The sequence below is a fragment of the Phytoactinopolyspora halotolerans genome, assembly GCF_010550675.1.
GTDB lineage: Bacteria > Actinomycetota > Actinomycetes > Jiangellales > Jiangellaceae > Phytoactinopolyspora > Phytoactinopolyspora halotolerans.
Map to the genome: position 1 here is coordinate 1 of NZ_JAAGOA010000005.1, position 57,671 is coordinate 57,671.

A 57,671-nucleotide genomic window follows, 5' to 3' on the forward strand; every position below is an offset into this window, starting at 1 on the left:
CCAGCCGGGTGAACAACTCCGCCTGCCGAGCCGCCACCGCATGCACCCGCCGGATCGCCACCGCCAGATCATCGTCGTTCAACCCCGCCGCATCCACCTCACGGCCCTGGGCGAACCCGGCATCCAACATGTCGAGCACCTCGAACACCAGATGCCCACCACCACTACCGCCGCTGCGCTCGACGCCCTGGCCGGAACCGCCGTGATCGGCGCCGTGCTCATCCCGGGCGTCGCCGCGGTCGCCCTGGCCGCCCAGGCCCGCATCCTGGGCGCCGCCGTGATCGCCGCCCTGGCCGGGCATGTCCGTGCCCTGGCCGGGGCTGTGGCCACGGTCGCGGTGGTCACCGTCGCGGTGGTCGGGGCCGGCAGAGCCACCTGTCCGGTTGGCTGCGCCGGCGTTGCCGGACGTGCGCGAGGCGGACCCGGCTCCGGTAGCCTCGCCGGGGCCCTCGGGGCTGTTGTGGTGGCTGGAGTCGAACATGTGTCTCAGTGTAGGCGATCTTACCGCCTACATCCACACGTATTCGTACGCTAACGGCATAATAAAGAAATCAAACCGCGCCACATATAGGCTGTCGTCGCAATACGTACCGAACCGAGCGCATATGCCTTGGCCGTGACGATGAGTTCAGCGGCAAAGCACCTCGTTGGGCGGCTCGACTAGAAGGCCACCACTCCTGATTTCGCGCCGGCGACAGCGGCCGCCGCCACTGGCACAGGAACCGATAGCGGTCTACTGATCGACCACGATCCCCAGCTGACCGAGAAGCATGGAGGCCTGCTCAGCCGAGATCACCGCACCAGCCAGGTGATGAGCATCCTGCATCGAGAAGTCACCGAGGTCGGCACCGCGGAGATCGGCGCCATCCAGTTCAGCCGCACGCAGTTCCACACCGCGCAGCCGAGAGTCGATCCACACCGTCTCACGCAGATCGGCTCCCGCCAGGCTCGCATCGTCCAAGCGAAGCCCTTCCAGCGTCTGGCCACGCAAGCTCATCGAGCCTAGATCGGCCAGCATCAGGTTGCACCGGGAGAACCTGCACCCCAGCCCGCGCGCGTCCTCCATGTGCACGCCGACCATCCGGCATCCGGAGAACTCCGTGCCTGCCACCATGGCTCCCGGCCACAGTGTGTTCGCCAGGTCCACACCGGTGAGCTTCGCGTCGGTGAAGTCCGCCTTCTTGAACTGAGCCTTTGCTGCGGAGCCACCGTTGAACACCGACTTCTCCAGGTCCGCGCGCGTCAGCCTCGCGCCGTCGAACCGGCAACTGTCGAGAGTCGCCCCCACCAACCAGGCGCCTGAGAGATCGGAACCGGAGAAATCGCACCGCCGGAACACCCGCGGGCGGTCCTTCTCCTCTGCCAGCACGGCGGACAGATCTCGCTCATGGAGATCAGCGTCGACGACTTCCTCCCCGCCGGCGAGCAGTTCTTCGACAGTCGTCATGATGAATCACCCTCGTTCGGCGAGCCGGACCCGATACGCAGTTCTTACCAGTCCGAGCCGACAGCCTCGCAGCTCGATCGCCGAGGCACCGAGATCGCCCGGCGTCGGCTTCAGGGCGACAGCACCGCGTTCAGATCCGCGTCATCCCACCGTGTCCCTACGCGAGCGATCCGGACCCGGCGCACGTCGGCGGCCTCATCCGAGGCGGACGTCGACCGGTCGATATGGATCTCCAGCCGATCACCGGCAAGCCCTTCAGCGAATCCCTCGCCCCACTCGACTACCGTCACCGCCTCGTCCAATGTCGCTTCCAGGTCCAGATCCTCCAGCTCGTCCCAGTCACCAAGCCGGTACGCGTCGACATGCACCAGCGGTGCGCCCTCCACCAAGGACGGGTGGACCCGGGCGATGATGAACGTCGGCGACGCGATCGGGCCACGGACCCCCATACCCGCGCCGATGCCCTGCGTGAGTGTGGTCTTGCCCGCGCCCAGGTCACCGCCGAGCAGGACCAGGTCGCCGGGGCGCAGTACGGTCGCCAGTCGCTCACCCAGTGCCTGCATCGCCTCCGCGTCCGGCACCTCCAGCTCGATCACCGGCATCACCGCCCCCTGTGCGTCTCCGTCCATGGCTCGCCACCGACCTCCCGTCACCGTCCGCGCCTCCCGATGCTCGTCACCCTGGTCAATGAACGGCGTTTCCGTGGTGTGCCGCGCCGCACCTGCTCGATCAGTGCCGCAAGCTGCTCGGTGACCAGTTCGTGCCGTTCGAGCAGCACCATGTGACCGGAGTCGGTGGCTTCCACGTACTCGGCCAGCGGCAGCGCAGCGGCGATGTCTCGGCCGTGCTGAACCGGTACCAGGTGATCGTTCTCAGCCGCGATGACCAGCCCCGGCACGGGCGCCATCACCTCCAGCGCCTGATGCGCATCGATACCCCAGACCACCGGCAGGAACTCGGCGAGCACATCCACCGGCGTGGACGCGTTCATCGCCGCGGTGAACTCCACCAACGCCGGGGACGCACCACCGGCGAAGGAATAGCGCCGGGTCACGACGTAACCCAGATCGCTGCCGGCCCGGCGGCCACGCTCGAACAGCTCCGGACGCCGCGCCAGCGCCGCCACCAAACCCGGCGCGCTACGCGTCGCCAGCCGCCCGAGCGGCATCGGCAACCCCAGCGTGGTCCGGTTCAGTCCTTCCGCGCTGGTCGTGATCAGGGCTACGCCGCGGACCCGGTCCCCGAACAGTTCCGGCCGCTCCAGCGCCAGCGCCAGCACGGTCATCCCGCCCATCGAATGCCCGGCCAACACCACCGGGCCGTGCGGCGCTACCGCATCAAGTACGGCGCCCAGGTCGGCGGCGAGCCGTTCCCGAACGACCTCTTGCCGTCCCTCGTCGCCCCCGTCCGCGTCCTCGGACAGTCCCGTGTCCTCCGCGCCGTGTTCCGTGGCGGGCAGGCTCGCGAACCCGTCCTCGCCGGGCGAACCCCCGGATCGGCCGTGCCGACGCTGATCCCAGAAGACGAGCCGAGCCCGGCCGCGCAGGTCACGCCGCTGGAAGTGCCACGAGTCCTGGGTCAGGGCATAACCGTGGCTGAACACGATGGTGACGTCGGCTGGGCTGTCCGGCTCGTCGACCTCGACGTACAGCGGCGCTCCGTCGTCGGCGACGACGATCTGCGGCTTACCTCGCAGCGAACCGAACGGCTCGTCGGCGTATGGGTCATCGCCACGTAGCGACCGGCCCATGACGTAGCGTTCCGTCGCGAACCCGACCGCAGCCCCGGCCGCGGCGACACCGAGCCACGCACCAACGGCGCCGGCGACCTTGCCGGCGGCCATCACTCTGCTCATCGCGCAGCCACCTCGTCCATCACCGGAGATCCTCCCAGCCCACATACGTGCGCGGTATCCGCGGCGCGAATCGCGTGACGATCTCGTACGAGATCGTCCGGCACGCCTCTGCCCAGTCCTGGGCTGTCGGCTCACCCGCCGCAGCGTCGCCGAACAGCACAACCTCGTCTCCGGCGTGGACGTCGTCGTCACCAAGATCGACGACGAACTGGTCCATGCAGACCCGGCCCGCGATCCGCCGGACGCGGCCGCCCGCGAGCACCGGCGCACCCGGACCGCCGTCGCCGCCGGAACCGTGGCGCGGCACGCCGTCGGCGTATCCGAGCGGGATCAGGCCCAGCGAAGTCTCCCGGTCGGTGACGTAGAAGTGCCCATAGGAGACGCCATGCCCCGCAGGCACGCGTTTGACCAGCGCCAGTCTGGCGCGCACCGACATCGCTGGGCGCAGTCCGACGTCGGCCGGGGCCGCGACATCCGGAACCGGGGACAGACCGTAAACCGCGAGCCCGGCACGGACGAGATCGAAATGGGTGTCCGGCAGCATCAGGGTCGCCGCCGAATTCGCCAGGTGTCGCACCTCCGGCCGGACACCCCGGGCTTGGGCGATCTCGACGGCTTGCGAGAACGCCGCGACCTGGGCCGTGTTGGTCGGGTGCCGCGGCGCGTCGGCGATGGCGAAGTGCGACCACAAGCCGACGACGTTCACCAGCCCTTCCGCCTGCGCCTTGAGGGCGGCGTCGACCAGCCCCGGCCAGTCCGCCTCCGGTGCGCCGGACCGGCCAAGGCCGGTGTCCACCTTGAGGTGCAACCGCGCCATCCGGCCGGTCTCACGCGCCGCGTCGGCGATCTCCTCCACCGTCCAGATCGCCGACGCGGAGACGTCGATGTCGGCGGCGATCGCATCGATCCACTGTTCACCCGGCGCCGAGAGCCACGCCATCAGGCGACCACCGAAGCCGGCCGCGCGCAGCGCAAGCGCCTCGCCGAGCACTGCCGTGCCAAGCCAGCTAGCCCCGCCGGCCCGTGCTGCCCGTGCGGCCGGCACCAGCCCGTGGCCATAGGCGTCGCCCTTCACGACGGCCATGACCTCCGCGGCGCCCGCACGAGCGCGCAGCTCAGCGACGTTGTCCCGGATGGCTCTCAGGTCCACACGGACGGCGGCGTGCGGTTCCGCGCCGCCTCTGTGTTCGTCCACGGCGCTGATTCTCTCAGACTCCGCCGGTGCCGGCGCACCATGCGCAGGGTCCGCGGCGCTGCTGTTCACCGGTTCGCTGGACGCCTCAGCTCCGCGAGCACGCCGGGGAGGGCCTCCAGGATGTCGCTCGCGCTCGGATACCCGGACAGTTCGGCCGCCACGTGCCCGGCCATGCCATGGACGAACGCCGCGACGCTGCCCGCATCGAACGTCGTCAGCCCGGCCGCCAGCAGTGATCCGCCCAGGCCTGCGAGCACGTCACCGGAGCCGGCGGTGGCGAGTGCCGGACTACCGGTCGGGTTCACCCGAACGGGACCATCCGGCTCCGCCACCAGCGTCGTCGATCCCTTGAGTAAGACGGTGGCGTTCCAGCGGCGCGCCGCCTGCCGGACGTAATGCAGCCGCCGAGCCTCGACATCTGACCGCTGCGCATCCAGCATCCGGGCCAGCTCACCCGCATGGGGTGTGAGCAGCGCCGGCGATGCGAGCTGTGGCGGCAGCTTCCGCAGACCGTCCGCGTCCACCAGCACCGGGACGCCGGCGGACAGCACCGCCGCGACCTCGTGCTCCCGGCCCTCGCCGAGCCCGGAACCGACGGCCCAGGCCTGGACTCGTCCGGCCTCGGCGGCCTCCGCGCTGACCACCGTCTCCGGCCAGCGTCGCAGCACGTCGGCGGCGACCGCATCCGGGCCGGCGAACCGCAGCATCCCCGAGCCGCCGTGCACCGCTCCGCCGGCCGCCAGCACGGCCGCACCGCGATACTGGGCAGATCCGGCGAGCAGGCCGAGGACACCCCGGCGGTACTTGTCCGCGTTCCGGTCCGGTTCCGGGAACATCCGTGCGACGTCGGCGAACTCGAGCACCTGTAGCGCGGGTGCGGGCAGATACGGGCCAAGACCGATGTCCACCAGCTCGATGTCGCCTGCCACTGCCGCCGCCGGGTCGACGAACAGGCCCACCTTGTGCGTTCCGAACGTCACCGTGGTGTCGGCACGCACGTGCGCCCCGGAGATCTCTCCCGTGTCCACGTCGATGCCGCTGGGCAGGTCCACGGCTACGACGTGCGCCGACGCGGAAGCGGCGAATTCGGCCAGTTCCGCCGCGTCCGGGCGCAGGCCTCCCCGCCCGCCGATACCGAGGATCCCGTCGATGATGAGGTCCGCGCGCCGGATGGCGGCCGCGGTGGCCGTCGTCATCGGCCCGTCGTCGCCGGAGACCACGGTGCCGCCGGCGTCCTTCAGGGCAGCCAGCCCCGTACCGTGGACACGGTCGTGCCGGAGTATCACCGCGTCGACCCGAGCTCCGCGCCGGGCCAGCCGGGCCCCGGCCCACAACGCGTCTCCCCCGTTGTCGCCGCCGCCGACCAGAAGCACCACGCGCGCACCGTACGGCCCTCCACGACGCCGTCGGTGACCGCCGGATCGCAGCCCATCGCCGAATTCGCCGCGGAGCACCCGGGCACACACCGCCGCCAATCCGGACGCGGCGCGCTGCATCAGCGCCCCCTCGGGCAGCTGTGCCATCAGTGCCGCCTCGGCGGCACGCACGTCGGCGACCGCATGCGCGAAGATCATCTGTGCCGTCCTCCCCACACGCCGATCACGAAACCTGCCCCTGCCTCTGCCCCTGCCCCTGCCCCTGCCCCTGCCCCTGTCCCTCGAGAACGACCATGGCGGACGCGACGCCGGCATCGTGCGACAGCGACAGGTGCACATTCTGCACACCAAGCTCGGCACAGCGCCGTTCGACGCTTCCGGTGACGCTGAACCACGGGCGGCCGGCATGGTCACTCACCACCTCAGCGTCGTGCCACTGCAGGCCGACGGGGGCACCCAGCGCCTTGGCCAGCGCTTCCTTGGCGGCGAACCGCGCGGCCTGGGACGGGACCGAGCGCTTGCGCTCCCCCGGGGTGAAGACCCGTTCCGCCAGCGCAGGCGTGCGTTCCAGGCTCTCTGCGAATCGGCCGATGTCGACGACGTCGATCCCTACGCCAATGATCACCCTTTCAGCCTACGGTCTCGCCGCGCCACCCTCGCGATTCTCGATGCCATGACGTCCGTCGGCCTCGCCTGCCGGTGACGGCGCGGAGATCCTCAGGGGAGGTCGCCGGCTTCGCGCTGCACGCGCTCCAGCTCGATCTCCAGCTCCTTGCGCACCGCGGCGTAATCCGGGTCGTCGTAGACGCTGGTCAACTCCATCGGGTCACGCTCCAGGTCGAACAGCTCCCACTCCGGCTCGAACCGCCGATCCGAGCTGCCCGGTTGGTCCCGGCCGTCGCCGTAGTAGCAGATCAGCTTGTACTTCTCGGTGCGCACTCCATAGTGGGCCCGGGCGTGGTGGATGCTGTCGCCGTGCATCCAGTACCGGTAATACATCGACGTCCGCCAGTCGGCAGCGCCTTCCCCACGCAACAGCGGCATCATGCTGCGCCCCTGCATGATCGGTAGCTCCGCCACCCCGGCCACGTCGCAGAACGTCTGTGCGAAGTCCAGGTTGAGCACGATATCAGTGTTCACCGAACCTGCGGTGACCTCCCGCGGATACCGGACCAGCAGCGGCATCCGCAGTGACTCCTCATACATGAACCGCTTGTCGTACCAGCCGTGATCACCCAGGAAGAACCCCTGATCCGAGCAGTACACCACCAGCGTGTCCTCGGCCAGTCCCTGCTCGTCCAGATAGTCCAGCAACCGGCCCACGTTGTCGTCCACCGATGCCACGCACCGCAGATAGTCCTTGATGTAGCGCTGGTACTTCCAGGACAGTTCCTCATCCGGTGAGAGACCGTCCGGCACCGGCTCCTTCAGGTCGGTGGGGGTCAGGTGCTCGGCGACGCGCATCGCCGCCACTGCCGCCGCCTCGGACCGGTCGCTGTAGTCGTCGCGCAGCGTCTCCGGCTCCGGGATGTCCACGTCGTCGTACATGTGCGCATGCTTCTCATCCGGCTCCCAGGGCCGGTGCGGCGCCTTGTGGTGCACCAACAGACAGAAGGGCCTGTCCACGTCCCGGCGCTGCAGCCAGTCCAGGGACAGGTCCGTGATGATGTCCGTGGCGTACCCCTGTCGCACGTGTCGCCCGTTCGGGGTGATGAACTCGGGATCGTGGTAGTCGCCCTGTCCGGGCACCACCTCCCACTCGTCGAAACCCCGCGGCTCGTGTGCCGTTCCCTCACCCAGGTGCCATTTGCCGAACAGGGCAGTCTGGTACCCGCTCTCTCGCAACAGCCCGGCGAAGGTGGGTAGCCGATTGTCGAAGTGGGTGTCCAGCGTCGTCACTCCGCAGGCGTGACTGTGCATCCCGGTGAGGATCGTCGCGCGGCTCGGCGTGCAGATGGCGTTGGTGCAGAAGCAGTTGTCGAACCGCATGCCCTCGTCGGCGAGCCGGTCCAGGTGCGGGGTGGTGTTGATCCGGCTGCCGTACGCGCTGATCGCATGCGACGCATGGTCGTCCGTCATGACGAACAGGATGTTGGGTCGTGTCCGCGCCACGTGAGTCCTCCGGGCCGTATCGCCGTTGTGAGCCGCCTCGGCCGAGCCGGCTGGACGGAGTTAATTGCTTGTTGCTTGCAATCAATCTCGTCACGTAATTTATGGGGGCATGCCAGACAGAGTCAATGGCCGGCCGCGAAGCCAGTGGTGACGCGATGTCCCGACGGGTCTACGCCGGCACCAACCATCAGGGCGTGAAGCAGGGCAACCGGGGCGCGGTGTTCCGTGCCATCCATGCCCTCGGCCCCATCGCCCGGATGGAGATCGCCGAGCACACCGGTCTCAATCCCGGGACGGTCTCCCGGATCGTCGACGAGCTGATCGACAACGGACTGGCTCGGGACACGGGCCTCAGGTCGGCCACCGGCGCCGGACGGCGAGCCGCCGACCTCGAGGTGGTCCCGTCCGCCCGGTACGCACTCGGACTCGACGTCGCTCGAAGCGCGGTCACCGGCGCCGTGGTGGACCTGACAGGCCGGGTGAGTGAACGCGTCGTCGTTCCGATCCCGGTGACGACGACGGACGCGGCCGACGCTCAGGTGACCGAGGATGTCGTCGAACGCCTGATGAATTCGATGCCTGCGGACGAGCGAGAACGTCTGGTCGGCATCGGTGTCGGCATGCCCGCTCCGGTCAGCGCCCGTACCGGACGCCACCTACCGATGGACCACGCGGCCGAGTGGCGGCACTCCGAGCTCGGGCCTGAACTGGAACGACGATGGCGGCTGCCCACCCATGTGGACAACAACGCCAACACCGCCGCACTTGCTGAACTGTGGTTCGGCGCCGGACGCGGCGTCGACGACTTCCTCCTGGTCAATCTGAGCGTCGGCATCGGCGCCGGACTTGTCCTCTCCGGCGAGCTCTACCGCGGCGACCACGACCTCGCCGGGGAGATCGGTCATGTCGCCGTCGACATCAACGGACCGACGTGCGAGTGCGGCAACGTGGGGTGTCTGCACGCCTACGCATCGGTCTCCGCCGTGCTGGAACGGGTACGCACCGAACTCGACGGCGGGCGAGCGTCGAGCCTACGCGACCAGCCGCAGCCGCTGACCATCGAGGCGGTGATCGCGGCGGCACGCTCCGGAGACCCGCTGACCGCCGATATCCTCGCCGACGTCGCCCGGTACGTCGCCGCCGCCGTCAGCAGCATCGCCTACACCGTGGACCCGCAGCTGATCCTGGTCGGCAGGGAGCTGCCCACCGCGGGCGATGCCTTCCTGACACCGTTCATCACCGAGCTGCGACAGCGCCTGTTTCCGGTGGTCCGGGACAGCGTCCGGATCCAGGCGACGACGGTCCAGGCCGCACCCGTAGTCGGCGCCGCGATCCTCGCCCTGCGGACCTTCTTCGATTCACCCCTTTCACGGCAGCATGCGTAAGCAAACGTATGTATTCAGATTCAATATTAAGTTGCTGCATGCAAGTCTCGATGTTAAGCTCTCGTCGCGCACCAACGGTCCTTCTACCTCAGCGAGGAGGCGTCGATGGACCAGAACGACGAAGATCACTTCAGGCGGATCCACCTGGTCCAACAAGTAGACCGCGCCAGGGAGCTCGTCGAGCACTACTTTGACGGTATCCACTTCTATATTGACCAGATCGAGAAAGACAGCCGAGAGATCGGCATGCTCAACGAGCGATTGGGAGGTTGACATGGACATCGCCGTTCAGGAGCTACGAGACCTGATCCGCCGCGACCACGAGCGGACCATAGCGGAGTACCAGGCCTTCGCGGACGAGGCGGCCATCATCGGAGACGAGAAGGGACGCGCCTGGTATCAGAAGCTGGCCGACCGTGGGCGGCAGACCAAGTACCCCTGGGAGGAGGGCTACCGCTGGAGGAGCACCGACGAGTGAGCAGGTAGCGCCGCATGCTGTGGGCGGTCGTGTGGGTCGTCCACCTGGGGCTGCTCGCCGCTTGGCTCGGCTCGATGCTGTACAGCCTGGTCATCGTCCAGCCACGGGCACACCGGTTCTTCGCTGCTGATGACGACCGGCTGGAAGAGTTCCTGACAGTTGTCGGCTCGGGAAACCGTCGGCCCGTCGTCGCGCTGATCACCGGACTGTTCGTGTCCCTCGCCGTGATACCGATCGCTGATACGCCCAGGGCACCACAGGCAATCCTTTATGCCGTCGAAGGTGGCTTGCTGGTGGCAGCCGCAGTCGTCTTCGCTCGCGTCTCCTGGTGGCTGTGGCCGCGCCGGGTGTTCGCGCTGGCCGAGGAGCGTCCCCGGCATCGGATCTCCCTGCGTCGGCATGCCTTCGCGATGGTGGGCCTTACCGGCGCGGCGTTCGTCGTCGCCGTCACCGCGCTCACAACCGCCTCGTGAAGTGCTGCGATCAGAACGAGCGGGGCGAGGCTACGCACCGCTACCGCATATGAGGTCGACGATGGGCCGCTATTCGACGGTGACGCTCTTGGCCAGGTTCCTGGGCTGGTCAACGTCGAAGCCCCGGGCGCTCGCCATCTCGCAGGCGAACACCTGCAGCGGAACCGTGGCGACAACCGGCTGCAGCAGGGTGGGGCACTCCGGGACGCGGACGAGATGATCCGCGTACGGCGCGACCGCCTCGTCGCCCTCCTCGGCGATGACGATCGTACGGGCGCCCCGGGCACGGATCTCCTGAATGTTGCTGACGATCTTGTCGTGCAGCACTGACCGGCCGCGCGGCGACGGAACGACGACGATCACCGGCATCCCGCTCTCGATCAGCGCGATCGGGCCGTGCTTCAACTCCCCGGCCGCGAACCCCTCCGCGTGCATGTAGGCGAGCTCCTTGAGTTTGAGCGCGCCCTCCAGCGCCACCGGGAAGCCGACGTGGCGGCCGAGGAAGAGCACCGACGTCGCGCCGGCCAGCTCGCGGGCCAGCGAGCGCACCGGTTCCATCGTCTCCAGCACCTGATCCACCTTCGACGGCAGGTCGGAGAGGTCCCGGACGACGGACCCGATCTCGTCACCCCACTTGGTTCCGCGCACCTGGCCCAGGTACAGGCCCACCAGGTAGCAGGCGATGAGCTGGGTGAGGAACGCCTTGGTCGAGGCCACCGCCACCTCGGGGCCGGCGTGCGTGTACAGCACGGCGTCCGATTCGCGCGGGATCGTGGCGCCGTTCGTGTTGCAGACGGCGAGCACGCGGGCACCCTGCTCACGCGCGTAACGCAGCGCCATGAGGGTGTCCATCGTCTCCCCGGACTGGCTGATCGCGATGACCAGTGTCTGTCGCCCCACCACCGGGTCGCGGTACCGGAACTCGCTGGCCAGCTCCACCTCACAGGGCACGCGGGTCCAATGTTCGATGGCGTACTTGGCCACCAGCCCGGCGTGATAGGCGGTGCCGCAGGCGACGACCACCACCTTGTCGATCTCGCGGAGCTCCTCGTCGGAGAGGCGCATCTGGTCCAGCGACAGTTCGCCGTCCGCGCCGATCCGACCGAGCAGCGTGTCGGCGACCGCCTTCGGCTGCTCGGCGATCTCCTTGAGCATGAAGTAGTCGTAGCCGTCCTTGGCCGCCGCTGAGGCATCCCAGTCGACGTGGAAACGACGCTCCGCGACGGGCGCCCCGCGTACGTCGGTGAGAGTGACGCCATCCGGCGTGATCTCGACCACCTGCCCGTCGCCGACCTCCAGCGCCTCGCGGGTGTGCGCGATGAACGCCGAGACGTCGGAGGCCAGGAAGTTCTCCCCGTCGCCGAGCCCGACCACCAGCGGTGAGTTACGTCGCGCCGCGACCACCCGGTCCGGCACCTCGGCGTGAACGGCCAGCAGCGTGAAGGCGCCCTCCAGGCGCAGGCAGACCGCACGCATGGCGTCGGCCAGGTTCGCTCCGGCGGCCACCTCCGCCGCCAGCAGATGCGCCACCACCTCGGTGTCCGTGTCCGAGGCGAAGCTCACACCCGCGCTCTCCAGCTCGCTCCGCAGGCGGGCGAAGTTCTCGATGATGCCGTTGTGGATGACCGCGACCCGGCCGGACTCGTCGAGATGCGGGTGGGCGTTGCGATCGTTGGGTGCGCCGTGGGTGGCCCACCGGGTGTGTCCCAGGCCGGTCGACGCCGCCGGCAGTGGCGACTCGTGCAGTGCCTTCTCCAGGTTGGCGAGCTTGCCTGCACGCTTGGTCGACGCGAGCGCGCCGTCCGCGACCACGGCGATGCCCGCCGAGTCATATCCCCGGTACTCCAGCCTCCGCAGCCCTTCGACCACCACCTCGGTCGCCGAACGGCTGCCCACGTATCCCACGATGCCGCACACGCGGGCCAGCGTAGCCCTTCCTCCCCACCGGAGACACCTGAGGCATCGTGCCTGCCGCATCCGGGGCAGAATGGGCACGCTATGGCTGAGAACGCAGGCGGGCCGCTGTCGCCCTTCGTCGACATGAACCGGTCCGAGTGGGCCCGGCTTCGCGACCAGACCCCGCTCCCGCTCACCGCGGACGAGTTGGAGGAGTTGCGCGGGCTCGGCGACGAGGTGGACCTGGACGAGGTCCGAGATATCTACCTGCCGCTGTCACGCCTGCTCAACCTCCGTGTCACCGCCACGGCCCGGCTGCACGCGGCCACCACGACGTTCCTCGGCTCGTTCGTCGAACGCACGCCGTTCGTGATCGGTATCGCGGGGTCCGTCGCCGTCGGCAAGTCGACGATCGCCAGGCTGCTCCGGCTGTTGCTGGCGCGCTGGCCGGACCATCCCCGGGTATCCCTGGTGACCACGGACGGCTTCCTGCTGCCGAACGCGGAACTCGAACGACGCGGGCTGCTGGAACGCAAGGGCTTCCCGGAGTCCTACGACCGGCGAGCGCTGCTGCGCTTCGTGGCCTCCGTGAAGTCCGGAGCCGAGGAGGTCGGCGCACCGGTCTACTCACACCTGACATACGACATCGTCCCCGGCGAGCAGGTGGTGTTGAAACACCCGGACATCGTCCTGATCGAAGGGCTGAATGTGCTGCAGCCCGCACGGGCGCGGGGCAACGGGGTCTCCGGCCTGGCGGTCAGCGATTTCTTCGACTTCTCCATCTATGTCGACGCCGCCCCGGAAGACATCCGACGCTGGTACGTACGCCGATTCCTGCGGCTGCGGGAGACCGCGTTCCGCCGGCCGGAGTCGTACTTCCGCCGCTATGCCGACCTGGACCATGACGCGGCGGTCGCCCGCGCCGAGCACCTCTGGGACCACATCAACGGCCCCAACCTGGACCAGAACATCGTGCCGACCCGGGGACGCGCCACGCTGGTGCTGACCAAGAGCGCGGACCACGCCGTCGAGCGCATCCGGCTCCGCAAGATCTAGAGGGGTGACATGAGGGGTTACGGACAGGTTCCGGAGGCACCTGAGATGATCAGTACATGACTCGCCTGCTTGTCTTCTCCAAGACCACCGGCTTCCGTCATGACTCGATCGAGCCGGGCGTCGCCGCCCTGGAGAGTCTCACCTCCGCCGACGGTCTCGCCGTCGACGCCACCGAGGACGCATCCGCGTTCACCGCGGAGAATCTCGCCAGGTACGGCAGCGTGGTCTTCCTGTCCAGCTCCGGAGAGGTCTTCGACGACCGTCAACGGGCCGCGCTGCAGGCGTACGTGCTCGGTGGCGGAGGGTACGTGGGGATCCACGCCGCGTCGACGACCGAGTACGACTGGCCGTTCTACGGCGAGCTGGCGGGAGCCCGCTTCGACGGGCATCCAGAGGTCCAGCAGGCGACCATGACGGTTCACGATCACGACCACCCGGCTACCGCGCACCTCGATCGGACCTGGGTATGGACGGACGAGTGGTACAACGTCCGGGACGGGCCGCGGCTGGGTGCCCACACCCTGCTGTCGGTCGACGAGTCCACGTACACGGGCGGGACGATGGGTGCCGAACACCCGATCGCGTGGTGCCACCACGTCGGGGACGGCCGCTGTTTCTACACCGCACTCGGCCACCCGGCCGAGGCGTACACCGAGCCCACGTTCCAGGCGCACCTGCTGGGTGGCATCAGATGGGTGCTGCGCTCGGACGCGGAGTCTGGTGTGCCATCACCACACGTCTCCCGTAGGCCCTAGGGTGTACTCATGCATGTGCGCTACGTGGCGCGTTCGGACGTGGGTCTCGGTCGCGAAGGTAACGAAGATGCAGGGATCGCCGCTCCGTACGTGCTGGCGGTGGCCGACGGAATGGGTGGTCATGCTGCGGGTGAGGTCGCCAGCCAGGCGGCGGTGTACGCGATCGCTCAGTCCGCTCCGGCGATCGTCGACGCGTCTCCGCTCGACGCGATGATGTCAATGCTCAGTGCCGCCAACGAGCAGATCGGCCGGATGGCGGCGGAGAAGCCGGAGCAGGAGGGGATGGGGACCACGGCCACCGTCGTCCTCACCGGCGGTTCGCGGCTGCCGCGTGGCCACATCGCACTCGGCCACATCGGAGACTCCCGGGGGTACCTGCTCAGTGGCGGCGAGCTCCGGCAGATCACCAACGATCACACGTTCGTGCAGACTCTGGTCGACGATGCGCAGATCACGCCGTCCGAAGCGCGCACGCATCCGGCTCGCTCCGTGGTCACCAAGGTGTTGCAGGGACAGCACCCGGTCGAGCCCGATCTGGCCATGGTCGAGGTGGACCCAGGCGACCGCATCCTGCTGTGCAGCGACGGGCTCACCGACGTCGTGACGGACGACGTGATCGAGTGGACGCTGGCGACGATCTCGGAGACCGAGGCGGCCGCCGACGAACTGATCCGGCTGGGACTGCACGGTGGCGCACCGGACAATGTGACGGTGATACTCGCCGACGTCGTCGATCTCGACGACGCACCGCCGGATAGCAACGGGGCGGCCCCGACCTACCTGGTCGGGGCCGCGGCCGGAGAGACACGGTGAGCTGGGTCATCCGGCCGGGTCGCCGACCACCGCATCGGGGCGGTCAGAGATCTCGCTGGTAGCCCGGGGTCCAGCCCTCAACCCGGTATCCGAGTGTCTCGTTGATGCTGATCATGTGGTTGTTCGAGTCCGCGTTCCAGGTCCAGATCGCCTCGACCCCCGGACGCGCGGCCAACAGGTTCCGCAGGTTCGCCGCCTTCAGCAACAGCCCGAGCCGGTGCCCCCGATGCGCGGGATCCACCAAGGTGGTGTCCTGGTAGGCGGCTGCGTCACTGTCGTCGGCGAGCACGATCCGGGTCACACCGGCCATCGTTCCGTCCGGCGCCATCGCCACCGCTGTCCAGTTACTCCGGCCCATTCGCTCAGTGCGCTCTTCCGAACGGCGGACCCGCGCCTCGTCCCAGACCTCCGGCTCATATTCGAGTTCACCGAGCGGGGCGTCGGTCGACATCCGCGCCTCGAGGCGCGCGTACTCCTCCACGTACTCCGCCGGTACCCGGCCTCGCCAGGTCAGGATCTGGTAGTCAGTGGCGTACTGCTTCGCGTGGTCCTCGGCCTTGGCGATCGCATCGAGGTCGAACGGTGTCCGCTGCACCCGCGCGATCTCCACGATGCGCTGGGTGAAGCCGTGGTGTTCGAGGAATTCGGTGCCCGCGGTGGCCTGGCGCTGTGACGGCGCGTCCAGATACGTGAGCAGACTGGTCCGGGAGTGTTCGCGCGCGCACTCCCGCACGGTGTCCAGGAGAGCGGTACCGATGCCCTGTCGCCTGGCCTCGGGCCGGACGAAGATCTCCAGTTCGGCCAGCTTCAGGTTGTCCCGCAGCGGCAGAGCCAGCTGAGCCGCCCCCACCACCCGGCCATTCTCCTCGGCGATCCAGAGCTTGCGAGCCGAATGCTCGTGCGGCTCGTGCACGACCCGGAGTTCACGCTCCGAGAAGTGCGGCCCGTTCGGGAAGTCCGCCTCGGTGGCGCAGCGGTGGACGTCATACCACGCGGAGAAGTCGGCGTCGGCGACGGTGATGGACCGGATCTGCATGCTCTAAGCGTGAGGTGTCCACCCGCGCCACGGCAACAGATTTTCGCGCCCACCAGCTGAGGCTCTCAGAGAGGGGAGACCGTACGCGGAGGCGGGGAGGGAGTATTTCCCGGCCAGGGTAGGCGCGGGCGTCGGCCTGTGAGGAGCGCCCCCGGGGTCCCCGCAAAGTATCCGAGCGTCAGCGAGAGACTTTGTGGGGTGGGAGCGACGATCTGACCGCGGGCGAGGCCGGGACATACTCCCTCCCCGCCGGTCCCCAAAGCTTCACAGCGCGAGCGTCGACTCCACGGCCGCAGCGAGCCGGCCGGCGACCGCGTCCGCCTGATCCAGGGTTGCCGCCTCGACCATCACCCGCACCACCGGTTCGGTCCCGGACGGCCGCAGCAACACCCGGCCGGTCTCACCGAGCTCGGCCTCCGCCCGCGTCACCGCGTCGCGCACCCCGTGGTCCGTGGCGACTCGCGCCTTGTCCACGCCGGAGACGTTCACCAGTACCTGAGGCAGCCGCTGCATCACGCCGGCGAGTTCAGCCAGCGGGCGACCGGTATGCGCCACCCGCGCCAGCAGGTGCGCCGCGGTCAGCACGCCGTCTCCCGTGGTCACGTGGTCGAGCAGGATCAGATGGCCGGACTGCTCACCGCCCAGACCGTAGCCGCCTTCCCGCATCGCCTCCAGGACGTACCGGTCACCGACCGCCGTGTCGACGACGGTGATCCCAGCCTCCCGCATGGCCAGCCGCAGGCCCTCGTTGGACATGACGGTGGCCACCACGGTCTGGTGCCGCAGGGTGCCCTCCTCGTGCATGGCGAGCGCGAGGATGGCGAGGATCTGGTCCCCGTCCACGACCTTTCCGGCCGCATCGACGGCGAGACAGCGGTCGGCGTCGCCGTCGTGCGCGATACCCACATCGGCACCATGCTCCACCACCGCCGCGGCGAGGCTCTCGATGTGTGTCGAACCACAGCCGTCGTTGATGTTGAGACCATCAGGTTCGGCACAGACCGCCACCACGTCCGCCCCGAGGTGGCGGAGCACCTCCGGCGCGGCCCGGTAGGCGGCGCCATGTGCGCAGTCGACGACGACCTTCAGACCGTCCAGCCGGTGCGGGACCGTGCTTGCGACGTGTTCGACGTAGGCATCCAGGCCCTGCGGATGCTTTCTGATCCGGCCGACGTCCGCTCCGGTCGGGCGCTTCCACGGTTCGCGCATCCGGGACTCGATCGCGTCCTCGAGCGCATCCTCCAGCTTGTGGCCGCCCTTGGTGAAGAACTTGATGCCGTTGTCCGGCATCGGGTTGTGGCTGGCCGACAGCATCACGCCCAGTTCGGCATCGAGCCGGCCGGTGAGGTAGGCGACCGCCGGCGTGGGGAGTATGCCCACCCGGAGCACATCAAGGCCGGCGCTGGCCAGACCAGCCACCACGGCGGCTTCCAGAAACTCGCCGGAGGCCCGGGTGTCGCGGCCGACCACCGCCGTGGGCCGGTCACTGCCGAAGGCGCCCGCCTCGCCGAGAACGTGCGCCGCGGCAACCGACAGATCCAGGGCGAGTTCCGCCGTGAGATCGACATTCGCCAACCCGCGCACCCCGTCGGTACCGAAGAGACGTGCCACGTGCCTTCTCCTCACATACAGCTCGGCCCCGGAGTGACGACTCGTTCCCCCGGGGCCGAACCTGCTGAATTGTGTTGTTGTGCGCCAGGCGCCTTAACGCTTGCTGTACTGGGAGGCCTTCCGGGCCTTCTTCAGACCCGCCTTCTTCCGCTCGGTGACCCGGGGGTCCCGAGTCAAGAAACCGGCCTTCTTCAGCACTGCGCGGTTGTTATCAAGGTCAGCCACATTGAGCGCACGCGCCAGCGCCAGCCGCAACGCGCCGGCCTGGCCGGACGCGCCGCCTCCGTTGAGGCGGGCGACGACGTCGTAGCGTCCGTCCAGCTCGAGCTCTGCGAACGGCGAACGGACCACCTGCTGGTGAACCTTGTTCGGGAAGTACTGCTCGAGGTCGCGGCCGTTGATCTTCCACTGGCCGTCACCCGGCACGATGCGCACGCGTGCGATCGCTTCCTTCCGGCGACCGGTGGCCATGGCCGGCTCGATGGCCGAGAAGCGCGACGGCGTCGACTCGGATGTGAAGCTCTCGACCGAGATCTCCTCGGCCTCATTCTCGACTGTGCTCTCGGTCATGTCCTCGCTCACGGTGTTCGTCATGGTGTCGGATTCGCTCACTGGGTCAGCTGGCCGATCTCGAACGGCGCCGGCTTCTGCGCCTGGTGCGGGTGCTCGGGGCCGGCATAGACCTTCAGCTTGCTCAGCATCTTCCGGCCGAGGCTGTTGTGCGGGAGCATCCCCTTGACAGCCTTCTCGATCACCCGGCGCGGGTTCTTCTCCACGAGTTCCTCGTAGTTCGTCGCGCGCATGCCACCGGGGCGACCCGAGTGCCGGTAGTCGACCTTCTGCTGGAGCTTGTTACCCGTCAGGGCGATCTTGTCCGCGTTGATGACGATGACGAAGTCACCGGTGTCCGCATGCGGAGCGTAGATGGGCTTGTGTTTGCCGCGCAGCAGGGTGGCGGCATGGGAGGCGAGCCGGCCGAGTACGACGTCGGTGGCGTCGATGACATGCCACTGACGCTCAACGTCACCGGGCTTGGGGCTGTACGTGCGCACGGTCGTAGGCCTTCGGTTGGTCGGTAAGGATGTCCTGTCTTGTGGTGCGCCGCCACCCGGCAGCGACAGCTACCGCCGGCACACACAACGACGTTTTAGGTTACTCGCTCGCACACCCAACGGTCAAAACACCGCCTCGGCGCACGTCTTGTCATAGCGTGTCGTCATGGTCGCCGACGTTCCTCCAGCATACGACGCGGCACGTGCACAGGACTACGACGCAGAGCAGGGTCACGGTTTCACGTTGCCCGGCGAACGCGAATGCTGGCTGGCGGACGTCGGGCTGGTCCTGCAGCCGTATGCTTCGAGGCTCCCCGCCGACCCGCTCGTCCTGGACATCGGCTGCGGCACCGGCAAGTTCACCCGGCTGATCCGTGACGTGCTGGGCGAAACCTTCGGCCGGGCACCGACAGTGCACGGGGTCGACGCTTCGGACGCCATGCTGGAGGTGGCCCGCCGCCGAGACACCCGGAAAATCGAGTACCGCCTCGCCGACGCCCGCACGCTCACCGGCCCCGCCTGCTACGACCTCGTCGTCTCGTGTCAGGTGCTGGACAGCTTCGAGCGACCCGCCGAGTTGCTCGACACCTGGCGACGGGAACTGCTGAAACCCGGCGGTGTGCTGCTGACCGTGCTGTCCTTCTCCGCAGCCGACGGCTGGACCAACCGCACGTCCGAGCAACTGGACCGGCAGCCACTGGCCACGGTCGCCAGCATCGAGCCGCTCGTCGACGCGACCGGCCGAGCCGGCTTCGGCAGTATCAGCGCCGGATTCCTGCGCACGGTCAGTCCGCTGCACGGCGGGGCGTCGACCGGGTTGGTCGGCCCGGTGGGCAGCCGCTACTACGCGGTCGGGTACTCAGTCGGGGGTGACGGTGCCGTCGGCGACGCGCAGCACCCGCCCGGCGAATGACCGGAGTCGCCGCTCGTCGTGGCTGACGACGGCGAGCGCACAGCCGGAGTCGGCGAGTGCACGCAGCAGGTCGACGATCTCCTGCGCGTACACCGTGTCCAGTGCCGCGGTCGGTTCGTCGGCGACCACCAGTGCAGCGCCGCCGCCCATTGCCCGCGCGACCGCGACCCGTTGCCGCTGACCGCCCGAGAGCCGGCGGGGTCTCGCCTGCGGGTCGACGTCGCCGAGGCCCACGCTCCGCAGCAGGTCGTAGGCGCGACGTCGCACGTCCGGTGCGCTCAACCGGCGGTTGCCCAGCGACGTCGTCGCAGTGGCCTCCGCGACCGTCTTCCAGATCGGCCACCGCGGGTTCAGGCTGGCGGCCGCATCCTGGAAGATCGGCATCACGAACCCTGGCCTGGGCCGGGTCCCGTCGTCCGTCCACAATGCGACGTCGCCGTGCCGGACCGTGCCGGACACCGGACGCAGGAGCCCGGCCAGGGCGCGCAGGACCGTGCTCTTCCCGGCGCCGGACGGCCCGCAGAGCCCGACCACCTCGCCGGCCGCGATCCGTAGGTCGACACCGGCGACGACGGCATCGCCGCCGGAATATGCCAGCGTCACATCCTCCAGCGCCGCCACCACCTCGGAGTCTGCAGCCTCGACACCGGAACCCACGCGCGCGGCCGGGCGTGCCGGCCGCGCGACGGACCCGGGGAGGGCGGCGAGCAGTCTCCGGGTGGCCGGATGAGAGGCGGCGTCCTGGAGCGCGTGGGCGCCCCGACGTCCCACGATCAGCTCCTGGGCGATCCGCCCTCCATCCAGCACCACGATCCGATCGGCATGCTCGGCCACCATGTCCAGGTCGTGGCTGACCAGCAGCAGGGATCGCGACTGCGCGACCAGTGCTGCCAAGGCGGTGCGGGCCACCTCGACGTCCAGTGCGGAGGTCGGCTCGTCGGCGACGATCAGCCGGGGGCGGTGCGCGGTCGCCGCGACGATGTCGGCCCGCTGCAGCATTCCTCCGGACCAGGTCGCAGGACGGTCACCGAGACGCGTACGGGCGTCGTCCACCCCCAGCGTGGCGACCCGTGCAACGATCTCCTGCGCCGGCACCCGAAGGCGGTGCACGCGCCAGGCCTCGCCGACGTGGTGGCCCACGGTCCACCACGGGTCGGCCGACGCATACGGATCCTGCGCAACGTAGCCGATGTGCCGGCCGCGGATCCCCCGCAGCTCCCGGTCGCGCATCCGGGTCAGGTCGCCGACGCCCTCGAGGCTGATGCTCCCGGCGACGACGGTCCCGGCCGGCAGCAGCCCGAGGACGGCGCGTACCAAGGTGCTCTTACCCGAGCCCGATCCACCGACCACGGCCACCGTCTCTCCGTCGTGCACCACCACCGACACGCCGTCCAGCGCCAGGTGACCGTCCGGGTAACGTACGCCGAGGCCGCCGATGCGCAGGGACGTCGCCGCGGCCGTCCGGTCGCCGTGTTCCGTCACCGTGGTGCCTCCTTGATGGCGTCGGCCAGCAGCGACACGCAACCGACACTGGCGACGATCGCGGCCGTCGGCGCGATGACGAGCCACGGTGCCTGGGACAGGTACGCGCGGCCGTCGGCGACCATCTGTCCCCACTCGGCGGTGGGCGGAGAAACACCGAGGCCCAGGAAGGACAGCCCGGACAGTCCGATGATCACCTCGGCCAGGCTGAGGGTCGCCACGGACAGCACGCTGAGCGTCGTCGCCGGCGTCACGTGTCGCCACAGGACGCGCAGGTGCCCGACGCCGGCCATACGCGCGGCCGTCACAAACGGACGGTCCACGTGCGCCAGGGCGTATGCACGCGCGTAGCGGGCCATAGGGGCCCAGCCGGCGAGCGCCATCGCCACCATCAGGTTGACGACCCCGGGCCCGAGCACGCCGATCACCGCCAGCGCGAGTACCAGCTGCGGGATGGCGAGCACGACGTCGACCGCCCGGGAGAGCACCGAGTCGGCCAGCCTGCCGGCCGCGACCGGGACCAGCCCGACGACGAGACCGGCGACGGTGCTGAGCACGGTAACCGCCATGGCCGTGCCGAGCGAGACCCGTGCGCCCGCGGCCAGCCGGGCCAGCACGTCACGACCGGCTTGGTCGGTCCCGAGCGGATGCTCCCAGCTCGGAGCGGCCAGCTTCGCCGCATAGTCGGTGAGGTTCGGATCAGGCCGGAGGAACGGGATGACGACGGCCAGCGCCACCAAGGCGAGCAGGAGCACCATACCGATGACCAACCCTGCCCGCGTCGTGTTCCGGCCGGCCCGCCTGCTGTTCCGGCCGGCCCGCCCGGAGATCGGATCGGACAGCCTGGTTGCCACCGTCATGCGCGCCGTTCGGTTTGCGCGTGCATCGCCGAGACGGCCAGGTCGACGAGCAGGCTCGCCACCACATACGCCAATACGCCGGACAGGACGAGCACCTGGACCACCGGGACGTCGCGGGCGACGATCGACTCGATGAGGTAGCGGCCGATGCCGGGCCAGGTGAACACGGTCTCGACGACGGCGGCGCCGGCAAGCAGGCTGCCAACGGTCATGCCGACTGCGGTCAGCAGGGGCGGCGTCGCCGGCGGCACCATGTGAATCAGCAGGGCCCGAGTAGGGGTGGCGCCGCGGCCCATCGACACCTCGACGGCTCCGCTCGACGCCGCCTCGACCAGCGCGGCGCGGAACACCCGCGCCCACATGGCCGCGGCTCCCACGGCAAGCGGGATGGCAGGCAGTAGCGCACCGCCCCAGGACCCGTCCGCGATGATCGACCCCAGGCCCCAGCCGAGCACAACGACGTCCAGCACGACGGTGCTGACGACGAAGCTCGGAACCGCCGCACCGGTGAAGATCAGGCCGCGGATGCCCAGGTCGAGGGCGCCGCCACGCCAGCGTGCCGCCGCCAGCGCCATCGGCACCGCGGCCAGGGCCGCCAATCCGAGCGCGACCGCACACAGGCGCACGGTGGCGGGCAGCCGTCCGGCCACCTCCGACGCCACCGAGCGTCCGCTGCTCCAGGACGTGCCGAGGTCGCCGGTGACGAGCCCGGCCGCCCACCGCCCGAACCGCACCGGCGCGGCGTCGTCGAGCCCGAGTTCGGCGCGCAGACCGGCGACCTGCGCCGCGGTCGGGTCGGTCACCCCCTGAGCGATGAGCACCTGCCGGGCGGGGTCGGCGGGCGCCAACAGCTGCAGGCACCACACCACAAATGCTGCGGCCGCCAGCGTCAGCAGCGCCTGGCCCACTCGGCGCAGTACGCCGGTCCACATCGCCGCGACGACGTCGCTCAGCCGGCCTGTGTGTCGGCCCCGAGGTGATGCAGGACCGACGACGGCCGGTAGCCGGGGGCGTCCTCCGATACGACTGCCGGCGACGAACGCTGCGCGACGATCACGACCAGCGCCTCGTCGGCGATCACCTGTTGGGCCTGCTCGAGGAGGGGCCGCTGCGCGTCGCCGTCGGTCTCGGTGAGCAGCTGGTCGACCAGAGCGTCGAGCGTCGAATCGCTGACGCCGCCGAAGTTGCGCTCGCCGTCGGTCGTGAGGAAGTCCCGGAGGCGGCCCACGGGATCGTAGGTGTAGCCCAGGGTGCCGTCGAGGGAGAGCCCGATGTCCCAGCTGTCCGACTCGCGCATGGTGGTGTAGTTGTCGTCGGTCAGCTCCAGGGCCACCTCGAAGCCGATCTCGGCCAGCTGAGATTGCATGGCCAGCGCCATCTGCTCGGTGTCCGGCTGCTGCGGGTAGTGCAGTATGGTGACGCTCAGGCGTTCGCCGTCTTTTTCCCGCACGCCGTCGTCACCGAGCGTCCAGCCGGCGTCCTCCAGCAGGCCGGCGGCCTCGTCCCGATCGGTGCGCTGGCTCGGCAGCGCGTAGTCGACCGTGTCCGGGTAGAGACCGGTAGGCGCCGAGTACAGCCCGTCGAGGACCTGCTCGGCGATGGCCTGGTAGTCGAGGCCGAGGGCGAAGGCCCGGCGGACAGCAGGGTCGTCCATCGGTGCCTGGTTCAGGTTCGGGATCGCCCGGAACTGCTGCAGTGGCTGCTCGGCGACGGCGAGCCGCGGCCCGGAACCGGCGTCGACCATCGGCGCCAGCAATGACGTCGGCGGGTAGAGCGCGACATCGGCCTCGCGGCTCTGCACGGCGCGGACGCGAGCCTGCTCGTCGGGCACGAACCGGACACTGGCGCCGGCCAGCGCCACGTCACCGTCCCAGTAGTCGTCGTTGCGTTCGAGGACCATCTCGTTCTCGTCGAGGCTGGTCACCACGTACGGACCGGTGTAGATGCCGGCGTCGAGCACTGCCTGCGGGTCGTCGCCCGCGGCGGCCAGCGCCTCGGCGTCGAAGACCGACATCATGTCCTCTGCGGCCAGCAGGTTGGGCAGGTTGCTCACCGGCTCAGTGGTCTCGAGGAGCAGCGTCGTCTCATCCTCCACGGTCACCGTCGCACCCGGCAGGTTGGCTGCGGCCAGGGCGTTCTCGGCCAGGTGGTGATCGAAGACGGCAGCGAGCGCCTCGGCGTCGAGCTGGTTGCCGTTGCTGAACGTGATGTCCTCATGCAGGGTCAGGTGCCAGGTGCTGGCGTCGTCGGCCTGCAGATCTTCGAGCAGCCAGGGCTCGACCGTCCCGTCCTCGGTCGCCCGCATCAACAGCTCGCCGTAGCCCCACTCGGGAGACCACAGACCCTGCTCGACCGGGTCGAGGCTCCGGACGGTGTAGGGCGTGACGAACCGAAGCGTAGCGTCTGCATCGGACGCGTTGGTCTCGGCATCGGACGCGTCCGGGGCGCCAGCGGGCTCGTCGGCGCCGGTGCCGTCAGCGGTCTCGGCCGATCCGTCGTCACTGGACGAGCACGCGGTGACCATGAGCAGCGTGGCCAGCGCGGCGGCAGCGGTACGTAAGGCAGGCACGGTTGTCGCTCTCCTTGAAGGGACAAATACCCCAACAGCATAAACGATAACTGTTATCGATCGCATCTGGTGGGCCATGTCCGCTCCGCTTGTTGAGCGTCAGTTGCGGATAGAGCCGGTCGAGCGGGTAGTTGACGCAACTCACACTCAACAAGCGGCGAGGCAAGCCCCGGCGCCACGACCGCATCGCCGCGGTATACACCTCCGACCTGGATCGGGCGGCCGAGACGGCGGAGATCGCCATTGCCGGCACATCGATCGACATCCTCTACGACGAGCGGCTGCGGGAATGCAAACTATGGCGAGCTCAACGGCTGTCCGGTCTCGGTCCTCGCGGCCCAGCGCGCCGAGCACATCGATGTTCCGTTTCCCTGTGGCCAGAGTTATCGCGACGTGGTCATCGCCACCGCCGAACTCCTCTACGAACTTGCCGTCGGCCAAGACGGGAAGCGAGTCCTGCTCATCTCGCATTCGGCCAACAGGTGGGCACTCCAGTGTCTGCTGGGCGGAGCACGCCTCGAGGACCTGGTCGAGGCTCCCTTCCACTGGCAAGAGGGCTGGGAATACGTCCTACCGACGGACCAGCCACCAATCGCGGAGAGCATCCGGGTGAAATTCGGCCTGCCGGGTGTCGACCGGCGTTACAGCGGTTCGACATAGGCCGCACGCCATTCAGGCGCGGGGTCTCCACCGAGGCTGGTCCAATACTCGCGCCCGTTGGTGATCACGCCGTCACCCACGGTCCAAAACGAGGCCGTCCTGAACACACCCAAGCCCACATGCGGAACCTCGACCTCAGACACCACCTCGTCACCATCGACGACGATCCGCAGGACACGGATCGACCAGCCCTCCGGATACTCGCTGTTCACCGCGACGAAGTTCTGACGCCCGACGATGCGCTCGCGGCTCACCGGCCACTCGATGACCACATCCTCCGCCACGAGACCTGCGTGACCCACCGGCGGCATCAGTAGTCTCGTTGATCAACGATGGCCGTCATCTATCGCACGTCGGATGAAGTCCAGGCCACGCAACACGCTCGCCTCGACGTGATCGGCGCACTCTTCGAATGCTTTCCTCGTCGGCAGCGGATCGGGGATGTCGTCAGTCGTTGGGGGCGCGTAGGGTGCTTGGCCACGTATCCGATGCACGGCGCTGACGACGCTCCTCGCCGTCCGGGCCGTGTCGCCGTCAAGGCGTCCGAAGCCCTCACTCCGCTCGTGCTCGAACGCATCCTCCCCGAGTCCCTCGTAGCCATGCTCAGCAAGGCTGACGAGACGAGCGAACTCGCACATGGCAAAGGTCATCCCGAGGGCGGCCGGCGCCATCGAGATCGCCCGGTCTCGCTCCTCAGTCGTCGCGGTCAGGACCAGATCCGACTCCGAAACCAGGCGCCCGGTCAGCCGTCTGCTGGCGAAATCACCGACGTCCGCGTCACGCAATCGGAGCACATCGCCCACATACGGGTGCATGGGTCGCCCCGGTATCGCTTGCGTCCCTGCGCTGCTCACGTGAAACTGCTCCACGAACGCACTCCGCCGGCCGACCATGTACCGTCGAGCAAGCCGTTCTGCCAACACAGACCTGCAGACATTGTGCACGCACACATAGAGGATCCGGAAGACACCGCGACTGCTGTCGGTGGTCGACCACGCAGGAGCAGCTCCGGCGCCACGACGCAGACCGCTGCGCACCTCGGTCACAGCGTCAACGGACTGCCGTGATCGGAGACGATTTTCGCTCATGATCGTCACGGACGTAGTCGTCCGTCTCGGCGTGGTACGCCTTGTAGTGCGGACCGCGACGTTGCCGCGGGGCCATATTGAGTACGGTGCCCAGTACCGGCGCACCGGCATGTTGCAGCGTCAGCACAGCACTCCGCAACTGCTCTCGCCGAGTTTTGCCGTACCGGACGACCACCAGGGCACCGTCACAGGACTCGGCCAACGTCGCCGCGTCCGCGACCGGGATCACGGGCGACGAGTCCACGATCACAACGTCGTACTCCTGCCGCAGTTCTTGCAACACCGTGCTCATGCGCTGAGAGGCGAGCATCGCATTGGGATTGGGCGGTACCGGGCCGCTGGGGACTACCGCGAACAGCTCGTCCCGCCAGTACTGAGTGGCTTGACTCAAGCTGGCATCTCCGAGCAGAACACTGGTGAGGCCGACACCGCCGGGAAGGCCGAGGTAGCCGGCGGTGCTGGGTCGCCGCAGGTCCGCACCCACCAGGACGACCCGTTTCTCCGCTTCAGCGAGGGCCACCGCCAGGTTGCACGCCGTCATGCTCTTGCCCTCCCCAGGCAACGGGCTGGTCACGAGGATGACCTGGTGCGAGCGGTCCACGTTGACGAAGTGCAGGTTGGCGCGGATCTTGCGGAACACCTCGGCCCGCGCGTCGTACGACGCCGGGTCAACCACCGGACTTCTGGCGTCCTTCGAGTCGAGGACAACCGTGCCCAGCACAGGCGCACCAGCGGTCTCCTCGAGCCGTTCCTCCGTCTTGATGGTCGTGTCAAGAGCACGTCGGCCCAGCGCGAGAGCCGTCCCGACCAGCATCCCCAGGACACCACCGAGCACAAGGTTGCGGACGGGACTCGGCGACACCGGCGAGGACGGCAGCGCCGCCGGGCTCACCACGGTCAGCTTGACCGGAGCCTGCTCCCCTTCGCCTACACTCTCCAGCTCCGGAACGAGCTCGACGAACTCCGCGCCGATGCCGTTCGCGATCCGTTGGGCACGCTCCGGTGACGCATCTCGCACAGTAGCCGTCAACAGCGACGTGTCGGACACGACAGACGCGGTGACCTTGCCCGCGAGCTGCTCTGGGGTAAGTTCGAGTTCGAGCCGCTCGATCACCCCGTCCATGACATGCCGCCTGCGCACCAACTCGGAGTACGAGGTGACCCGCTGCTGCGACAGGAGGCTGCCCTGATAGGCCGACGCGGCGTCGCCAGGTGCGCTTGACGCCGACACGAACATGGTGACATCAGAGGCGTATTGGGGTGTATCCCTCCAGGTCAAGAAGGCACTGGCGCCCATAGCGACGATGGTGACCGCAAGGATCAGCTTCCAGAACTCACGAAAGAGCCGAAGATCGGACCGCAGGTCCACTGCAAGCCTCCTTGGACGGAATAAAACTTGATATACTAATCTATTCTGCATGAGTCAAGAATCAAGGCGAATGGCAATCCCGCAACCGCGCCGATGCAGTTAGTTTGCGAATGTTGACGCCGGCGAACAATTGCTGGCTAATTGTCTAGATTTCTACATATATGTCCGAAGTGACACGTTGCGTATTGTGAGTCTCGATGACCGCGGCAAGCCCGGCAACTCAGGCGTGGCATGTTCTGACCTTCGTCTGGACGCACCCGGCGAACCGACACCACCGATGGCGAAGCCTCGCCCGGGCATGCCGCTACCAGGTTCGCGGCCGGCTCGGCCGGCCCACGGTGGCGACGATCGGCAAGCGGGCGCGAATACGCGTATCGTTGCACGACACCGCAGCGGCTAAGGTTATCTACGCCAATCCGCCGGATTGGAACGAGATGTGGGCATGGCGCCGGCACCTGCGCCCAGGCGACCTGTTCGTCGACGTCGGAAGCAACGCCGGCAGCTACGCCTTGTGGGCTGCGGACGCGGGCGCAGAGGTCGTGGCCATCGAACCGAGTGGCGCTGCGGCCGCGACGCTCCGCGCGAACGTCGCCCTCAACCCCTTTCCCATCACTGTCCGGCAGTGCGCGCTCTCTGCTGAGCCGGGGCAGATGTGGCTGACCCGCGACCGGGGAACGACGAACCATCTGCTGGACGCACCCTCGGCGGAGGCGGAGACGGTCGACGTGGACACGCTGGACAACATCCTCGGCGACCGGACCGCCGCAGGGGTGAAGATCGACGTCGAAGGCGCAGAGCGCCTGGTGCTGGAAGGTGCGCGCCGTGCTCTCGCCGAAGGCCGGATCGGTGTCCTCCAGATCGAGTGGAACGCCATGAGTGAACGCGTGCTCGGTGAGAGCCGAGTGCCTGTCGCGGATCTGCTGACCGGACACGGCTACCGGCTCGCCCGGCCAGATCGGCACGGGGTCTTGCGCCCCGTAACAGCGGTGCCATCGAGCAGCGACGACATGTTCGCCGTCGCACCACGTGGTCCGTTGTGTCGACCGTCCTAGGCTCGGGCCGATCGCGGCTGCCCGCGCTCAGAGCATCCACGACCGGTGCGTAGATGAAGAAGTCAGCGAATGACGTCGCCGTGCCCACGCGACGGCACGGTAGCGTGTTGGATCGCGCAAGTGGAGCGTGTCCGCCACGGTTGCCAGTACCGAGCTGACGTGTACGACCGTCTGCGTCCGCATTCGGCGAATCTCCTGTGGGCGAGTCAGTTCAGCCCGTAGCATCGCCGTGTGCGCGTACTTTTCATCGCTGGGCAAGGCAGGAGTGGCAGCACGCTGATCGAACGAGCGTTGGCTGAGCTGCCTGGCATCTGCGCGTTGGGCGAGGCGACGCACGTCTGGCAGCAAGGTCTGCACGATGACGAGCGCTGCAGTTGCGGCGCGTGGTTCTCGGCTTGCGAGTTCTGGAAGGCCGTCGGTGAGGTCGGCTTCGGCGGGTGGGACAGGGTCGACCGGCAACGCGTGTTCGCCGTCTGGCACGCCATCGCGCGCACCCGCCTGATCCCACGCCTGCTGAATCCCACCCGCCGCCGGCTCGCACTGATCCACGAGTTCGTGGACTACCAGACACGGGTCTATACGGCTGCTGCGGCGGTGTCCGGTGCGCGCGTCGTCATCGACTCGTCGAAGTACGCAGGTCTGGGATTCTGCTTGCGATGGGCGCACGGTCTGGATCTGCGCGTCATCCATCTGATCCGCGACCCGCGCGGGGTCGCGTATTCCTGGACGAAGCACGTTCCCCGGCCGGAAGCCGATGGGGCCACCGTTGTGCCACGCTACAGTCCAGCGCGATCTGCGCTGCGGTGGAATGCCCAGAACGCCGCAGTCGACCTGCTCGCTCGCCTGGGCCGCGACGGCGCCGGATCCCCGCCGCCGAGGGTGCCGGTGCGTCGCGTCCGGTACGAAGACTTTCTCGACAGTCCACGGCACACACTCACGTCGCTCGCCGACTTCGCCGGCATGTCCCCCGAGCCGAGCGACCTCGACTACATCGGGGACGACCACGTCGATCTCGGCGTCACGCACAGCGCATCCGGGAATCCGATGCGCTTCGCCACCGGCCGGACGCGGCTACGACACGACGACGCTTGGCGCACCAACCTGCCAGCCGGCCAACAGCGACTGGTCAGTGCCGTGTGCGCGCCGCTGCTCGCAGCCTACGGCTACCCGGTCCGCCCGTAGCCGCGGATCCCTGCGGCCGGTGATCGCTCACCGGCCCGCGCCGGCTGCGGCACAGCACCGAGCAGGGCGTGGATGATCCGCTCGCCGTACTCGCTCGGCTCGAAACGGGTGCGCGACCACATCGCCGCGGCACGTCCCATTCGAGCGCGGCGCGGGCCATCCGCAAGGAGCGGAGCAAGAACCGCACGGAGTGCCTCTGGGGTCTCGTCCACAGGGGCTACCCCGGTGACGTTGCGCAGGAACGCATCGTCACTGCCCCCATGAGCTGGTGCGATCACCGGTGTCCCTGCCAGTTGCGCCTCCAGGAGCACGAGGCCGAATCCCTCCCCGGACGCGGCCGCTCCCGCGCGGGTTCGGGTGCACAAGACGAACAGGTCCGCTCGGGTCAGTTGTGCGGCGAGATCCGAATCACTGAGATCCGGCTGGAGACGGCACCACGAGTACGGCAGTGTGGCAGCCCGCAAGTCCGCGGGAACCGGCCCGGTGCCACATACTGTGAGCCGGATACGCTCGTCGTCGAGCATGCTGACCGCCTCGAGGAGTGTGCCGAGCCCTTTGCTCCGCCAATCCGCGAGACGAAACGCGGTCACCAGGTTGATTTCGTTTCCGCCGGGGTGGCTCTCGCACCGGGCCTCCACGAGGGCGCGGTACCACGCCGCGGGAACGCCTGGATGAAGCACTGTGGCACGGCAATCGCGCGCAAGTGCCCCGGCGCTGAAGGCGCTCGCGGCGACAACGCGCACGTCCGGACGCCGCAACATCCGCCGTCCTCGGTCGCGACGTCCGGACCAGAGCTCGCTGCCGTGCACGATGACCGTGGTTCCGGCGTATGTACTCAGCCGCGCCACCCCATAAACCACCGGCAGCAGGTTGCGGTGAGCCAGCACCAGGCGCACCGGGCCATCGCTCACCCGCGCCGCCCGAATCACCTCCCGGATGAAGTGGAGCTTGCCGGACGGGTTCAACGGCCGCTCCGCCGAGACCAGGTCCAGCCGGCGGTAGCACACGCCGTGCTGCTGGAACGCTGCCTCCACGGTCGACACGTAACGCTCGATTCCGCCGCCGAGCCCGCGCGACGGTGCCAGCAGGAGAACCGTACCGCTCATCGCTGCGGCCCTGGCGTCCGTTGAGGGCGACAGATCAGCCGCGCCCCCACGGTGGCTACGACGATCCCGCTCGGAATTCCCGTGATCATGGTGTAGATATCGGATCTCAGGAACAGGGGCAGGAAGACGAGCAGATAGCAGATCGCCCGTGGATCCGCATCGGGCCGGAACAGCGTGTCGAACAGCCGGGCGCCCATCCCCAGCAACACCATCCCTACCACCACCGTCACGATCCCCCCGTGCCGGTAGAGATCGCCCAGCGGGGTGATGCCGGTGGAGGTGTACATGTGACGGGGCGTGCCGAAGTACTCCCGGCTGAACTCGTACCCCGTGGCAAGCACGGGCTTGTCCGGCCACAACGCTCGCGGTATCACCCCGACCAGCGGCGCCGAGGCGAAGTCGACCGGGCTCCGGTACGGGACCGTCTCGGGGGTCTTCTGCACGATGATGGCGACGCTGTCGAGCATGCGGACACGGTGGAGCATCTGGGTCGATGACCCCGTCAGCGCGTCGGCGAACGAGTCCGCAGTGGCCACGTCCGCAACGATCTCTGGAGCCGCGGCAACCGCGGCGGCGGGCGACAACGTGCTCTCATCGCTGCGGACCACCTCGCGGTACGCCGTGTTGAACGGCACCGCGATCCAGAGAAACGCGATGGCACCGGCTACCAGGAGCCGCAGCGACAGCCGCCCCCGAAGCGCTCCATACGGGATCAGGACGGCCAGCACGGAGAGAAGAAAGTGCTGCTTGCCGCCAGCAAGAGCACCGACGACAGATTCTATGCCGAGCAGCACCATCAGTGTCACCATGCCGCCTCGGGTCGACTCGCTGAACGCGCGGTACGCGGCGGCCGCGATAGCGAACAAGGTGAAGGTGGCCACCAGGCTCAACATGTGGTCGAAGGCACCCGCGCTGGATACCAGCCCGTCGATCTCGCCGACGTATCCCAACCGGCCGCTCAGAACCACGGTCAGCAGGCGGGCAGCCGTTCCGACCCCGTAGAGCACCCACGGCAATCCCCCGCCGCGGACGGTGGGCGACGTGCCGCGGAGCAGCAGCGCGTATCCGCGCCGTGCGACGCCGGCGACGGCGCGCGGCGCGCCGGCGCAGTAGCCCACCGTCCACGGCACGAGCGACACCATGAACACGACCTGCGCGCTCACCACGCTGGTCAGCTCGATCTGGCTCGCCGAGCCGGTCTGCGGCGTCAGCCAGGTGAGTGGCGCGATTCCGAGCGTCAGAGCGCTCCACAGGAGATACCAGGGGCCGATCCGCCAATGGGCGATGCCTGCTCGATTCCCGCGTAGCCCCATGACGACCTGCAGCGCGGCAAGCGAGAACAGGGTGGCCGACGCCGCACCCAAGACCAGCTGCTCGTCCGCGTCGAGCGTGCGGTACCCGGCCGGGAGCGACAGCGCCAAGGCGCACGCGGCGAAGAGCAACGCGAGCAGATGGTGCCGTCGCACGCTCACATCCGTATCCCCGGGAACGTCGTGGCGAACATCAGCGTGCACGCGGTCGAGGTCAGCCGCCATCGCTGTTCCCCCGGATGGTGGCCAGGAGCGCGTCGCCAACCGTCGAGGCGAAGTCAGCGGGACCGAAGCTGAGGGATTGAGCCTGCCCCGCCGTGGCCAGGCAGGTCCGTAAACCTGGATCGCCGAGCAACTCGCGGATGCAGGTAGCCAGCGCCTCGACGTCACCGGCTGGGAACACGACGCCGGTCCGACGGTGCTGGATCACATCGCCCGGACCCCACAGCCCGGTTGCGGAGCTCACCACCACGGCCGCCCCTGCAGCCATCGCCTCGATCGCGACGAGACCGCGGGGCTCCTTCCGGGACGGCATCACCATGATGTCGATCTCGCTCATGAGGGCAGGCAGTTCGTCGGCATTGCGGAAGCCGAGGAAATGCACGCGCTCGGTCAAGTCGCGCTGCGCGACGGCGGATTCCAGCTGCGGCCGAAGCGGACCGTCGCCGATCAGGTGCAGCTTCCACGGCCGGTCCCGTGGCAGCCGCGCGACCGCATCCACCATGTCGGGCACCCCTTTGACGGACGTGAATTTCCCGGCGAAACCGATCACCAACGCCCGTTCCGCACCCTCCTGGTCACGCAGGCGCCGGCGCGGAGCGGCCACGCTGTGGAAGAGCGTGACGTTGGCGGGAAGGACCCCCGGATACACCAGCTCAGGGGGGAGCCCGTGCGCGAGGTAGAAGTCCCGGTTGAAAGCTCCGGTGGAGACCGCGCCGGCGGCCCGGCGAAACAGCCGGCGCAGCACCAACCCACGCAGTCGGTGCCGCCAGGTGGTCGGCTCGACGTGCCCGTTCGTGTCACCGTAGTAGAGCAGCGGAGTCCTGGTGACGGTCGAATACGCGATACCAACCCGGGCGATCGGACTCGCCCATCCGAAGGTGAGCACGACGTCGGGACGATCGCGGTGCAGCTTGCGCCACGCCGCCATCCACCGGCGCCCCGCAGATGCGCCGGTCGGCGGCGCCCACCAGTCGTAGCCGGAGTGAAGGTCGACGTTCCAGCGGACATGGCGGCCGAACCCGCGGTCATACACACCGCGCGTGGCAGGGTTCCAGTAATACACCCGTGGGCGGATCTCCACCCGTTCCGTCAGTAGCCGCAGTCCCGGAGCGATGTGCTGGCTCGGGTGGTCGACGAGCACTGCGGCGCGTACCGGATGGGTTCGCCACGTTCCCGCGGGCGCCGTCATGTCAGTCTCTCCAGAATCGTCGGAAGGCGGTGCTCGTACGTGTGCTCGGCGTGCGCTCGCAGACTCGCCGCGTCCCCCACCGACCTGGCACGGTCAGGGCTCTCAAGCAGCTCGCGCGCGCGGCCGACAAGTTCGGCGACGTCACCGAACGGCGCCACCTCGGCGTCGAGGTCGAACAGGTCTTTCAGGACCGGTCGCCGCTCGCACAGGACTGCGGCCCCTGCCGCCGTCGCCTCGAACAGCCGGAGGTTGACGCCGTGCATCTCGGCGGGATGGAGGTTGTTGAGCACCGCTGCCGCAGTGCGGAACACCCGGGCCTTGTCCTCCCGGAAGACAGGGTGGCCAGCGTGTAGCTGATGCGGCAACAGGTCGCCCTGCCACCCGGCTGGCCGTGCCCCGTACACCACCAGCGGGATCCCCGACTCGTGTAAACGACGCAGCAGCATGAGACGGCTCGGATAGACATTCCCGACAACGACGAGGCTCCGTTCGGCGCCTGCGTCGCCTAATGGACGGTGCCGTCGGGGGTTACAGGCCTGCGGCAGGTACCAGACGGGCAGCTCGAGCGTGTCGCGCAGCCGCCGGACCAGCAACGGGTCCTTGAAGAACAGCGCCCGGTACGGCGCCACCAACATCCGCTGACGACCGAGGTTGCAGACGGCGTCCGGAAACCACAGTGCCGCCGGAACCCCGTTCCGCCGTAGCTCCAGAACAGCTTCCGGGGACAGGTCGCCCTGTACGGTGATCACCGCGTCGCACTCCCGGTCGAGCGCCGCCTTCACCAGGCGCTGATGAGAGCGCGTGGCCAGACCCGGCAACGCCGATCTGGCGAGCGCCGCGACCTTGCCACCCACCGGGCCCGTACGGGTCGCCACGGTGGAGCCGAGGTAGCTGGTCCGATGCCCCATGCATTCCAGGGAGTCGCTGATGTTCTCCTGGAACCCGTCCGGACGGTTGCCGCCGATCAGACCTATGTGCACGATGGCGTGTCCCCCTTCCACCAGCGGACGCTGGGAAGCCGTCGCGCAAGCTCCGGCGTACAGGCCAGATAGTTGCCTTCGACGAAGGTCTCCAGGTCCGGATCCCAGGCCGGGTACCACTCCACGCCCCGGGGGGTCAGCTTTCCGATCCGGTAGCCGAGCGGCGAGAGGAGGTCGAAGATGTCTTTGAGAAAGCATCGCCCGTGCACCCAGCGGTGGTTGTACTCGAATTGCGCGACAGATACAGCCCGGCGCTCGAACGATCGCCCGGCACCGTGCAACACCCGGCAGTCATGGCCCTCGGCGTCGATCTTCAACAGGTCGACGTAGGCGATGTCATGCTGAGCCATGTAGTCGTCGATGGTGGTTGCGCCTACCGGCTCGACTTCTGCCGACGCCGTCCGTTGGGGGAGTAGCGAGTTCCGGCCGGCGCTGGGCCCGATGGTGTGTAGCGCGACCTCGCCGACCCGGTCGGTCACCGCGAGCCGGTTCACCTGTGCCGTCGCCGGCAGATTCGCCACCAACAACTGGTGCGTATGCCGGGACGGTTCGAAGGCATGCAGGTCGAGCCGGTGGCCGGAGCTCCCGGCGGCCGCGAGCAGGTTCGCCGACCACGCCCCGACGTTCGCGCCCACGTCCATCACCGTCAACGGAGTAGTCGGCGGGAGCGCGGCGAGCACCCATCTCTGCAGCGCGTACTCGCCGTTCGCACCCGGATCGTTCGGCACGTCCAGCCGTGACCGATAGAGCACGAAGCGGGCAGCTCGCACCACCTGCCGGCGTCCCACGACGCCGCACAGCGCGGCCACACCTCTCCCAGCGGCCCGACGGGCCAAGCTCCGCATCGCATCGGCCGTCATCGCGCACCCTCCGCTACCGGATGCTCGTGCCGACGCGTCCCGCGCCGCAGCGAGCGCAACATGAACACGACTGCTATCCCGGGTGTCACGCTCGCGGTGACCGCTGCGCCGGTGGTGCCGAACGGCGGTATCAGCGCCGCGAGCATGACGATGGTCACGCCTGCCGCTATGGTCTGTGCACGGGCCACCGCATACGGGCGCCCGTGTCCTTTGAGCAGGTCGGCGCAGACCCGGCCCCAGGCGAGGAGAACTCCGCCGGGAGCGAGCAGCATGATCAGCGGTACCGCGTCGTCGAACCCCTCACCGAAGACCCGTGGGACCAACCAGGGCGCGGTGGCCACCACAGGAAGCATCAGGACAGCGCTGACGACCAGCCCGCTCAACACCGCCCAGCGCTGCAGCGTGTCGAGCCGGGTTTGACTGAGCGTCCGGGACGCGATCCTGGGGAAGGAGACGTTGCCGACCGCCGACACGACCGGGACGGCCAGAGCAGTGACGGAGACGGCGACCGCGTAATGGCCCAGTGCGGCCGATGGGACGACGAGCGACAGGACCAACATCCCCAGGCGAGTGGTGATCAGAGTCGGCGCCGTCGAGGCGACATGGCCCATGCCGAAGCGGAGCAGCGGCCGGGTCAGGGCGCGCCGGCCGCGGGCACCGGTCAGTCCTTCTCGTGCACAAAGCCAGTACGCCAGCACGGTCTGCGCGACCGTCGTACCTGACAACACGGCCAGTACGGTCATCAGCTCCAGCTGGCCGGCGAGGTGCAGCGCCGCAAGGATGGTCACGTAAGCCACGGGCTGGGTCATGCGCACCACGTTCCACCACGCCAGGTTCGTCGCTTGCAGACTGAAGACGTAACTCGCGCCAACGAAGCTGATCAGGCAGGTGGCGAACATCAATCGGTAACCTGCTGTTGCGGCGCCGCTCCCGGAGGACAATAGCGGCGCAACCACCATGCCGATGCCCAGCGTGAGCACTCCGGAGGCCACCATCAGGTTCCGCGAGGTGGACACATACTCTGCCGCCCGGTCGCGCTCCCGGGCAACGAAGAAGGTGGTGGCCGCGGTCTGGCCGAGTTGCCCGATGACGAGCACGACACCGAACCACGCCATGATCGCGGCGTACTCCCCACGAACCGACGGACCCAGAGCCCGTGCGACGACGATACCCGCCAGGCCCGCGGCGCCCACAGTCGCCGCATTGCAGACCGACGTGCGAGCGACGGTCCGCCCGAAGCGGCGCAGTCCGGTATCGACGACAAGCCTCACGAGTTGGTGACTTCCCTGGTGTGCGCGACGAATGTCAGATTCTGGGTGACGATGTGTCCACGAACAACGCCGGTCTCGACTGCCAGCGCGAGCTTGAACACCCCACTGATCGGCCTCCACAGCAGCGCCCGCGCAGCACTCACCAACCCGTGCGCGGGCGGAGGGCAGGCAAAGACGTCCACCGAGGTGAACCCGGTCACGGCAGCGAGCTGAGCCACGCTCCGGCGAGTGAACCAGGTCTCGTGGGTCACGTCGCCCCACATCGTGTGTCCGCCCGTCGGGCTCACGGCGTTCGGCACGCGAGCCACGAGCACCCCACCGGGTCGGAGCGCGACGCGGGCGTCGTCGAACGTCTGCAATACCTCGTCCCGGGTCAGGTGTTCCAACACGTCCGTGGCGACGACCGCGTCCCAGCTGCCCGCCGATGCCCGCAGGTGTGCATGGAAGTCGGCCTGCTCGACGCGATCGAGCCCGGCCGCGCGAGCGAGGCTGACCTGTTCCGTGCTGACATCCACGCCCCGAGCGTCGAAACCGTCGGCGACGAGCAGCCGGACAAGTTCTCCCTGCCCGCACCCGATGTCAAGCACGCGCGATCGATCTGTCGTCCCCGTCCGGGGAATGTGCGGCCGGAGATCGCGCCGGTACGCGAGCCCGGTCGCCGGGCCGCTCGCACTCCCCGCATGGGTGGACACGTATGACCCGTAGAGTCGATCACGAAGGGATTCCATGGGACTCCTGAACAGTGGGAATCGGCAGGTCAGCGGGCAGACCGAGCAGCCATCGGAAGTACGGCCCGCGCTCGAACGCACGCGGCTCGGCTTCGACCGGCCGGCCGGCCGCCTGGACAGCTTGCCGGACGGCCTGCTCCAGGCTGCCCAGCCGGCCCGCCTGGTAGGCCACCAGCGCTCGCCCAGCGATCTCCCTGGCCTGTGCGCTGTCCGGAGCCAGCACCGGCAGACCGTAGACCCGCGCCTCGGCCAGCGGATATCCGAACGCCTCCACACTGGAGGGGTAGAACGCCGCCGTCGCGTGCCGCCACATCGTCGCCAGCCGGTGATACGGAACGACGCCCAGCATGGTGAGCCGGGGGTGCCTGGCCAGTGTCCCAGGCAGGTCACCCGGCCGGGCGGTCACCCAGACCTCCATAGGTCCGCCGACCTTGTCAAGAGTTGCCACCAGCGCGGCCAGCTCTGCACCGAGGTTCTTGTACGGTGCGGGGACGACCGGTACCAGGATGAACGGTCTCGGCGATGACGTGCGGGCGCCGGCGGGTGTCACCGGGTGCGCATGGACCACGATCCGCTTCGCCGCTGACGGCACGCTGACGCTGACGCGCTCGGCCATCGTCGTGCAGGGCACGACGATCAGGTCGGCTCGGCCAAGCAGTCGGCGCACCAGCGGTATCTGAGCGCGGAATGCCCGCGGCATTCCGCGGAGCATGTGGTCCTCTGACGGGCGCAGGAAGTGCAACGCGTTACGCAACAGGACGCGTCTCTCGCCGCCTCTACACGCGAAAGACGCGTTGTTCGTGGCGACAACCACACGCGCCCGCCCCGCGAGCCATTCCCGTCGCAGCAGCCAGCTGGGCGTCAGCGGCCTTCCGCGGCCGACGATCTTGACGCCCGGCACGCCCCGTTCAAGGAAGGCGTCCAGTTCGGACCGCCAGCGAGCGGCGCCACCGATGCCTCCACCCGCGGTGTCGACCACAACGTCTTGCGCCATACTCACCCCTCGCCCGCCCGGATTCCAGCCCATTCGTGGTGCCGACGCACCGTCGAGAGGAGGAACGCGACGACCCGACGGGATGTGTCCGGGATCCGGTACTCCGGAGCGCACGGCACGCCGTCGGCCTCCACCGCCTCCACTGCGGTCTGGACGGCTTCGATGACGCCGTCGGGTTCCAGCCCGGTCACGATGATCGAACCCGCATCGAGCGATTCCGGCCGCTCGATCGACTCGCGCAGGGTCACCGCGGGGAAGCCGAGAATGGCCGACTCCTCGCTGACCGTGCCGCTGTCGGACAGTACGCAGCGCGCACCTACCTGGAGGCGCACATAGTCGAAGAATCCGAACGGTTCGTGGAAGCTCAGCCCTTCGATGTCGACATCCGCCGCCATCTGGTGCAGCCGCTTGCGCGTCCGGGGATGGGTCGATACGAGGACCGGCAGACGCCAGCGTTCCCGCACAGCCCGCAGGCAGCCGAGCAGGCGAGCGAGCCGGTCCGGATCATCGACGTTCTCCTCCCGGTGTGCGCTGACCATGAAGTAACCTCGCGTGCTCAAGCCGATCTGCTCGAGCGCGTGCGAGCCCATGATCTGCTCGCGATAGTGGTCCACGACTTCACGCATCGGCGATCCGGTGAGAAGGATGCGCCGAGGATGGATGCCTTCCGCGAGCAGGTTGCGGCGCGCATGCTCGGTGTAGACGAGGTGGAAGTCGGAGACGTGGTCGACTACGCGCCGGTTGGTCTCCTCGGGCACGTTGAGGTCAAAGCAGCGGTTGCCCGCCTCCATGTGGTAGACGGGTACCCCCATCCGCCGCGCCATCAGCGCGGACATGCAGCTGTTCGTGTCCCCCAGTACCAGAACCGCATCGGGGTTTTCGGCACTGATCACCCGCTCGGCGCCGGTGATCACCGCGCCGAGTGCCCGTCCGAGCGACGATGTATCGACCGCCAACTCGTGGTCGGGCGCGGGCAGCGCGAGATCTTCGAAGAAGACGTCGCGCAGGGAGGGGTGATGATTCTGTCCGGTATGCACGAGCACGTGGTCGACCGAACGGTCCAGCCGGCTGATCACCCGGGACAGCCGGATCAGTTCGGGACGGGTCCCGACGAACGTCAGCACCTTGGTCATGGCGGGCCCTCTCGGCAGTCAACCTGGCAGGCAAAGGTATCGGGGTCGTCGGGGTGGAAGACCTCGTTCGTCCAGAAGAACGCCGTCGTCGGCCGCTCACCGATACTGGTCAGGTTGTGGGTCCACATAGTCGGCATGTCCACGAGCACCGGCCGGTCGCCGCTGACCTGAAATCTGACCAGGTGGTCGGTGAAGAGGCGCCGCATGGCGATCTCCGCCTGTCCGTCCAGCACGACGAACCGTTCGAATTTGCGCAGATGGACGTGCTCGCCGCGGACCGCACCCGGCACAGTGGTGGACACCAGCGCTTGGCCGCCGGTGACACCGGTTCGCACACACTCCAGCAGGGTCCCCCGCGAGTCGGTTCGCCGGGTCAGTTCGATCGGGAACCGCTCGGGAAACAGGTGCGAGCGGTAGGTGTGGAAGAGGCTGGTCCGGAACCGTCCCGTAAGATCGGGCAACTCGCCACTGCGATAGGTGGACTCGAACTCCCTGAGAATGTCCAACACCTCGGCGACCCGAATTGACTCGCCGTCCGGCTCGATGGTCCGGTCGCCCGTGCTATGCGCCTCATGTTCGAGCACGCCGGCGGCGTCCTGCGCGTGCAGCAGCACTACGTCGCGATCGCTCACATCCGCGGGTGGCCGGCCGTCAGCTACATCCCGGCAGAACGTCGCCACGAACGAGTTGTAGTACGGGCGGCCGTGCTCACCGAACACGTTCGGCAGGACGACGTCGGAGTACGCGCCGGGCACCGCACCGGCAAGCAACTCACCGGCCTTCCGTTTGGCGACACCGTAAGCGGTGCCGCCACGGGAGTGGACCGAGTTGGCGTACACGATCCGGATAGGTTGCCCGGCACGGCGCACCGCGTCGGCCAGGGCGCGAGCAACGGCGAGGTTCCCGTCAAGGACGTCGCTGTCGGCACCGCGATTGACCCCGGCACAATGCACGACGGCGTGAACGTTTCGGAGAACATCTGCCAGGAGTTCCGGACTGGTGAGCGCGGAGCGATCGACCGGAACGGCCGTGACGCCGCTCGCGAACGCCCGGCACAGCACATGCCAGCCGAGAAACCCGGTGGCTCCGGTGACGGCTATTCTCATCCGCCGATCCCGCCCATTTCCAAGAGGGCACGGATCTCAGGCGTCTGGTGGAAGATCTTGACGACGGCATCCGCGTCCAACTGTTCGGCGTTGTCCGAGGTATACGGCTCGACCGGTTCGGCGCCTTCGTCGCCCTCATCGAAATACAGGTGGTAGTCGAGGTCTGGAGCGTCCAGCGGGATCCGGAACATCTCACCATGGTCTTCGGCGCGGGCGAGCTCCTCCCGCGCGACCAGGGTCTCGTGGAATTTCTCACCGTGCCTCGCGCCGATCGTGGTCACCACCGGCACCACGCCAAAGAGCCGAGCGACGGCCCGAGCGAGGATGTCCACCGTGCTGGCCGGTGCCTTGCGAACGAAGAGATCGCCCGTCTCACCGAAGGTGAATGCGCGTTCCACAAGGCCGATCGCGTCCTCCATCGACATGAGGAACCGGGTCATCCGGGGGTCTGTGACCGTAAGCGGAACTCCGTTTCGCACTTGTTCGATGAACAGGGGAACCACGGAGCCTCGCGAGCAGAGCACGTTCCCGTACCGCACGGTACAGACCACCGTGTCGCCCGTGCTCTGGCCACGCGAATACGCCTGGGCCACCCGCTCCATCAAGGCCTTGGACATGCCCATCGCGTTCGCCGGATAGACCGCCTTGTCGGTACTGAGGCACACGACCGTGCGCACCCCGTTAGCTCGCGCCGCCTCCACCACGTTGGCGCTTCCGAGCACGTTGGTACGCACCGCCTCTACCGGAAAGAACTCGCACGAGGGCACCTGTTTCAGTGCAGCCGCGTGGAACACGTACTCCACACCACGGCACGCACTGGCGACGGCGGCCGGGTCGCGGACGTCGCCGAGATAGAAGCGCAGGCGGTCGTCGTTGAATCGGCGGCGCATGCCGTCTTGTTTGGCCTCGTCCCGGCTCAGCACCCGAACCTCCGCACATCCCCTGTGCAGCATGCGTCGGGCCATGGCGCTGCCGAACGAACCAGTCCCCCCGGTGATCAAGATGCTGGTACCAGATACCTGATCGGTCATGCGTTCCCCTCCTTACCGGCGTTTGCCCCCCTTGCCGTTCATCGACGCGCGCTCGAGCGCATCGGCGAGCGCCGTGCTACCGACGCGTGCAGACAACGTGTCCTCATAGAAGCGGCGGCCGGCGCATCCCATCGATTCCCGGGCCGTCGCGCCGAGCGAGTGCAGCCCCCGCACGGCGGCGGCAAGCTCGTGCGGATCCCCCGGAGGCACAACGACACCCGCGCCGGACTCACTGATGATCCGCGCTGCATCTCCCGCCACCGCGCCGACGATCGGCCGACCGGTCGCCAGGGCGGCTTGCACCTTGCTGGGCAGGGTCGCCCGGAACATCGGCAGATCCTGCAGGCTGACCAGCTGGACGTCGCTCAGGGCCATCAGCTCGGCCATCTGTGCGACGGGCTGCTGACCGAGGAAGTGCACGTTGCTCATACCGTCGGCCGCGGCTCTCAACCGGTCCTCGGCCACCCCGCTCCCGACGAAGACCAACCGCACGTCGGTGAGATCTGTCAGCAACTGGACCGCCTCGATCGCGGTGTCCAGCCCTTGCAGATCGCCCAGGCTGCCGGCGTACATCACGACAAATCCGTCGATCCCCAACTTCCGCGCCAGTTCCGTATTCCGTGGCACCGGGCGGAACACCGACTCGTCGACCCAGTTCGGAACGAGCGACAGTTTGTCGGCGGGTACGCCCCGCTGGCAGATCACATCCGCCATGCCCGGGGCGGTCACCATCACCGACGACGCCCGCCGGTAGGCGGTGTCGCAGAACGCGTGCAAACCTCGCACAGCGGCGTTGAGGAACCGGCCATCGTGCATGAAGCCGCTATTCACGACCGTGTCAGGCCACAGGTCTTGGATCAGCAACACGTATGGTCGCCCGAAGAGGGTGTTGGCGACCAGAGCCGGCATGGCGACGGTCGCGGGTGTCGAGTAGACGAGCCACGCGTCGACCGACCGCAGGATTCGCCACCTCAGTGCCGCCGATGCGCCGAATGACAGGTAGGTCATCGCGCGTCGCGCCGCCGAACGGTCGTGGCTGGGCACGAGAGGGATCCGGTGGACGTGGACTCCCGAGCGGAACTCGTACTGATAGGGACGCATTCGGTAATCCGGATAGATCTTCCCCGTGGGATAGTTGGGGAAGCCGGTGAGCACGTGAACCTCGTGCCCGTGCCCGGCCAGCGCGCGACTGATCGCACCCGGGACTGCGGCGGATCCGGTCTCCGGGTCGTATACCTGAGTGATGACGCCCAGTCGCACCGTCACGACCTCACGATGCCTGGCGCTCGGGCAGAGACGACCACGGGCCACTGCGCCCCCCGCGGTCCGCCGCCAACAACAGTGCGGCGTCCGTCAATCGACTTTATTCTCCCAGTACGACACATAATTTCCCAATTTGCCCCATTTTGCATCCAGCCCCTCAAGCCCACACCGCAATAAGCGTGACACACCAAAGGTCAGCTCGAGAGTCAAAGTCGGTAATACACGGAAGATTTCGCGTAGGCCACGGTCAGTGGCTCAGCCCGACCCGAGCTGGCATCCGGAACCGGGCTGCGCCGGGGCTAGCGAGGGCGCGTGACCCTGCCCTCGTCCCAGACGGGCTCCGGCGACTCGTACACCGTGCCGTCGGCGCCGAAGACCAGGAAGCGGTCGAAGTCGCGGGCGAACCAGCGGTCATGGGTGACAGCCAGCACGGTGCCCTCGAACGCTTCCAGCCCGTCCTGCAGCGCTTCCGCGGAGACCAGATCCAGGTTGTCCGTCGGCTCGTCGAGCAGGAGCAACGTGGCGCCGGACAGCTCGAGCAGCAGGATCTGGAACCGCGCCTGCTGACCGCCGGAGAGTGAACCGAAAGTCTGTTCCGCGGCGTAGGCGAGCTCGTAGCGGTCGAGCGCACGGCTCGCCTCCGGCCGCGGCATCCCGGCCCGCCGTCCGTCACCCCGGTGCAGGATCTCCAACAGCGTCCGGCCGACCAGCTCCGGATGCTCATGCGTCTGGGCGAACCAGCCAGGCCGGACGCGTGCCCCGAGCCGAGCCAGGCCGGTATGCGCGACCGGAGCGATCGGCACGTCCTCGACCGGCTGGTGCTCAGGTTCCGGATCGGTGCCGCCGAGGGCGAGCAGCCGCAGGAAGTGCGACTTCCCGGAGCCGTTCGAGCCCAGCACGGCGACCCGTTCGCTGTACCAGACCTCCAGGTCGAACGGCCGCATCAGTCCGGTGAGCTCGAGCTCCTCGCAGATCACTGCCCGCTTCCCGGTCCGTCCGCCGCGCAATCGCATCCGCACATCCTGCTCACGAGGTATCGCCTGCGGCGGACCCGCCTCCTCGAACCGGCGCAGCCGGGTCTGCGCGGACCGGTACCGCGAGGCCATATCCGAGTTGTACGCGGCCTTCTGCTTGTACATCAGCACGAGTGCCTTCAGCTTCGCGTGGTCCTCGTCCCAGCGACGTCGCATCTCCTCCAACCGGGAGAACCGTTCCCGCCGAGCCTCGTGGTACGACGCGAATCCACCGGGGTGCACCCATGCCGTATTGCCGGCCGCGCCGAGTTCGACCGTGACCACCCGCGTCGCCGTGCGCGCCAGCAGCTCACGGTCATGGCTGACGTACAGCACAGTCTTCGGCGTCTCCGTCAACCGCTCCTCAAGCCAGCGCTTCCCCGGCACGTCCAGGAAGTTGTCCGGCTCGTCGAGCAGCAGCACCTCGTCCGGTCCGTGCAACAGGGCTTCCAGCACGAGCCGTTTCTGCTCTCCACCGGAGAGTGTGGACACTTGCCGCCACCGGCATCGCTCGAACGGAACTCCCAGGGCAGCCGTGGTGCACACATCCCACAGCACCTCGATCTCGTAGCCGCCGGCGTCCGCCCACTCGGACAGCGCCTCTGCGTAGGCGAGCTGCGTCGGCTCGTCGTCCCGATCCATCATCGCCAGCTCGGCTCGATCCACCGCGGCCGCGGCCTTCCGTATCCGTGGCGGTGCGACGGAGAGCAGGAGCGACCGGACGTCTTCGGCGTCCCGCGCGACGAACTGTCGCATGACACCGAGGCCGCCGCCGCGGGTCACGGCGCCCGAGTGCGGGGCGATATCGCCCGCAATAATCCGCAGGAGCGTCGTCTTACCGGACCCGTTCGCCCCCACCAGGGCCACCTTGGCTCCGTCGCCCACCCGGAACGAGATGTCGTCCAGCAGCACCCGGCCGTCCGGCAGCGTGTACGAGATGGAGTTCAGATCGACGTGGCCCACAGCTGTCCAGTCTCAGCCACCCTGCTCGTTCTGTCGAAGGATTTTCTTCCGTGATCATCAACCGTTAGACCGGTCATGGCGCGCCCAACGGTTGATGATCATGGGAAGTCACGGTGTGCGGGTGATGCCGCCGTCGACGCGGAGGTTCACCCCGTTGATGTATCCGGCGAGCGGGCTGGCCAGGAACGTCACCGCATGCGCGATATCCCCGGCGCGACCCAGCCGGCCGGTCGGGTTCGGCGCGTACTGGGCCGCCGCCTCGGCCTCCAGCCGAGACCAGTCATCCACCCCGTCGCCCACCCGGGTGCGGAACATCCGCTCGAACGACGACGTCATGATCACCCCTGGACTGACGCAGTTCGCCGTGATGCCGCTGCCGGCCAGGTGCTGGGCCAGCGAGGTGGTCATATTCACCACCGCCGCCTTCGCAGCCGAGTACTCCACCATGTTCGGCAACGGCGTGGTCACCGCACGGCTGCCGATGTTGATCACCCGGCCCCAACCGTCGTCGCGCATCGGTGGCAGCAGCGCCTGGGTCACGCCCACCGTGCTGACGACGTTCCCGTCGAACGCCGCACGCCAGTCTTCGGCCCGGGATGTGTCCCAGTCGTGTTCGGCGAAGGGACCGGCGTTGTTGACCAGGATCCGCGCCCCGAAGTCGAGTGCGGCCCGTGCCACCTGTTCCACGACCCCGTCCGTCGTCAGATCCCCCAACACCACCTCGGCGTCGGCTCCGATGGCCCGGACACGCTCGGCAACGCTCTCCGCCGCCCCCTTGCTGCGTCCATGCACCAGCACGCCACACCCTTCGGCGGCGAGCTTGTCCGCGATTGCGGCACCGATACCGCCGCTGCTCCCGGTCACCAGGGCGCGGCGGCCACGTAACTCGAGTTCCATGCGCGCGACGTTAGCGCCCGGGTCTGACAGGCTCTCGGCAGTCGAAGGCTGTGCGTCGAGCGCGGTTTTTGGTCCGAGGTAGAACGGACCATGACCACGCCGGAAGCGCGGGCCGACCTCGCGGCTGAAGTACGATGCCGCTCTTCGCGGCATGGTTCTGGCAGTCGGCCGACGGCAGCTCGCTGCCGTGAGTCAGGCGAGGCCGAGCCCGCGGAGCGCAAGCCAAGTTGTCGCAGCGACGTCGGGATCGCGCAGATCCCGGCCGAGCAACGTCTCGGCTCGGCCTATCCGGTAGCGCAGCGTATTGCGGTGCACACCGAGCTCGCGCGCCGCCGCCTCCCACTGGCCCTGGTGCCGCAGGTAGGCGGCCACGGCATCGACCACGTCCGATCTGTCTCGACTCAGCAGCGGTCCGAGGATCGCTTGTGCGCGGGAGGCCGCCATCCCGGCGGCCGCGCCATCGTCGCCGGCAACCATACCGGAACCTGCCCCGACGGCGACCTCTCCTACCGATGTCTCCGGTTGGCGCCGGAGGTCCACAACCAGGCGGCAACGCTGTGACGAGAGCTGCTGGACGGGCACCGGGGGGCCGACAAGAGCGCGCGCGCCGTCCCCGCTCATGGTCAACGACGCACGCAGCGCCTCCAGGTCGACCGGCCGCCCGTCGTCGGCGATGACGCACCACGTCACGTCGCCGGCGACGCCGAGGACATCTTGGGCCGGCCAAGCGGCCGCCACCGCGTCCAAGGCGGCGTCCCCGTCGATGCCGTCGACCACGACGACGCGCACCGGCCCATCGGGAACAGTAATCCGGAACCGAGCGGCAAGCTGACGGGCAGCAGCGATCTCACCCAAGTCCAGCAACTGCGCCACGGCTGCCCGCGACGCCATCACACCTTCGCTGCGCCGGCGGCCGCGCACGGAATCGAGGCTCAGGAGCGCACAGGCAGCGAGCACGACGTGCCGGTCCATCGCCGACATCGGCGATGGCGCCCCCGTCGCGAGGTACCCCACAACCCGTTCGCCGACCGCCAGCGGATGCACGACCACATCCTCGTCGCCCAGCGGAAAGGTCGCGGCAGCCCGCACGCCGGACATCCGCAGCCGCATTGCCTCGGACCGCAGCGTGCGCACGTCGTTCTCGCGGGCCACCGGCCAGACGGCCCGCAGCTCGCCGTTCGGATCCAGCTGAGCAGCCCACCCGGAGACAGCCCTCGCCAGCGTCCGGAGCACCTCAGGAATCGGATCGGCACCGAGCGCCGCGCCGACCAGTCTGCGGTGCGAATCCAGTGCCGCGGACAGCTCCCGCCGGTCCTCACTCGTGACCGCTGCCCAAAACGCCCTGGTGATGGTGAGGAAGGGCGTGGGTTCCGGCACGTGAAGCAGACACAACCCCGTGTCGCGGCACGCGTCGACCAGCCGCGGAGGCAACGTCCTATGCACCGGCCCGACGCCGAAGGCCAGCGCCGCCACCCCACCTCGCACCAGTCGCTCGACATACTCGCGGCACCCTTGCGTGTGCGCCGGAAGAGCAAGGCCGGTGGTGAGGAGGAGCTCGCCCCCGTCGAGATAGATCGTGGGGTCCGGCAGCTCGCTGATGTGCACGGCGCTGATGCCGAAGTCGAGTGGCCATTCGGGCTGGACGGGGCGCAGATCATCACCGAGCGCGTCGCACAGTGCCGCCACGCTGACGCTTCCGGCGGCACCAACCGGGCCAGAAGAACGCTGTGGACGGATCGACCCAAGATTGCGACTCATTGGACGAATCATCCCACGACACCGGCCTAGGTACCTCCCTACGGTGCTGATCAAAGACCCGTCTCGCGGGATCCGCCCCGTCGTTCCTGTCCGGGCCGAGACGACATCCAGGCGAGTGACAGCATACGGAGGACGAGTGGACACACCGGATCAACGGCGCATCCTGCGGACAGCCATCCCGGGGCCGATGTCGACGGAGCTGCACCGCCGTCGGGAGACCAGCGTCGCCGACGGGTTCGGTGTCACGCTGCCGGTCTTCGTGGATCGCGCGGGTGGCGGCATCATCGTCGACGTCGACGGAAACCACCTCATCGACCTGGCCTCCGGAATCGCGGTCACCAGCGTCGGCGCCAGCGCACCCGCCGTCGTCGACCGCGTCCGCACGCAGGCGCAGCGGTTCACCCACACGTGCTTCATGGTCACCGAGTACGACGGCTTCGTCGACGTGGCCGAAGCGCTCAACCGGCTCACACCCGGAGACCATCCGAAGAAGACCGCGCTGTTCACCACCGGCGCCGAGGCGGTGGAGAACGCGGTCAAGATCGCCCGTGCCGCCACCCGGCGGCCGGCCGTCGTTGTCCTCGACCACGCCTACCACGGCCGCACGTTGCTCACGATGACGATGACCGCGAAGAACGTGCCGTACAAGGACGGCTTCGGTCCGTACGCACCGGAGGTGTACCGAGCGCCGTTCCCGTATCCGTACCGCTGGCCCGGCTGCTCCCGGCACGCGGCCGAAGAGGCCCTGGACCGTCTGCGGGACATCGTGCTCACCCAGGTGGGCGCCGACCGGGTCGCCGCGATCGTCGTCGAACCGATACAGGGCGAAGGCGGCTTCATCGTGCCACCCCCGGGATATCTGCCCGGGCTGCGGGAGTTCACCCGTGCGCACGGGATTCTGTTGGTGGCCGACGAGATCCAGACCGGGCTGGCGCGCACCGGCGATATGTTCGCCTGCGAGCACGAAGGCATCGTGCCCGACATGATCTGCACGGCCAAGGCCCTCGGCGGCGGCATGCCGCTGTCCGCCGTGACCGGCCGCGCCGAGCTGATGGACGCCGTCGCGGCGGGCGGCCTGGGTGGCACCTACGCCGGTAACCCGGTGGCCTGCGCGGCGGCACTCGGCGCGCTGGAGACCATCGAACGGGAGAACCTGGTGCAGCGGGCACGCGCCATCGAGACGCTGGCCATGCCCCGGCTGGACGATCTGCGCAAGACCTGTCCCATCGTCGGCGACGTCCGCGGCCGCGGGGCCATGCTCGCGCTGGAACTGGTCCGCCCGGACACGACCGAACCCGCGCCGGAGGTCGCGAAAGCCATCGCGGCCCGCTGCCACACCGACGGCGTCGTGGCGCTGGTCTGCGGCACGTACGGCAACGTGATCCGGATGCTGCCGCCGCTCACTATCGACGACGCACTGCTACAGGACGGCCTCGACGTCCTCGAAACCAACGTCAGGAGCCTGTCGTGACCACACTGAAGAGCTTCGATCCGCGCACCGGGACGGCCAACGGCGCCGCGGTGCCCACCCCTCTGCACGAGGTGGACGACGCGCTGGCCGCCGCCGACGGGATCGCGGATGAGCTCGCCCAGCTGCCCCCGGCCGTCCGGGGCGGCTGGTTGCGCTCGATCGCTACAGCATTGGAGCGCGACGAGGGCTTGCTGGAGCTCGCGGACGCGGAGACCGCCAAGGGCACCGAGCGGCTCCAGGCCGAGCTGGTCCGCACGGTCGAACAGCTACGGTTCTACGCCGACGTCGCCGAGGAGGGCTCGTGGCTCCGGGCGACCCTGGACCACCTTCCGACCGGCGTACCGCTGTGCAGCGTACGGCAGCCGCTCGGCCCGGTCGCGGTCTTCGGCGCGAGCAACTTCCCGTTCGCCTATGGCGTGCTCGGCAACGACACCGGCTCGGCGGTGGCGGCGGGCTGTCCGGTGGCGGTCAAGGCACACCCGGCCCATCCGCTGCTCAGCGAGCGGCTCGGTGCGCTCGCCGGCACGGCGCTGGCCGACGCGGGCGCGCCGGAAGCCACGTTCACGCTGGTGGCCGGGTTCGAGGCCGGCCAGCGCCTGGTGACCTCGCCGGCTACCGCCGCCGTGGGCTTCACCGGCTCCCAGGCCGGCGGGATGGCGCTCTGGCGACTCGCCGCCGAACGCCCGGTCGTCATCCCGGTCTACGCGGAGATGGGCACGGTGAACCCGGTGCTGGTGACACCGTCCGGCGGCCCCCGGTTCGCCGAGCTCACACCCGAGCTGGTGAACGCGTTCACCTTGGGCATGGGCCAGTACTGCACCAAGCCTGGTCTGGTGCTGGCGCCACGCGGCAGCGGCGCCGCCGACGCCATCGCCCGCGCCGTCACCATCGCCGCGCCACGCGGGTGGCTGCTGACGTCGGCTATCGCGGACGCGTTCCACTCCGGACTGCGCGAGCTGCAGCAGGCCGGAGCCTCCGTGGTCGCCACCGTGCCCGGTCCGGACGGCGGTTGGTCGGCGCCGACGACGGTGTTGTCCGTCGAGGCGCCCGCGCTGCGCCGGGAACCGCGGCTGCTGGAGGAGTGCTTCGGTCCGGTCCTGCTGGTCGCCGAGTACGACGACCTGGAGCACCTGCACACGCTGCTGGACGAGCTCCCCGGCGCGCTGGCCGCCAGCGTCATCACCGCCGGGCCCGGCGATCCGGACGTCAGCCGGCTGGTGCACCGGATCGCAGACACGGTCGGCCGCGTCGTCGTCGACGGCTGGACACCGGGCGTCGGCCTGACCTGGGGGCAGCAGCACGGCGGACCGTGGCCGGCCACCACCGTCCCGTCGGCGACGTCGGTCGGCGCCGCGGCGCTCGACCGGTTCACCCGGCCGGTGGCCTACGAGGGAGTCCCGGACGACGCACTGCCGCCGCCGCTGCGTACCGACAACCCCTGGCGGATCCCGCGCCGCGTCGGCGGCACACTACAGCCGGATGCAGCATCATCGACCTCATGAATCACTCGCCGCAGGGAGACGAAGCCGGCCTCCGCCCGCTCGACGGACTACTCGTCGCCGATTTCAGCCGCGTCCTGGCCGGGCCGCTCGCGACGATGACGCTCGCGGACCTCGGCGCCACCGTGGTCAAGGTCGAACACCCCGGACGAGGGGACGACACGCGTGCGTGGGGGCCGCCGTGGACCGCGACCTCGAGCTCGTACTTCGAGTCGGTCAACCGGTCCAAGTACAGCGTCGCGCTGAACCTTGCGGACCCGGATCAGGTGCGGCTGGCGCACGAGCTGGCCCACCGGGCGGACGTCGTCGTGGAGAACTTCCGCACCGGGACCATGGAGCGCTACGGCCTCGGGTACGCCGACGTCGTTCAGCAGAATCCCGGCGTCGTGTACTGCTCGATCACCGGGTTCGGGAGCGGCGCGGGCGCGCAGATCCCGGGGTACGACTTCGTGGTCCAGGCCGTCGGCGGCCTGATGAGCATCACCGGAGATCCCGAGGGTGAGGCGCAGAAGGCCGGCGTGGCCTTGGTGGACGTGTTGACCGGCAAGGACGCCACGATCGGGATCCTGGCCGCGTTGGCGGCTCGGCGACGGGACGGACGTGGCCGGCACGTCGAGGTCAACCTGCTTTCCAGCCTGCTGGGCTCCCTGGTCAACCAGATCTCCGGCTACCTGGCCACCGGGGAATCACCCACCCGGATGGGCAACCGGCACCCGTCGATCGCGCCGTACGAGGTGCTGCGCTGCGGCGAGGACGGGCGGCTTGCGGTCGCGTGCGGCAACGACGGCCAGTTCCGCCGGCTGGCGGCGGAGCTCGGGCTGCCGTCGCTCGCGGACGACGAGCGGTTCAGTACCAACGCCGCGCGCGTCGCCAACCGGGATGCGCTGGTGACGGCGCTTGAGGCGGCCATGGCCACGGCCGATGCCGAAACGTGGGAGAAACGGTTGCTCGCGGCGGGCGTCTCCGCCGGCCGGGTCGCCGACGTCCGCACGGCCGTCGAGCGCGCCGACGAGCTGGGCCTGGATCCCACGGTCGACGTCGGCGACGGGCACCCGCGTCAGATCGCCCATCCCATCCGTTACTCGACCGCCGACCCGCAGTCCGAGCCGCCCGTGGCCGTCCGATCGGAGACCACTCCGCGGCCCACGCACCCACATTCCATGAGTCCGCCACCGGAGCTGGACGAGCACGGCGACACCATCCGGCGCTGGCTCGCCGCCGATCGTCCCGAACCGCTGCCCCACCCGTCCGATCCGGCACGACCATGATCATGTACCGGCTGTAGCCCCCATAGGGGCACTTTCCGGTACCTGATCACCGAATGCCCCACTCCCCGAAGAGGAACCCATGACGCTCGCTCCCGCCGCCGGCACCCGGCTTCCCGCATTCGATCCGCACGATCCGGCCGGCATCGATGACGAACTCACCGACGACGAGCGCGACATCCGCGCCGCGGTCCGGCAGGTGTGCACCGAACGGATCGCGCCGCACGTGGCGCAGTGGTTCGAGGACGGCGAGATCCCCGACATCCGCGGCCTGACTCGCGAGCTCGGCACGCTCGGAGTGCTCGGCATGCACCTGACCGGGTACGGATGCGCCGGCATGTCCGCGACCGAGTACGGGCTGGCCTGCCTGGAGCTGGAGGCGTGCGACTCCGGCATCCGGTCGCTGGTGTCCGTGCAGGGCTCACTGGCCATGTTCGCGATCTGGCGGTTCGGTTCGGAAGAGCAGAAAAACGCCTGGCTGCCACCGATGGCCGCCGGCACGGCGATCGGGTGCTTCGGGCTGACCGAACCCGACCACGGTTCCGATCCTGCCTCGTTGCGCACCCGTGCCCGGCGCGACGGCGGCGACTGGGTGCTCGACGGCCGCAAGATGTGGATCACCAACGGCTCCGTGGCGGATGTCGCCATCGTGTGGGCGCAGACCGACGACGGGTTGCGTGGGTTCGTCGTTCCGGCCGGCACACCCGGCTTCTCCGCACCGGAGATCACCCACAAGATGTCGCTGCGCGCCTCGGTCACCAGCGAACTGGTGCTCGACGGCGTCCGGCTGCCGGCGGACGCCGTGCTTCCCGAAGCCGCCGGGCTGCGCTCCCCGCTGTCCTGCCTCAATGAGGCGCGGTACGGCATCGTCTGGGGTGCGATCGGGGCGGCACGCTCCGCATTCGAGTCCGCGCTGAGCTACGCGGGTGAGCGAGAACAGTTCGGCAGGGCGCTCGGCGGCTTCCAGCTGACTCAGCAGAAGCTCGCGGACATGGCGGTCCAGCTGGTCAAAGGCCAGCTGCTGGCGCTCCATCTCGGACGGCGTAAGGACGCCGGCCAGCTGCGGCATGAGCAGGTCAGCCTGGGCAAGCTGAACAACGTCCGGGAGGCTCTGGAGATCTGCCGGGTGGCACGCACGATCCTCGGGGCGAACGGGATCTCATTGGAGTATCCGGTGATCCGGCACATGAACAACCTTGAGTCTGTCCTCACCTACGAGGGCACCGTGGAGATGCACACGCTGGTGCTCGGCCAGGCGCTGACCGGCCACGCGGCCTTCCGCTGAGCTAGACGACCTGCCAGGTGTCCGCGGTCACCTGGCAGGGTCCGCCGCGGTGCACGCTGAGCCGGAATCCGGCGACATCCAGGCTAACCGTGGCCAGCGTCTCCGAGCGCAGCTCGAACGGGTCGTCCGCCGAGGCATGCGCGCACACCGGGGCGCCGTCGTCGGCGTGGCAACGCATCGCTTCCACCCGGTCCATCAGTTCCGCGGAACCCAGCTCCTCGGCACGGGAGCGCAGATGCTTCAGCCGGTCGTACGTGTTCGGGCGCTCCGGGGCCAGCCGCTCGCCATCGCTGAGCGACGGGTCGAGGAAATGGTTGGTGTGCACGTAAACGCCGTCGTCGTCCGCGTCCACCGTGCCGACGCCTGCCGGAGCGAGCTCCAGCCCGCGCACCCGCCCGCGCGTCCCGTCGAACGTCACCACGGTCAGCACCGTCGACGCGGATAGCTCCGCGGACCGGGCGATCTCTTCCGCCTGCTCGATGTCGGTGGCTCCGTCCAGGATCCGGCGGGCCACCGCATGCACCGGCACACCGATCTCCTCATGGTCCGACGCGTGCCGCAGGATATTGAAGTGCACGCCGAGGCCGGCGCTGTTCACCCCGATCTTGCCGACCATGCCGAACTCGCTGAGCGCGCGGACGGAGTGGTCGGGGGTGAGGTCGTACGCCAGCACGACCGGTGTCTCGCGCATCCGCTCGTTCCAGTCCCAGGTCTGGATGGTGCGGGGCGGTGACCCGTTGCCGGGCAAGGTCACGGCGGTCGAGCACTCGGTTTCGGTCTCGCCGGCCGCTCCGGCGATTCGAGCGGCGGCGATGATCTCCGTCCGGGCATTGATCGCACCGACCTGCCACAACTTGAGGCTGGCGCCGCCGGCCACACCGGCGATCTCGTCCGCCAGGTCGGGTGCCCAGTCGGCGAGGCGGTCGATAGCCCGCATGCTCCAGGAGCGAACCTGATCCGCGGTGGCACCATGGGCCTGGAAAAGTTCCAGGTATGCCGCAAAGGCGCCCCAGATCTCGGTGCGCCAGGCTGCGCCGAGTTCACGACCACGGTCCACCGCGACCATCCGTTCCGACCGGAACGTCGGAAACGTCGACGTCATGCTCACTGCTTCACTCCTGGATCTGGTAGCCGACGAGGCACAGGCACGACGTCGCGGTCACACCGCCGTTTGAGACCAGCGCAATTCGTGACATCAGACGCAAAGTACCCCGCACGAGTTGATCATGCCACACTACTCAGGACCGCGTCCCACGCCACCTCGGATGCGAGCGCACCCAAACCCGTCGGCTTCGTTCCGCCCAGCTCCACCTCATCGGTGGTCAACGCGAAGAGCACGTCGCCGTCGTTCTCGGTGTGGAACGGCTGGATAGCCCGGTGCATGGAGCTGTGTACCTGCCGGGCCAGCTGGTTCAGGCTGTAGTCGGAGAGCTTGACGTTGGTCACCAGCACGGTGAGAGTCGTGTTCCCGCCCGGTCGGGTTGCCCTCGTCCCACCCGCCCCTCCTTCGGCGTCCGCGCCCTGGTTCCGGTCCGTCGCCCCGTCCACCGACGACGAGCCGGCTCCGGCGATCGCCGACTCATAATCAACGGCAGGATGCCGCCGCGCGCCATCGGTCGCATGGTAGTTGCCGCGCACCACCGCACCGGATCGATCGACGACCGCCCCGATGGCGTTCACCACCGTGCCCACCAGCACCTTGACGTCCCCGACGGCTCGATACGCCGCGCCCTGGCCGGCGAACTCCGCGCGCGCGAAGTCCATCTTCCCCACCGACGCGCTGCTACCCGCGCCACACCGGCCCACCGGGAACCGTCCTTCTGCCGCGTGCCGGACCGCGGCCCGGCCGAGTGTCTCGTCCGGGAAGATCGCATTGTCCCGAGCGGAGAAGTCGTAGATCACTCCCGCCGAGACCAGCTGCAGCTCTGTCCACCTGACCCGGTTCCGGTGCCGTTCCAACAGCTCTGCCGACACCCCCGCGGCCGCCGACATCCCATATACCGAGCCGCCGCTGAGGCAGATGGCATGGTTGAACTCGTAACCACCGCTGAGCCCGACCGCGCCGCCCCGCGCGTCCACCGCGGTGCGGGCGCCCGCCGGCACGTGGAGCACCGTGCACCCGGTGGGCCCCTCACCGTACTCGGCCGTGCCCACCGCCACACCCGGGATGTCGAACTCGACCGATCCTCGGCCTGGGCTGGGCTGCGGAACCAACGACACGTCGGCGTTTCCGATGGCATCGGGCGCGAACGCCGACGGCGGCGCCAGCCTGGGTTGATCAGCGGACGACACGGATGCGGCGGTCACAAGGCCTCCAGAAGCTGTCGTGAATACTCGTGTACTGGTGTTGTGTAGAACGTCTCGGTGTCGGCGGTCTCCACCACCTCGCCGTGCCGCATCACCGCGATCCGATGCGCGACGTAGCGGACGGCACCCAGGTCGTGCGAGATGAACAGCGCGCTGAACCCGAACTCGGCCTGCAGGTCCGTGATCAGATTGAGGATCTGCGCCTGCACGGAGACGTCCAGCGCGCTGACCGCCTCGTCGAAGACGATGAAGCGCGGCCTGGTGATCAGCGCCCGCGCGACGGCGACGCGTTGCCGTTGGCCGCCGGAGAGTTCGTGCGGATAGCGGTCGGCGAAGCTCGGTTCCAGGCCGACCTCCTCCAACATGGCGCGCACAGCATCGCCCGGCTGGGAATGGCCGAGCGCGACAAGAGGCTCCGCGACACTGTGTCCGATCCACATCCTAGGGTCGAGTGACCACTGCGGGTGCTGCAGCACCACCTGCATCCGGCCGGCCAGCTCCCGGCGACGCCTGGGCAACGGCGCACCCTCGAATCGCACCGCACCCGACGACGGGCGGCGCAGCCCCAGGGCCACCATGCTCGCGGTCGTCTTTCCCGAGCCCGACTCGCCGACCAGGCCGAGTGTCTCGCCAGGTTCAACCCGGAGCGAGACACCCCGCATCGCATGCACGTGCTCGCGCCGGAACAACCCGGAGGAGAACGTCACGGTCACCTCGTCGAGCTCGAGCACCGGCGATGAGTTGCCGGCCGCACCGCTATGAGCCCTCAGGTGAGCCCCGTCGCGAGTTCCGTCGTGATTGGTCATGACCGATCACCTCCGAGCGGCACCGGCGGCGTCGTCGCCACCGCCGAGCCGACGCCATGCACGGCAAGCGCGGCGGAGCCGGCCAGCTCTTCGGCTCGATGGCACAACACGCTCTGTGCCTTGATCCGGACCGGGCGTGGCCGCTCGGACCGGCAGCGCTCGATCGCGAAACCGCACCGGTCCGCGAACGCGCACCCAGGAGACGGGCCGGTCAGCACCGGTGGCCGCCCCGGCACCGGCTGGAGCCGCTCGCCGGGCGCCGCCGAAGCAGGTGCCGAGTTCGCCAGCGCATGGGTGTAAGGGTGAGCGGGGCGCGCGAGCACCTCGGACGCCGGACCGTCTTCTACCACTCGGCCGCCGTACATCACCGCTACCCGGCCACAACGCCGGCCGACTGCGGCCAGATCATGGCTGAGCCACAGGATGCTGGTGCCCGCCTCCGCAGCTAGTGCGAAGATCATGGTCGAGACGTCGTCTCGCACCTGGCTGTCCAGCGCCGCAGTCGGCTCATCCGCCACCAGAAGCTCGGGTTCGGTCGCCATCGCCATCGCGATCGCCACCCGTTGCGCCATCCCGCCGGACAGCTGATGTGGATACGCGCGTGCGATCCGGCGCGGATCGGCCAGCCTCACCCGCTCCAGCTGGCCGGTCACGTCCAGCGACGCACCGCGGCCGCGCAGCGCGAGCCTGAGCTGAGCACCAACGCGTTTGGTGGGGTCCAGGGATCCGATCGGATCCTGAAAGACGAACCCCAGCTTCTCCCGGCGCACCCGGCGCATCTGGACGGCCGACAAGTCGAACAGGGATTCGCCGTCGATAGTCAGCGCGCCGTGGGACAACTGGGCGTTCTGCGACAGCAGCCGGCCGATGGCCGAACCGAGCGTGGATTTGCCCGATCCGCTCTCGCCCACGATGCCCACCGTCTCGCCCCGCGCGACCGTGAGATCGACGCCGTCGAGCGCCCGTACCCGGCGCCCCGGCGCCTGGTAGTCGACGGCCAGGTCATCGGCTTCCATCAGCGGAGTCATCGCAGCGACCTCGTCTCTCGTGGTTCGAGCCGGTCGCGCAGACCGTCACCGACCACGTTGATGGACAGTATGGCCAGAATCAGGACCACCCCCGGGGTGATGATCAGCCACGGCGCGGCGACCATGTAGACCCCGCCCTCCTGGATCAGCACCCCCAGGGACGCCTGGGGCGGCTGTACACCGAATCCGAGGAAACTCAGCCCGCCTTCGACCAGGATGCCCACGGAGAGGGCGTACGTGCCCTGCACCGCGATCGTGCCGGCGACGTTCGGCAGAACGTGCCGGATGAGGATCCTCGGCAGCCGCACACCACTCACGACGGCCGAAGTGACGTAATCGCGCTGCGCCACCGACGTCGACGCCGTCCGTACCAGCCGAGTCATCAGCGGGATGGTGACCAGCACGATCGCCGCCATCGCCGCCGGCCGACCGGGCCCGACCACGGCGGCCACCAGGATCGCCAGCACAATC

Annotated in this window: 54 protein-coding genes and 2 pseudogenes (1 of these 56 running past the window's edge); 16 read left to right on the plus strand and 40 right to left on the minus strand. The window is 68.7% G+C overall.

Translation table 11 applies throughout. The features are described 5' to 3' along the window. The 8 genes and pseudogenes from G1H10_RS08190 to G1H10_RS08225 form a co-directional block, all read right to left on the minus strand. A pseudogene (locus G1H10_RS08190) lies at positions 1-481 on the minus strand (hypothetical protein); the annotation flags it as partial. Between the two features lie 252 nt (positions 482-733). Next, a complete protein-coding gene (locus G1H10_RS08195) occupies positions 734-1,447 on the minus strand; it encodes a pentapeptide repeat-containing protein (RefSeq protein WP_163735436.1) in 714 nt (237 codons plus the stop codon). A 110-nt stretch (positions 1,448-1,557) separates the two neighbouring features. Further along, entirely contained in the window at positions 1,558-2,076 is a 519-nt protein-coding gene (gene tsaE, locus G1H10_RS08200) for a tRNA (adenosine(37)-N6)-threonylcarbamoyltransferase complex ATPase subunit type 1 TsaE (RefSeq protein WP_246219321.1), read from the minus strand. Positions 2,077-2,096: 20 nt separating this feature from the next. Further along, positions 2,097-3,302, minus strand: a complete 1,206-nt coding sequence (locus G1H10_RS08205) for an alpha/beta fold hydrolase (protein ID WP_216853033.1) — start codon at positions 3,300-3,302, stop codon at positions 2,097-2,099. A gap of 19 nt (positions 3,303-3,321) precedes the next feature. After that, the gene (gene alr / locus G1H10_RS08210; protein WP_163735439.1) at positions 3,322-4,497 is read right to left on the minus strand and encodes an alanine racemase; all 1,176 of its coding nucleotides are present in this window, start codon (positions 4,495-4,497) and stop codon (positions 3,322-3,324) included. A 65-nt stretch (positions 4,498-4,562) separates the two neighbouring features. Continuing rightward, positions 4,563-6,071, minus strand: coding sequence for an NAD(P)H-hydrate dehydratase (locus G1H10_RS08215; protein WP_163735442.1), 1,509 nt, complete (start codon positions 6,069-6,071; stop codon positions 4,563-4,565). Positions 6,072-6,096: 25 nt separating this feature from the next. Beyond that, positions 6,097-6,498, minus strand: coding sequence for a holo-ACP synthase (locus G1H10_RS08220; RefSeq protein WP_163735445.1), 402 nt, complete (start codon positions 6,496-6,498; stop codon positions 6,097-6,099). A 92-nt stretch (positions 6,499-6,590) separates the two neighbouring features. Continuing rightward, the gene (locus G1H10_RS08225) at positions 6,591-7,985 is read right to left on the minus strand and encodes a sulfatase family protein (protein ID WP_163735448.1); all 1,395 of its coding nucleotides are present in this window, start codon (positions 7,983-7,985) and stop codon (positions 6,591-6,593) included. 155 nt (positions 7,986-8,140) lie between these two features. Here G1H10_RS08225 and G1H10_RS08230 point away from each other — a divergent pair, with 155 nt between their 5' ends. The 4 genes from G1H10_RS08230 to G1H10_RS08245 all read left to right on the plus strand — a co-directional run bounded on the left by G1H10_RS08230 (position 8,141) and on the right by G1H10_RS08245 (position 10,321). Further along, complete coding sequence (locus G1H10_RS08230) at positions 8,141-9,370, plus strand: ROK family transcriptional regulator (protein ID WP_163735450.1); 1,230 nt, start codon at positions 8,141-8,143, stop codon at positions 9,368-9,370. Between the two features lie 105 nt (positions 9,371-9,475). Further along, on the plus strand, positions 9,476-9,643 hold the full coding sequence (locus G1H10_RS08235) for a hypothetical protein (protein WP_163735453.1): 168 nt from the start codon (positions 9,476-9,478) through the stop codon (positions 9,641-9,643). A gap of 1 nt (position 9,644) precedes the next feature. Then, positions 9,645-9,848, plus strand: coding sequence for a hypothetical protein (locus G1H10_RS08240; RefSeq protein ID WP_163735455.1), 204 nt, complete (start codon positions 9,645-9,647; stop codon positions 9,846-9,848). A gap of 14 nt (positions 9,849-9,862) precedes the next feature. Then, entirely contained in the window at positions 9,863-10,321 is a 459-nt protein-coding gene (locus G1H10_RS08245; protein ID WP_163735457.1) for a hypothetical protein, read from the plus strand. 69 nt (positions 10,322-10,390) lie between these two features. On the opposite strand, the gene glmS is transcribed toward G1H10_RS08245, so the two are convergent. Beyond that, on the minus strand, positions 10,391-12,238 hold the full coding sequence (gene glmS / locus G1H10_RS08250) for a glutamine--fructose-6-phosphate transaminase (isomerizing) (RefSeq protein WP_163735459.1): 1,848 nt from the start codon (positions 12,236-12,238) through the stop codon (positions 10,391-10,393). Positions 12,239-12,319: 81 nt separating this feature from the next. On the opposite strand from glmS, the gene coaA reads away from it, so the two are divergent. The 3 genes from coaA to G1H10_RS08265 are packed head-to-tail and all read left to right on the plus strand — an operon-like array spanning position 12,320 to position 14,841. After that, on the plus strand, positions 12,320-13,273 hold the full coding sequence (gene coaA / locus G1H10_RS08255; RefSeq protein WP_163735462.1) for a type I pantothenate kinase: 954 nt from the start codon (positions 12,320-12,322) through the stop codon (positions 13,271-13,273). A gap of 56 nt (positions 13,274-13,329) precedes the next feature. Then, entirely contained in the window at positions 13,330-14,028 is a 699-nt protein-coding gene (locus tag G1H10_RS08260; protein WP_163735465.1) for a ThuA domain-containing protein, read from the plus strand. A gap of 9 nt (positions 14,029-14,037) precedes the next feature. Beyond that, positions 14,038-14,841 carry a PP2C family protein-serine/threonine phosphatase gene (locus tag G1H10_RS08265; RefSeq protein ID WP_163735468.1) on the plus strand — a complete coding sequence of 268 codons (804 nt, stop codon included), beginning with the start codon at positions 14,038-14,040 and terminating at the stop codon, positions 14,839-14,841. 43 nt (positions 14,842-14,884) lie between these two features. Here the strand turns inward: G1H10_RS08265 and G1H10_RS08270 are convergent, their stop codons facing one another. The 4 genes from G1H10_RS08270 to rplM all read right to left on the minus strand — a co-directional run bounded on the left by G1H10_RS08270 (position 14,885) and on the right by rplM (position 18,540). Then, a complete protein-coding gene (locus G1H10_RS08270; protein ID WP_163735472.1) occupies positions 14,885-15,877 on the minus strand; it encodes a GNAT family N-acetyltransferase in 993 nt (330 codons plus the stop codon). A gap of 264 nt (positions 15,878-16,141) precedes the next feature. Further along, entirely contained in the window at positions 16,142-17,488 is a 1,347-nt protein-coding gene (gene glmM / locus G1H10_RS08275; RefSeq protein WP_163735476.1) for a phosphoglucosamine mutase, read from the minus strand. A 93-nt stretch (positions 17,489-17,581) separates the two neighbouring features. Further along, a complete protein-coding gene (gene rpsI, locus G1H10_RS08280) occupies positions 17,582-18,058 on the minus strand; it encodes a 30S ribosomal protein S9 (protein WP_216853034.1) in 477 nt (158 codons plus the stop codon). Positions 18,059-18,096: 38 nt separating this feature from the next. Further along, positions 18,097-18,540 (minus strand): 50S ribosomal protein L13, encoded by a 444-nt coding sequence (rplM, locus tag G1H10_RS08285; RefSeq protein WP_163735482.1) that lies wholly within the window; start codon positions 18,538-18,540, stop codon positions 18,097-18,099. A gap of 166 nt (positions 18,541-18,706) precedes the next feature. Between rplM and G1H10_RS08290 the strand changes: the two genes are divergently transcribed. Further along, entirely contained in the window at positions 18,707-19,453 is a 747-nt protein-coding gene (locus G1H10_RS08290) for a class I SAM-dependent methyltransferase (protein WP_163735485.1), read from the plus strand. Here the strand turns inward: G1H10_RS08290 and G1H10_RS08295 are convergent. The 4 genes from G1H10_RS08295 to G1H10_RS08310 are packed head-to-tail and all read right to left on the minus strand — an operon-like array spanning position 19,400 to position 24,364. Continuing rightward, entirely contained in the window at positions 19,400-20,935 is a 1,536-nt protein-coding gene (locus G1H10_RS08295) for an ABC transporter ATP-binding protein (protein WP_216853035.1), read from the minus strand. The two genes, G1H10_RS08290 and G1H10_RS08295, sit on opposite strands and share 54 nt — an antisense overlap. Next, the gene (locus G1H10_RS08300; RefSeq protein WP_163735488.1) at positions 20,932-21,795 is read right to left on the minus strand and encodes an ABC transporter permease; all 864 of its coding nucleotides are present in this window, start codon (positions 21,793-21,795) and stop codon (positions 20,932-20,934) included. The genes G1H10_RS08295 and G1H10_RS08300 overlap by 4 nt, the downstream gene beginning before the upstream one ends. After that, complete coding sequence (locus G1H10_RS08305) at positions 21,792-22,727, minus strand: ABC transporter permease (protein WP_163735491.1); 936 nt, start codon at positions 22,725-22,727, stop codon at positions 21,792-21,794. Before G1H10_RS08305 ends, G1H10_RS08300 begins: the two co-directional genes overlap by 4 nt. A 17-nt stretch (positions 22,728-22,744) precedes the next feature. Beyond that, a complete protein-coding gene (locus G1H10_RS08310; RefSeq protein ID WP_163735494.1) occupies positions 22,745-24,364 on the minus strand; it encodes an ABC transporter substrate-binding protein in 1,620 nt (539 codons plus the stop codon). Between the two features lie 131 nt (positions 24,365-24,495). Between G1H10_RS08310 and G1H10_RS34970 the strand changes: the two are divergent. Next, a pseudogene (locus G1H10_RS34970) lies at positions 24,496-24,606 on the plus strand (hypothetical protein); the annotation flags it as partial. Positions 24,607-24,757: 151 nt separating this feature from the next. Beyond that, positions 24,758-25,024: a hypothetical protein gene (locus G1H10_RS32310; RefSeq protein ID WP_216853036.1), complete on the plus strand. Its 267-nt coding sequence runs from the start codon at positions 24,758-24,760 to the stop codon at positions 25,022-25,024. Here the strand turns inward: G1H10_RS32310 and G1H10_RS08320 are convergent. The 3 genes from G1H10_RS08320 to G1H10_RS08330 are packed head-to-tail and all read right to left on the minus strand — an operon-like array spanning position 25,006 to position 27,481. Continuing rightward, a complete protein-coding gene (locus G1H10_RS08320; protein ID WP_163735497.1) occupies positions 25,006-25,335 on the minus strand; it encodes a nuclear transport factor 2 family protein in 330 nt (109 codons plus the stop codon). The two genes, G1H10_RS32310 and G1H10_RS08320, sit on opposite strands and share 19 nt — an antisense overlap. A 15-nt stretch (positions 25,336-25,350) precedes the next feature. Further along, entirely contained in the window at positions 25,351-26,112 is a 762-nt protein-coding gene (locus tag G1H10_RS08325; protein ID WP_246219323.1) for an arsenate reductase/protein-tyrosine-phosphatase family protein, read from the minus strand. After that, positions 26,075-27,481, minus strand: a complete 1,407-nt coding sequence (locus tag G1H10_RS08330; protein ID WP_163735504.1) for a tyrosine-protein kinase domain-containing protein — start codon at positions 27,479-27,481, stop codon at positions 26,075-26,077. The genes G1H10_RS08325 and G1H10_RS08330 overlap by 38 nt, the downstream gene beginning before the upstream one ends. A 197-nt stretch (positions 27,482-27,678) precedes the next feature. On the opposite strand from G1H10_RS08330, the gene G1H10_RS08335 reads away from it, so the two are divergent. After that, complete coding sequence (locus G1H10_RS08335; protein WP_163735506.1) at positions 27,679-28,533, plus strand: FkbM family methyltransferase; 855 nt, start codon at positions 27,679-27,681, stop codon at positions 28,531-28,533. 231 nt (positions 28,534-28,764) lie between these two features. After that, entirely contained in the window at positions 28,765-29,715 is a 951-nt protein-coding gene (locus G1H10_RS08340) for a sulfotransferase (RefSeq protein ID WP_163735509.1), read from the plus strand. Here G1H10_RS08340 and G1H10_RS08345 read toward each other — a convergent pair. From G1H10_RS08345 to G1H10_RS08415, 15 genes are all read right to left on the minus strand, one after another. After that, the gene (locus G1H10_RS08345) at positions 29,697-30,821 is read right to left on the minus strand and encodes a glycosyltransferase family 4 protein (RefSeq protein WP_163735512.1); all 1,125 of its coding nucleotides are present in this window, start codon (positions 30,819-30,821) and stop codon (positions 29,697-29,699) included. The two genes, G1H10_RS08340 and G1H10_RS08345, sit on opposite strands and share 19 nt — an antisense overlap. Continuing rightward, a complete protein-coding gene (locus G1H10_RS08350; RefSeq protein WP_163735515.1) occupies positions 30,818-32,293 on the minus strand; it encodes a DUF8712 domain-containing protein in 1,476 nt (491 codons plus the stop codon). Before G1H10_RS08350 ends, G1H10_RS08345 begins: the two co-directional genes overlap by 4 nt. Before the next feature lie 52 nt (positions 32,294-32,345). After that, entirely contained in the window at positions 32,346-33,542 is a 1,197-nt protein-coding gene (locus G1H10_RS08355; protein ID WP_163735518.1) for a glycosyltransferase family 4 protein, read from the minus strand. Beyond that, positions 33,539-34,543: a CgeB family protein gene (locus G1H10_RS34465; protein ID WP_163735520.1), complete on the minus strand. Its 1,005-nt coding sequence runs from the start codon at positions 34,541-34,543 to the stop codon at positions 33,539-33,541. The genes G1H10_RS08355 and G1H10_RS34465 overlap by 4 nt, the downstream gene beginning before the upstream one ends. Further along, on the minus strand, positions 34,513-35,382 hold the full coding sequence (locus tag G1H10_RS08365; protein WP_163735523.1) for an FkbM family methyltransferase: 870 nt from the start codon (positions 35,380-35,382) through the stop codon (positions 34,513-34,515). Before G1H10_RS08365 ends, G1H10_RS34465 begins: the two co-directional genes overlap by 31 nt. Then, positions 35,379-36,653, minus strand: a complete 1,275-nt coding sequence (locus G1H10_RS08370; RefSeq protein WP_163735526.1) for an oligosaccharide flippase family protein — start codon at positions 36,651-36,653, stop codon at positions 35,379-35,381. The genes G1H10_RS08365 and G1H10_RS08370 overlap by 4 nt, the downstream gene beginning before the upstream one ends. After that, positions 36,650-37,381, minus strand: coding sequence for a class I SAM-dependent methyltransferase (locus tag G1H10_RS08375; protein ID WP_246219324.1), 732 nt, complete (start codon positions 37,379-37,381; stop codon positions 36,650-36,652). The genes G1H10_RS08370 and G1H10_RS08375 overlap by 4 nt, the downstream gene beginning before the upstream one ends. Then, entirely contained in the window at positions 37,365-38,375 is a 1,011-nt protein-coding gene (locus G1H10_RS08380) for a glycosyltransferase (protein WP_163735532.1), read from the minus strand. Before G1H10_RS08380 ends, G1H10_RS08375 begins: the two co-directional genes overlap by 17 nt. A gap of 2 nt (positions 38,376-38,377) precedes the next feature. Next, positions 38,378-39,508 carry a non-hydrolyzing UDP-N-acetylglucosamine 2-epimerase gene (gene wecB, locus G1H10_RS08385; RefSeq protein WP_163735535.1) on the minus strand — a complete coding sequence of 377 codons (1,131 nt, stop codon included), beginning with the start codon at positions 39,506-39,508 and terminating at the stop codon, positions 38,378-38,380. Further along, positions 39,505-40,614, minus strand: a complete 1,110-nt coding sequence (locus G1H10_RS08390; protein WP_163735537.1) for a polysaccharide biosynthesis C-terminal domain-containing protein — start codon at positions 40,612-40,614, stop codon at positions 39,505-39,507. The genes wecB and G1H10_RS08390 overlap by 4 nt, the downstream gene beginning before the upstream one ends. After that, positions 40,611-41,645, minus strand: coding sequence for a polysaccharide biosynthesis protein (locus G1H10_RS08395; protein ID WP_163735540.1), 1,035 nt, complete (start codon positions 41,643-41,645; stop codon positions 40,611-40,613). Before G1H10_RS08395 ends, G1H10_RS08390 begins: the two co-directional genes overlap by 4 nt. A gap of 12 nt (positions 41,646-41,657) precedes the next feature. Beyond that, on the minus strand, positions 41,658-42,911 hold the full coding sequence (locus tag G1H10_RS08400) for a glycosyltransferase family 4 protein (RefSeq protein WP_163735543.1): 1,254 nt from the start codon (positions 42,909-42,911) through the stop codon (positions 41,658-41,660). 296 nt (positions 42,912-43,207) lie between these two features. After that, a complete protein-coding gene (locus G1H10_RS34975; RefSeq protein WP_163735546.1) occupies positions 43,208-44,884 on the minus strand; it encodes an ABC-F family ATP-binding cassette domain-containing protein in 1,677 nt (558 codons plus the stop codon). Between the two features lie 108 nt (positions 44,885-44,992). Then, on the minus strand, positions 44,993-45,781 hold the full coding sequence (locus G1H10_RS08410; RefSeq protein WP_163735549.1) for an SDR family NAD(P)-dependent oxidoreductase: 789 nt from the start codon (positions 45,779-45,781) through the stop codon (positions 44,993-44,995). Between the two features lie 192 nt (positions 45,782-45,973). Next, positions 45,974-47,539: a PucR family transcriptional regulator gene (locus tag G1H10_RS08415; RefSeq protein ID WP_216853037.1), complete on the minus strand. Its 1,566-nt coding sequence runs from the start codon at positions 47,537-47,539 to the stop codon at positions 45,974-45,976. Between the two features lie 136 nt (positions 47,540-47,675). Here G1H10_RS08415 and gabT point away from each other — a divergent pair, with 136 nt between their 5' ends. From gabT to G1H10_RS08435, 4 genes are all read left to right on the plus strand, one after another. Then, complete coding sequence (gene gabT, locus G1H10_RS08420) at positions 47,676-49,010, plus strand: 4-aminobutyrate--2-oxoglutarate transaminase (protein WP_216853038.1); 1,335 nt, start codon at positions 47,676-47,678, stop codon at positions 49,008-49,010. After that, a complete protein-coding gene (locus tag G1H10_RS08425) occupies positions 49,007-50,512 on the plus strand; it encodes an aldehyde dehydrogenase family protein (protein ID WP_163735558.1) in 1,506 nt (501 codons plus the stop codon). The genes gabT and G1H10_RS08425 overlap by 4 nt, the downstream gene beginning before the upstream one ends. Beyond that, the gene (locus G1H10_RS08430; RefSeq protein WP_163735561.1) at positions 50,509-51,777 is read left to right on the plus strand and encodes a CaiB/BaiF CoA transferase family protein; all 1,269 of its coding nucleotides are present in this window, start codon (positions 50,509-50,511) and stop codon (positions 51,775-51,777) included. The genes G1H10_RS08425 and G1H10_RS08430 overlap by 4 nt, the downstream gene beginning before the upstream one ends. A gap of 79 nt (positions 51,778-51,856) precedes the next feature. Then, positions 51,857-53,059, plus strand: a complete 1,203-nt coding sequence (locus G1H10_RS08435) for an acyl-CoA dehydrogenase family protein (protein ID WP_163735564.1) — start codon at positions 51,857-51,859, stop codon at positions 53,057-53,059. A gap of 1 nt (position 53,060) precedes the next feature. Here G1H10_RS08435 and G1H10_RS08440 read toward each other — a convergent pair whose 3' ends face one another. The 5 genes from G1H10_RS08440 to G1H10_RS32850 all read right to left on the minus strand — a co-directional run. Next, positions 53,061-54,161 (minus strand): C45 family autoproteolytic acyltransferase/hydrolase, encoded by a 1,101-nt coding sequence (locus G1H10_RS08440; protein WP_163735567.1) that lies wholly within the window; start codon positions 54,159-54,161, stop codon positions 53,061-53,063. 122 nt (positions 54,162-54,283) lie between these two features. Beyond that, positions 54,284-55,366 (minus strand): P1 family peptidase, encoded by a 1,083-nt coding sequence (locus G1H10_RS08445; protein WP_216853039.1) that lies wholly within the window; start codon positions 55,364-55,366, stop codon positions 54,284-54,286. Continuing rightward, complete coding sequence (locus G1H10_RS08450) at positions 55,363-56,172, minus strand: ATP-binding cassette domain-containing protein (protein WP_163735570.1); 810 nt, start codon at positions 56,170-56,172, stop codon at positions 55,363-55,365. Before G1H10_RS08450 ends, G1H10_RS08445 begins: the two co-directional genes overlap by 4 nt. Beyond that, positions 56,169-57,200 (minus strand): ABC transporter ATP-binding protein, encoded by a 1,032-nt coding sequence (locus G1H10_RS08455; RefSeq protein WP_163735574.1) that lies wholly within the window; start codon positions 57,198-57,200, stop codon positions 56,169-56,171. The genes G1H10_RS08450 and G1H10_RS08455 overlap by 4 nt, the downstream gene beginning before the upstream one ends. Continuing rightward, positions 57,197-57,671 carry the 3' portion of an ABC transporter permease gene (locus tag G1H10_RS32850; RefSeq protein ID WP_216853040.1) on the minus strand. The gene runs 473 nt beyond the window's last position, so 475 of the gene's 948 nt are visible here — the last part of the coding sequence; the start codon falls outside the window, past its right edge; its stop codon occupies positions 57,197-57,199. Before G1H10_RS32850 ends, G1H10_RS08455 begins: the two co-directional genes overlap by 4 nt.

Bases quoted from the DNA above. Each gene is read 5' to 3' on its own strand.
- G1H10_RS08260 (WP_163735465.1), top strand. From the start codon at position 13,330: ATGACTCGCCTGCTTGTCTTCTCCAAGACCACCGGCTTCCGTCATGAC.
- G1H10_RS08305 (WP_163735491.1), bottom strand. From the start codon at position 22,727: ATGTGGACCGGCGTACTGCGCCGAGTGGGCCAGGCGCTGCTGACGCTG.
- G1H10_RS08395 (WP_163735540.1), bottom strand. From the start codon at position 41,645: ATGACCGATCAGGTATCTGGTACCAGCATCTTGATCACCGGGGGGACT.
- G1H10_RS08325 (WP_246219323.1), bottom strand. From the start codon at position 26,112: ATGAGCGAAAATCGTCTCCGATCACGGCAGTCCGTTGACGCTGTGACC.
- G1H10_RS08195 (WP_163735436.1), bottom strand. From the start codon at position 1,447: ATGACGACTGTCGAAGAACTGCTCGCCGGCGGGGAGGAAGTCGTCGAC.
- coaA (WP_163735462.1), top strand. From the start codon at position 12,320: ATGGCTGAGAACGCAGGCGGGCCGCTGTCGCCCTTCGTCGACATGAAC.
- G1H10_RS08215 (WP_163735442.1), bottom strand. From the start codon at position 6,071: ATGATCTTCGCGCATGCGGTCGCCGACGTGCGTGCCGCCGAGGCGGCA.
- G1H10_RS08365 (WP_163735523.1), bottom strand. From the start codon at position 35,382: ATGACGGCCGATGCGATGCGGAGCTTGGCCCGTCGGGCCGCTGGGAGA.
- G1H10_RS08375 (WP_246219324.1), bottom strand. From the start codon at position 37,381: ATGGAATCCCTTCGTGATCGACTCTACGGGTCATACGTGTCCACCCAT.
- G1H10_RS08435 (WP_163735564.1), top strand. From the start codon at position 51,857: ATGACGCTCGCTCCCGCCGCCGGCACCCGGCTTCCCGCATTCGATCCG.
- G1H10_RS08440 (WP_163735567.1), bottom strand. From the start codon at position 54,161: ATGACGTCGACGTTTCCGACGTTCCGGTCGGAACGGATGGTCGCGGTG.
- G1H10_RS08450 (WP_163735570.1), bottom strand. From the start codon at position 56,172: ATGACCAATCACGACGGAACTCGCGACGGGGCTCACCTGAGGGCTCAT.
- G1H10_RS08455 (WP_163735574.1), bottom strand. From the start codon at position 57,200: ATGACTCCGCTGATGGAAGCCGATGACCTGGCCGTCGACTACCAGGCG.
- G1H10_RS08205 (WP_216853033.1), bottom strand. From the start codon at position 3,302: ATGAGCAGAGTGATGGCCGCCGGCAAGGTCGCCGGCGCCGTTGGTGCG.
- tsaE (WP_246219321.1), bottom strand. From the start codon at position 2,076: ATGGACGGAGACGCACAGGGGGCGGTGATGCCGGTGATCGAGCTGGAG.
- G1H10_RS08320 (WP_163735497.1), bottom strand. From the start codon at position 25,335: ATGCCGCCGGTGGGTCACGCAGGTCTCGTGGCGGAGGATGTGGTCATC.
- rpsI (WP_216853034.1), bottom strand. From the start codon at position 18,058: ATGACCGAGAGCACAGTCGAGAATGAGGCCGAGGAGATCTCGGTCGAG.
- G1H10_RS08430 (WP_163735561.1), top strand. From the start codon at position 50,509: ATGAATCACTCGCCGCAGGGAGACGAAGCCGGCCTCCGCCCGCTCGAC.
- G1H10_RS08230 (WP_163735450.1), top strand. From the start codon at position 8,141: ATGTCCCGACGGGTCTACGCCGGCACCAACCATCAGGGCGTGAAGCAG.
- G1H10_RS08300 (WP_163735488.1), bottom strand. From the start codon at position 21,795: ATGACGGTGGCAACCAGGCTGTCCGATCCGATCTCCGGGCGGGCCGGC.
- G1H10_RS08415 (WP_216853037.1), bottom strand. From the start codon at position 47,539: ATGAGTCGCAATCTTGGGTCGATCCGTCCACAGCGTTCTTCTGGCCCG.
- G1H10_RS08265 (WP_163735468.1), top strand. From the start codon at position 14,038: ATGCATGTGCGCTACGTGGCGCGTTCGGACGTGGGTCTCGGTCGCGAA.
- G1H10_RS08240 (WP_163735455.1), top strand. From the start codon at position 9,645: ATGGACATCGCCGTTCAGGAGCTACGAGACCTGATCCGCCGCGACCAC.
- wecB (WP_163735535.1), bottom strand. From the start codon at position 39,508: ATGACCAAGGTGCTGACGTTCGTCGGGACCCGTCCCGAACTGATCCGG.
- G1H10_RS08380 (WP_163735532.1), bottom strand. From the start codon at position 38,375: ATGGCGCAAGACGTTGTGGTCGACACCGCGGGTGGAGGCATCGGTGGC.
- G1H10_RS08345 (WP_163735512.1), bottom strand. From the start codon at position 30,821: ATGAGCGGTACGGTTCTCCTGCTGGCACCGTCGCGCGGGCTCGGCGGC.
- G1H10_RS08355 (WP_163735518.1), bottom strand. From the start codon at position 33,542: ATGACGGCGCCCGCGGGAACGTGGCGAACCCATCCGGTACGCGCCGCA.
- G1H10_RS08390 (WP_163735537.1), bottom strand. From the start codon at position 40,614: ATGAGAATAGCCGTCACCGGAGCCACCGGGTTTCTCGGCTGGCATGTG.
- G1H10_RS08335 (WP_163735506.1), top strand. From the start codon at position 27,679: ATGACCGCGGCAAGCCCGGCAACTCAGGCGTGGCATGTTCTGACCTTC.
- G1H10_RS08410 (WP_163735549.1), bottom strand. From the start codon at position 45,781: ATGGAACTCGAGTTACGTGGCCGCCGCGCCCTGGTGACCGGGAGCAGC.
- G1H10_RS08290 (WP_163735485.1), top strand. From the start codon at position 18,707: ATGGTCGCCGACGTTCCTCCAGCATACGACGCGGCACGTGCACAGGAC.
- G1H10_RS08270 (WP_163735472.1), bottom strand. From the start codon at position 15,877: ATGCAGATCCGGTCCATCACCGTCGCCGACGCCGACTTCTCCGCGTGG.
- G1H10_RS08235 (WP_163735453.1), top strand. From the start codon at position 9,476: ATGGACCAGAACGACGAAGATCACTTCAGGCGGATCCACCTGGTCCAA.
- G1H10_RS08245 (WP_163735457.1), top strand. From the start codon at position 9,863: ATGCTGTGGGCGGTCGTGTGGGTCGTCCACCTGGGGCTGCTCGCCGCT.